The 55428-nt window shown below is 60.6% G+C and carries 53 protein-coding genes, 4 tRNA genes and 1 pseudogene (2 of these 58 cut by a window edge); 37 read left to right on the top strand and 21 right to left on the bottom strand.

The genetic code is table 11. The features are described 5' to 3' along the window. From AC06G5_RS23290 to AC06G5_RS23280, 3 genes are all read left to right on the top strand, one after another. Positions 1-40: the final stretch of a hypothetical protein gene (locus tag AC06G5_RS23290; RefSeq protein WP_480458399.1), read on the top strand. Its footprint begins 563 nt before the window's first position; 40 of the gene's 603 nt are visible here — the last part of the coding sequence; its start codon lies off the left edge, out of view; its stop codon occupies positions 38-40. Between the two features lie 120 nt (positions 41-160). After that, entirely contained in the window at positions 161-838 is a 678-nt protein-coding gene (locus tag AC06G5_RS23285; protein WP_111281548.1) for a response regulator transcription factor, read from the top strand. Next, the gene (locus AC06G5_RS23280; RefSeq protein WP_413428124.1) at positions 835-2181 is read left to right on the top strand and encodes an ATP-binding protein; all 1347 of its coding nucleotides are present in this window, start codon (positions 835-837) and stop codon (positions 2179-2181) included. Before AC06G5_RS23285 ends, AC06G5_RS23280 begins: the two co-directional genes overlap by 4 nt. 161 nt (positions 2182-2342) lie before the next feature. On the opposite strand, the gene AC06G5_RS23275 is transcribed toward AC06G5_RS23280, so the two are convergent. Next, the gene (locus AC06G5_RS23275; protein WP_413428125.1) at positions 2343-3341 is read right to left on the bottom strand and encodes an AraC family transcriptional regulator; all 999 of its coding nucleotides are present in this window, start codon (positions 3339-3341) and stop codon (positions 2343-2345) included. A gap of 338 nt (positions 3342-3679) precedes the next feature. On the opposite strand from AC06G5_RS23275, the gene AC06G5_RS23270 reads away from it, so the two are divergent. Both AC06G5_RS23270 and AC06G5_RS23265 read left to right on the top strand, forming a co-directional pair. Continuing rightward, a complete protein-coding gene (locus tag AC06G5_RS23270) occupies positions 3680-5014 on the top strand; it encodes a dicarboxylate/amino acid:cation symporter (protein ID WP_413428126.1) in 1335 nt (444 codons plus the stop codon). A gap of 144 nt (positions 5015-5158) precedes the next feature. Next, positions 5159-6340, top strand: coding sequence for a CaiB/BaiF CoA transferase family protein (locus tag AC06G5_RS23265; RefSeq protein ID WP_480458395.1), 1182 nt, complete (start codon positions 5159-5161; stop codon positions 6338-6340). A gap of 120 nt (positions 6341-6460) precedes the next feature. On the opposite strand, the gene AC06G5_RS23260 is transcribed toward AC06G5_RS23265, so the two are convergent. Together AC06G5_RS23260 and AC06G5_RS23255 are read right to left on the bottom strand one after the other, a co-directional pair. Further along, positions 6461-6955: a SprT family zinc-dependent metalloprotease gene (locus tag AC06G5_RS23260; RefSeq protein ID WP_413428128.1), complete on the bottom strand. Its 495-nt coding sequence runs from the start codon at positions 6953-6955 to the stop codon at positions 6461-6463. Positions 6956-7113: 158 nt separating this feature from the next. Continuing rightward, positions 7114-7716: a Yip1 family protein gene (locus AC06G5_RS23255; protein WP_008016508.1), complete on the bottom strand. Its 603-nt coding sequence runs from the start codon at positions 7714-7716 to the stop codon at positions 7114-7116. A gap of 281 nt (positions 7717-7997) precedes the next feature. On the opposite strand from AC06G5_RS23255, the gene ttcA reads away from it, so the two are divergent. Together ttcA and AC06G5_RS23245 are read left to right on the top strand one after the other, a co-directional pair. Continuing rightward, on the top strand, positions 7998-8822 hold the full coding sequence (gene ttcA / locus AC06G5_RS23250) for a tRNA 2-thiocytidine(32) synthetase TtcA (protein ID WP_008016509.1): 825 nt from the start codon (positions 7998-8000) through the stop codon (positions 8820-8822). Between the two features lie 129 nt (positions 8823-8951). Then, positions 8952-9626: a DNA-3-methyladenine glycosylase I gene (locus AC06G5_RS23245; protein WP_413704183.1), complete on the top strand. Its 675-nt coding sequence runs from the start codon at positions 8952-8954 to the stop codon at positions 9624-9626. An 89-nt stretch (positions 9627-9715) separates the two neighbouring features. Here the strand turns inward: AC06G5_RS23245 and AC06G5_RS23240 are convergent, their stop codons facing one another. Genes AC06G5_RS23240 through arsC form a run of 3 tightly spaced genes read right to left on the bottom strand, consistent with a single transcriptional unit; the run spans position 9716 to position 11090 of the window. Next, positions 9716-10141 (bottom strand): DUF2069 domain-containing protein, encoded by a 426-nt coding sequence (locus tag AC06G5_RS23240; protein ID WP_413427739.1) that lies wholly within the window; start codon positions 10139-10141, stop codon positions 9716-9718. Between the two features lie 2 nt (positions 10142-10143). Further along, positions 10144-10740: an NAD(P)H:quinone oxidoreductase gene (wrbA, locus tag AC06G5_RS23235; RefSeq protein WP_008016513.1), complete on the bottom strand. Its 597-nt coding sequence runs from the start codon at positions 10738-10740 to the stop codon at positions 10144-10146. Continuing rightward, positions 10737-11090 carry an arsenate reductase (glutaredoxin) gene (gene arsC, locus AC06G5_RS23230; protein WP_413427740.1) on the bottom strand — a complete coding sequence of 118 codons (354 nt, stop codon included), beginning with the start codon at positions 11088-11090 and terminating at the stop codon, positions 10737-10739. Before arsC ends, wrbA begins: the two co-directional genes overlap by 4 nt. Before the next feature lie 114 nt (positions 11091-11204). On the opposite strand from arsC, the gene AC06G5_RS23225 reads away from it, so the two are divergent. Next, positions 11205-11672 carry a TlpA disulfide reductase family protein gene (locus tag AC06G5_RS23225; protein ID WP_413427741.1) on the top strand — a complete coding sequence of 156 codons (468 nt, stop codon included), beginning with the start codon at positions 11205-11207 and terminating at the stop codon, positions 11670-11672. 40 nt (positions 11673-11712) lie between these two features. Here the strand turns inward: AC06G5_RS23225 and AC06G5_RS23220 are convergent, their stop codons facing one another. The 4 genes from AC06G5_RS23220 to AC06G5_RS23205 form a co-directional block, all read right to left on the bottom strand. Beyond that, positions 11713-12117, bottom strand: a complete 405-nt coding sequence (locus AC06G5_RS23220; protein WP_413427742.1) for an META domain-containing protein — start codon at positions 12115-12117, stop codon at positions 11713-11715. After that, a complete protein-coding gene (locus AC06G5_RS23215) occupies positions 12117-12551 on the bottom strand; it encodes a hypothetical protein (protein WP_007988765.1) in 435 nt (144 codons plus the stop codon). Before AC06G5_RS23215 ends, AC06G5_RS23220 begins: the two co-directional genes overlap by 1 nt. Before the next feature lie 77 nt (positions 12552-12628). Further along, positions 12629-13621, bottom strand: a complete 993-nt coding sequence (locus AC06G5_RS23210) for a 2-hydroxyacid dehydrogenase (protein ID WP_413427743.1) — start codon at positions 13619-13621, stop codon at positions 12629-12631. A gap of 95 nt (positions 13622-13716) precedes the next feature. Further along, positions 13717-16470 (bottom strand): response regulator, encoded by a 2754-nt coding sequence (locus AC06G5_RS23205; protein ID WP_413427744.1) that lies wholly within the window; start codon positions 16468-16470, stop codon positions 13717-13719. Positions 16471-16686: 216 nt separating this feature from the next. Between AC06G5_RS23205 and AC06G5_RS23200 the strand changes: the two genes are divergently transcribed. The 7 genes from AC06G5_RS23200 (at position 16687) to AC06G5_RS23170 (ending at position 25196) form a co-directional block, all read left to right on the top strand. Continuing rightward, positions 16687-17412 (top strand): response regulator transcription factor, encoded by a 726-nt coding sequence (locus tag AC06G5_RS23200; RefSeq protein WP_413427745.1) that lies wholly within the window; start codon positions 16687-16689, stop codon positions 17410-17412. Beyond that, positions 17402-18823 (top strand): histidine kinase sensor domain-containing protein, encoded by a 1422-nt coding sequence (locus tag AC06G5_RS23195; RefSeq protein WP_480458390.1) that lies wholly within the window; start codon positions 17402-17404, stop codon positions 18821-18823. The genes AC06G5_RS23200 and AC06G5_RS23195 overlap by 11 nt, the downstream gene beginning before the upstream one ends. Before the next feature lie 223 nt (positions 18824-19046). Further along, on the top strand, positions 19047-19949 hold the full coding sequence (gene cysM, locus AC06G5_RS23190) for a cysteine synthase CysM (protein WP_413427747.1): 903 nt from the start codon (positions 19047-19049) through the stop codon (positions 19947-19949). Then, positions 19949-21301: a 23S rRNA (uracil(1939)-C(5))-methyltransferase RlmD gene (gene rlmD / locus AC06G5_RS23185; RefSeq protein WP_413704184.1), complete on the top strand. Its 1353-nt coding sequence runs from the start codon at positions 19949-19951 to the stop codon at positions 21299-21301. Before cysM ends, rlmD begins: the two co-directional genes overlap by 1 nt. Positions 21302-21421: 120 nt before the next feature. Further along, a complete protein-coding gene (relA, locus tag AC06G5_RS23180; protein ID WP_008016525.1) occupies positions 21422-23665 on the top strand; it encodes a GTP diphosphokinase in 2244 nt (747 codons plus the stop codon). 126 nt (positions 23666-23791) lie between these two features. Continuing rightward, a complete protein-coding gene (gene mazG / locus AC06G5_RS23175) occupies positions 23792-24625 on the top strand; it encodes a nucleoside triphosphate pyrophosphohydrolase (protein WP_413427749.1) in 834 nt (277 codons plus the stop codon). A 28-nt stretch (positions 24626-24653) separates the two neighbouring features. Further along, positions 24654-25196 carry a DUF2058 domain-containing protein gene (locus AC06G5_RS23170; protein WP_137805339.1) on the top strand — a complete coding sequence of 181 codons (543 nt, stop codon included), beginning with the start codon at positions 24654-24656 and terminating at the stop codon, positions 25194-25196. Between the two features lie 71 nt (positions 25197-25267). Here the strand turns inward: AC06G5_RS23170 and AC06G5_RS23165 are convergent, their stop codons facing one another. The 6 genes from AC06G5_RS23165 to AC06G5_RS23140 form a co-directional block, all read right to left on the bottom strand. After that, positions 25268-25456, bottom strand: a complete 189-nt coding sequence (locus AC06G5_RS23165; protein WP_413704185.1) for a hypothetical protein — start codon at positions 25454-25456, stop codon at positions 25268-25270. Positions 25457-25860: 404 nt separating this feature from the next. Further along, complete coding sequence (gene fabB / locus AC06G5_RS23160) at positions 25861-27081, bottom strand: beta-ketoacyl-ACP synthase I (protein ID WP_008016529.1); 1221 nt, start codon at positions 27079-27081, stop codon at positions 25861-25863. An 11-nt stretch (positions 27082-27092) separates the two neighbouring features. Continuing rightward, positions 27093-27608, bottom strand: a complete 516-nt coding sequence (gene fabA / locus AC06G5_RS23155) for a 3-hydroxyacyl-[acyl-carrier-protein] dehydratase FabA (RefSeq protein WP_003179264.1) — start codon at positions 27606-27608, stop codon at positions 27093-27095. Between the two features lie 247 nt (positions 27609-27855). Beyond that, positions 27856-29757 carry an ATP-binding protein gene (locus AC06G5_RS23150; RefSeq protein ID WP_413427750.1) on the bottom strand — a complete coding sequence of 634 codons (1902 nt, stop codon included), beginning with the start codon at positions 29755-29757 and terminating at the stop codon, positions 27856-27858. Continuing rightward, positions 29754-30686, bottom strand: coding sequence for an ABC transporter substrate-binding protein (locus AC06G5_RS23145; protein WP_413427751.1), 933 nt, complete (start codon positions 30684-30686; stop codon positions 29754-29756). Before AC06G5_RS23145 ends, AC06G5_RS23150 begins: the two co-directional genes overlap by 4 nt. 1 nt (position 30687) lies before the next feature. Next, entirely contained in the window at positions 30688-32811 is a 2124-nt protein-coding gene (locus AC06G5_RS23140) for a TonB-dependent receptor plug domain-containing protein (RefSeq protein WP_480458386.1), read from the bottom strand. A gap of 195 nt (positions 32812-33006) precedes the next feature. Here AC06G5_RS23140 and AC06G5_RS23135 point away from each other — a divergent pair, with 195 nt between their 5' ends. The 10 genes from AC06G5_RS23135 (at position 33007) to AC06G5_RS23090 (ending at position 41624) form a co-directional block, all read left to right on the top strand. Then, a complete protein-coding gene (locus AC06G5_RS23135; protein WP_413427753.1) occupies positions 33007-34032 on the top strand; it encodes an NAD(P)H-dependent glycerol-3-phosphate dehydrogenase in 1026 nt (341 codons plus the stop codon). Positions 34033-34063: 31 nt separating this feature from the next. Further along, positions 34064-34411: a DUF4389 domain-containing protein gene (locus AC06G5_RS23130; RefSeq protein WP_413427754.1), complete on the top strand. Its 348-nt coding sequence runs from the start codon at positions 34064-34066 to the stop codon at positions 34409-34411. Beyond that, positions 34408-34863 (top strand): phosphohistidine phosphatase SixA, encoded by a 456-nt coding sequence (gene sixA / locus AC06G5_RS23125; RefSeq protein WP_111281595.1) that lies wholly within the window; start codon positions 34408-34410, stop codon positions 34861-34863. The genes AC06G5_RS23130 and sixA overlap by 4 nt, the downstream gene beginning before the upstream one ends. 196 nt (positions 34864-35059) lie before the next feature. After that, the gene (locus AC06G5_RS23120) at positions 35060-36727 is read left to right on the top strand and encodes an AMP-binding protein (protein WP_413428225.1); all 1668 of its coding nucleotides are present in this window, start codon (positions 35060-35062) and stop codon (positions 36725-36727) included. Positions 36728-36759: 32 nt separating this feature from the next. Further along, positions 36760-37203, top strand: coding sequence for a hotdog fold thioesterase (locus AC06G5_RS23115; RefSeq protein WP_413428226.1), 444 nt, complete (start codon positions 36760-36762; stop codon positions 37201-37203). Between the two features lie 113 nt (positions 37204-37316). Beyond that, the gene (locus AC06G5_RS23110) at positions 37317-38123 is read left to right on the top strand and encodes an alpha/beta fold hydrolase (protein WP_413428227.1); all 807 of its coding nucleotides are present in this window, start codon (positions 37317-37319) and stop codon (positions 38121-38123) included. Continuing rightward, positions 38120-38974, top strand: coding sequence for an alpha/beta hydrolase (locus AC06G5_RS23105; protein ID WP_413428228.1), 855 nt, complete (start codon positions 38120-38122; stop codon positions 38972-38974). Before AC06G5_RS23110 ends, AC06G5_RS23105 begins: the two co-directional genes overlap by 4 nt. A 50-nt stretch (positions 38975-39024) precedes the next feature. Then, positions 39025-39684 carry a glutathione S-transferase family protein gene (locus AC06G5_RS23100; RefSeq protein WP_480458384.1) on the top strand — a complete coding sequence of 220 codons (660 nt, stop codon included), beginning with the start codon at positions 39025-39027 and terminating at the stop codon, positions 39682-39684. Between the two features lie 8 nt (positions 39685-39692). Beyond that, complete coding sequence (locus tag AC06G5_RS23095; protein ID WP_480458383.1) at positions 39693-40499, top strand: DUF4892 domain-containing protein; 807 nt, start codon at positions 39693-39695, stop codon at positions 40497-40499. Positions 40500-40568: 69 nt separating this feature from the next. Continuing rightward, complete coding sequence (locus tag AC06G5_RS23090) at positions 40569-41624, top strand: AI-2E family transporter (RefSeq protein ID WP_413428231.1); 1056 nt, start codon at positions 40569-40571, stop codon at positions 41622-41624. Positions 41625-41812: 188 nt separating this feature from the next. Here AC06G5_RS23090 and AC06G5_RS23085 read toward each other — a convergent pair whose 3' ends face one another. After that, positions 41813-42862: a sensor histidine kinase gene (locus AC06G5_RS23085; RefSeq protein WP_480458382.1), complete on the bottom strand. Its 1050-nt coding sequence runs from the start codon at positions 42860-42862 to the stop codon at positions 41813-41815. Further along, complete coding sequence (locus AC06G5_RS23080; protein WP_413428233.1) at positions 42862-43620, bottom strand: response regulator; 759 nt, start codon at positions 43618-43620, stop codon at positions 42862-42864. The genes AC06G5_RS23085 and AC06G5_RS23080 overlap by 1 nt, the downstream gene beginning before the upstream one ends. A gap of 296 nt (positions 43621-43916) precedes the next feature. Here AC06G5_RS23080 and pyrF point away from each other — a divergent pair, with 296 nt between their 5' ends. Next, positions 43917-44615 carry an orotidine-5'-phosphate decarboxylase gene (pyrF, locus tag AC06G5_RS23075; RefSeq protein ID WP_480458381.1) on the top strand — a complete coding sequence of 233 codons (699 nt, stop codon included), beginning with the start codon at positions 43917-43919 and terminating at the stop codon, positions 44613-44615. Positions 44616-44754: 139 nt separating this feature from the next. Here the strand turns inward: pyrF and AC06G5_RS23070 are convergent, their stop codons facing one another. Then, positions 44755-45759 (bottom strand): NADP-dependent oxidoreductase, encoded by a 1005-nt coding sequence (locus AC06G5_RS23070; protein ID WP_480458380.1) that lies wholly within the window; start codon positions 45757-45759, stop codon positions 44755-44757. Positions 45760-45995: 236 nt separating this feature from the next. On the opposite strand from AC06G5_RS23070, the gene AC06G5_RS23065 reads away from it, so the two are divergent. The 4 genes and pseudogenes from AC06G5_RS23065 to AC06G5_RS23050 all read left to right on the top strand — a co-directional run bounded on the left by AC06G5_RS23065 (position 45996) and on the right by AC06G5_RS23050 (position 50479). Beyond that, positions 45996-46757, top strand: a complete 762-nt coding sequence (locus AC06G5_RS23065) for an SDR family oxidoreductase (protein ID WP_413428235.1) — start codon at positions 45996-45998, stop codon at positions 46755-46757. Between the two features lie 263 nt (positions 46758-47020). Next, entirely contained in the window at positions 47021-48406 is a 1386-nt protein-coding gene (locus AC06G5_RS23060) for an aminotransferase-like domain-containing protein (protein WP_413428236.1), read from the top strand. Between the two features lie 108 nt (positions 48407-48514). Further along, a pseudogene (locus AC06G5_RS23055) lies at positions 48515-49618 on the top strand (HAMP domain-containing protein); the annotation flags it as partial. Continuing rightward, positions 49598-50479: a methyl-accepting chemotaxis protein gene (locus AC06G5_RS23050; RefSeq protein WP_480459919.1), complete on the top strand. Its 882-nt coding sequence runs from the start codon at positions 49598-49600 to the stop codon at positions 50477-50479. The pseudogene AC06G5_RS23055 and the gene AC06G5_RS23050, both read left to right, overlap by 21 nt. A gap of 176 nt (positions 50480-50655) precedes the next feature. Here the strand turns inward: AC06G5_RS23050 and AC06G5_RS23045 are convergent, their stop codons facing one another. Further along, entirely contained in the window at positions 50656-51414 is a 759-nt protein-coding gene (locus tag AC06G5_RS23045; RefSeq protein WP_480458379.1) for a hypothetical protein, read from the bottom strand. Between the two features lie 382 nt (positions 51415-51796). Here AC06G5_RS23045 and AC06G5_RS23040 point away from each other — a divergent pair. The 4 genes from AC06G5_RS23040 to AC06G5_RS23025 all read left to right on the top strand — a co-directional run bounded on the left by AC06G5_RS23040 (position 51797) and on the right by AC06G5_RS23025 (position 52209). Next, a tRNA-Glu gene (locus AC06G5_RS23040) sits at positions 51797-51872 on the top strand. Between the two features lie 2 nt (positions 51873-51874). Continuing rightward, a tRNA-Gly gene (locus tag AC06G5_RS23035) sits at positions 51875-51950 on the top strand. A gap of 104 nt (positions 51951-52054) precedes the next feature. Next, a tRNA-Glu gene (locus AC06G5_RS23030) sits at positions 52055-52130 on the top strand. A 3-nt stretch (positions 52131-52133) separates the two neighbouring features. Further along, a tRNA-Gly gene (locus AC06G5_RS23025) sits at positions 52134-52209 on the top strand. A 58-nt stretch (positions 52210-52267) separates the two neighbouring features. Here the strand turns inward: AC06G5_RS23025 and AC06G5_RS23020 are convergent. Continuing rightward, a complete protein-coding gene (locus AC06G5_RS23020; protein WP_480458378.1) occupies positions 52268-53137 on the bottom strand; it encodes an AraC family transcriptional regulator in 870 nt (289 codons plus the stop codon). A 411-nt stretch (positions 53138-53548) separates the two neighbouring features. Between AC06G5_RS23020 and AC06G5_RS23015 the strand changes: the two genes are divergently transcribed. The 3 genes in view from AC06G5_RS23015 to AC06G5_RS23005 are tightly spaced (at most 27 nt apart) and all read left to right on the top strand, a layout consistent with a single transcriptional unit that may run on beyond the window. After that, positions 53549-53743: a Flp family type IVb pilin gene (locus tag AC06G5_RS23015; protein ID WP_480458377.1), complete on the top strand. Its 195-nt coding sequence runs from the start codon at positions 53549-53551 to the stop codon at positions 53741-53743. A gap of 27 nt (positions 53744-53770) precedes the next feature. Continuing rightward, a complete protein-coding gene (locus tag AC06G5_RS23010) occupies positions 53771-54301 on the top strand; it encodes an A24 family peptidase (protein WP_480458376.1) in 531 nt (176 codons plus the stop codon). Between the two features lie 2 nt (positions 54302-54303). After that, positions 54304-55428: the 5' portion of an ATP-binding protein gene (locus tag AC06G5_RS23005; RefSeq protein ID WP_480458374.1), read on the top strand. Its footprint extends 204 nt past the window's final position; 1125 of the gene's 1329 nt are visible here — the first part of the coding sequence; its start codon is at positions 54304-54306; the stop codon falls past the right edge of the window.

The raw sequence follows: 55428 nt of genomic DNA, 5'->3' as shown, positions 1-55428 counted from the left end.
CAGCGCCCAGACTTACCTGTCCGCCAACTACGCTTTCTGACAAGCGTTTCGCGAGCGGCCTGTGCCGGATCAACCCGAGTGGCTGGTCCGGCATTGCCATGTTAGCTATCGAGGTGCGACGTTGTGCCTCTGGAGATGTTGATTTGCCCGGGAGAGCGTTATGAAACTGCTGGTCGTCGAAGATGAAGCGCTGCTTCGTCATCACCTGAAAACCCGCCTGACGGAGAGCGGCCATGTGGTCGAGTCCGTGGCCAACGGCGAGGAGGCGCTGTATCAGACCGCGCAGTTCAACTTTGACCTGGCGGTGATCGACCTCGGTCTGCCGGGCATGAGCGGTCTCGACCTGATCCGGCAGTTGCGCTCAGGTGGCAAAACTTTCCCGATCCTGATCCTCACCGCGCGAGGCAACTGGCAGGACAAGGTCGAAGGCCTGGCCGCCGGTGCCGACGATTACGTGGTCAAGCCGTTTCAGTTCGAAGAACTGGAGGCTCGCCTGAATGCCTTGCTGCGCCGCTCCAGCGGCTTCACCCAGTCGACCATCGTTGCTGGTCCGTTGCTGCTGGACCTGAACCGCAAGCAGGCATCCCTCGACGATCAGCCGTTGGCACTGACCGCGTATGAGTACCGCATTCTCGAATACCTGATGCGTCACCATCAGCAAGTGGTGCCCAAGGACCGCTTGATGGAGCAGCTCTATCCGGATGATGACGAGCGTGATCCGAATGTGATCGAGGTGCTGGTCGGTCGTCTGCGCCGCAAACTGGAGGGGCCGGGCGGGTTCAAACCGATCGATACCGTGCGCGGCCTGGGCTACCTGTTCAATGAGCGTTGCACTTGATCCGTTCGCTGCGCATCCGCTTGATGCTCGCCGCCACGCTGTTGGCGGTGTTGTTCATGCTGGCGTTGCTGCCGGCGATGCAGGGGGCCTTCAGCCTGGCGTTGCAAGACTCCATCGAGCAGCGTCTGGCATCGGACGTGACTACGTTGATCTCTGCCGCCCGGGTGGAGAACAACAGCCTGCAGATGCCGGAGCAGCTGCCCGACGAACGCTTCAACCTCACCGACAGCCGATTGCTCGGCTACATCTATGACCGTGAGGGGCATCTGGTCTGGCGTTCGAAGGCGACCCGGGAAGAACACATCAATTACAAGCCGCGCTACGACGGACGTGGCAACGAGTTTGCGCGGATCCGTGAAGCCAATGGCCAGGAGTTCTTCGTCTACGACGTCGAGGTCAAGTTGCTCGGTGGCAAAAGCGCAGCCTTCAGCATCGTGGCGCTGCAGCCGGTTCGTGAGTACGAACTGACCCTGGAAGGCCTGCGAGAAAATCTCTATCTGGGTTTTGGCGCGGCACTGCTGGTGCTGCTGGCGTTGTTGTGGATCGGACTGACCTGGGGCCTGCAGGCATTGCGGCGCTTGAGCCAGGAACTGGATCAGATCGAAGGTGGCACCCGCGAAAGCCTCAGTGAGGAACATCCCCGGGAATTGCTGCGCCTCACCGGTTCTCTCAACCGGTTGCTGCACAGTGAGCGTGAGCAGCGCAGTCGCTACCGTGATTCCCTCGATGACCTGGCCCATAGCCTGAAAACGCCGCTGGCGGTGTTGCAAGGCGTCAGCGAAGACCTGGCCCTGCGTCCGGAGGATCGCGATCAGGCCTGGGTTCTGCAAACCCAGATCGAACGCATGAGCCAGCAGATCAGCTACCAGTTGCAGCGCGCCAGCCTGCGCAAAAGCGGTCTGGTACGTCATCAGGTGCGTTTGCACCCGGTGCTGAAAAGCCTGTGCGACACGCTGGACAAGGTTTATCGCGACAAGCGCGTGCACGTCGCGTTCGACCTGCCCGACCCGTGCTACGTACCGATCGAGCAGGGCGCTCTATTGGAGATGATGGGCAACCTGCTGGAAAACGCCTATCGCCTGTGCCTGGGCGAAATACGCATCAGCGTGCGCGAAACCCTTGGCGGCATCGAGTTGTGTGTCGAGGACGACGGCCCCGGCGTACCACAGGATCAACGCGCACGGATTCTCGAGCGCGGCGAGCGCCTGGACCGTCAGCACCCGGGGCAGGGCATCGGCCTGGCGGTGGTCAAGGACATCATCGAGAGCTACAGCGCCAAGCTGACCTTGGGCGATTCACCGATGGGCGGGGCGGCGTTCCGGATTCATTTTCCGGTGGTATGACCTGGAGTTTGATTGTGCTCTTTCGGGCCTCTTCGCGGGCAAGCCCGCTCCCACATCGGCCGAAGTTGTTCAAAAATCATCTGACTAACTCAATACCCTGTGGGAGCGGGCTTGCCCGCGAAGAGGCCAGTGAACACACCAGAAAAAATTGCTCCTGAAACTCAGTTCTCCTGCGCCCGATAAGCCCCCGGCGTCAGCCCCGTCCACTTCTTGAACGCCCGGTGAAATGCCGACGGCTCGGAAAACCCCAGAAGCTCGGCGATCTGTTGCAACGACAGGTCGGCGCGGCTCAGGTGATAAATCGCGATGTCCCGGCGCAACTGGTCCTTCAACTCCTGAAAGCTCGATCCCTCTTCCCGCAAATGCCGGCGCAAGGTCTGCGGACTGATGTGCAGCTGCGCGGCCACGGCTTCCAGATCGGGCCAGCGTGAACTGTCGCGACTGAGCAAACGGCGCAAGCGGCTGCTCAAGCTGTCGCCATCGTCCGGGCGCGAGAGCAGGTCGGCGGGGGAGCGCTCGAGGAAATGCTTGAGGGTGCGTTCATCCTGCAACAGCGGCATGGCCAGGTAGCGGCTGTGAAACAACAGGCTGCTCTGGGGGCTGGAAAACTCGAGCGGGCAGGAAAACAGCAGGTCGTACTCGGCGCCGTGTTCCGGCCGGGGGTAGCTGAACGCGGCCTGTTCCAGGCGAATGCGCTGGCCGATCAGCCAGCTGCCGAAACGGTGCCAGATCACCAGCAGGCTTTCGCTGAGAAAATGATCCGGATCCCAAAGTTGCGAGTCGTCGAGGCTGAGGCGGACCCATTCATCTTCGCGGCTCAGGGTCAAGCGCGGAGCCCCGGGGAATAGGCTATAAAACAATAAGCCGCGATTGAGTGCCTTATCCAGGCTGCGGCAGTGAATCACGGCATGGCACATCATCGCGAAACTGCCCGGCCTGCTGGGGGCTTGCCCGAACCCCAGGTACTCGTCGTCCAGTGCCAGCCATAAGGCCTGAATCAGTTGGGTGAATTGCTCTGGAGCGATGCGCGCCCGGGGTTCGTCCAGCAACTCGGGGCTGATCCCCAGTTGTTGTAGCAGGCCCGAAAAGTCGTAGCCGTGCCGACGCGCACCGCCAAGGGCGGCGCGGGCGAAATGACTGGCAATGGTGCGTTCGCGCATGACAGCAGTTCTGACCGTTGAACGACGGATGGTAGCTGCGCACTGCGGGCGTGAACAGGGCGGATATCCGCCAAATTGCAGGACGTCTTTTAATGGAAGGGCGGAAATCCGCCACATGATTGTAACCGTCCGGTGACAGGGAAATCGCTGCGACCCCTGATATCAAAAGGCTTGCAGGGATTTTGCGCAAGGTGGCACGGGCCTTGCGATACAACATGCAGATGCCTGCCGTTGCGCAGCTCGAAAAAACAAATCCCTCCAGTGCAGGAGGGTTCGCAATTGCGGTGTTGCGGGCAACAGCTGGATGTTGCCACCGGGCACCCTTGAGGAACTTTGCAATGACGACTCGTCAGCCACTGTACAAATCCCTGTATTTCCAGGTGATCGTTGCAATTGTCATCGGTATCGCACTCGGTCATTACTACCCACAGCTCGGTGTGGCCGTTAAACCGTTGGGTGACGGGTTCATCAAGCTGATCAAAATGATCATCGCCCCGATCATCTTCTGTACCGTTGTCAGCGGTATCGCCGGCATGCAGAGCATGAAGTCGGTCGGCAAGACCGGTGGTTATGCGCTGCTGTACTTCGAGATCGTTTCGACCATTGCCTTGTTGGTCGGTCTGGCCGTGGTCAACATCGTGCAGCCAGGCAATGGCATGCACATTGACGTCGCTACCCTGGATGCCTCCAAGGTTGCCGCTTATGTTGCGGCCGGTGCTGACCAAAGCGTCGTCGGCTTCCTGCTGAACGTGATCCCGACCACCATCGTCGGCGCCTTCGCCACCGGCGACATCCTGCAAGTGTTGATGTTCTCGGTGATCTTCGGTTTCGCCCTGCATCGCCTGGGTGCCTACGGCAAGCCGCTGCTGGACTTCATCGATCGTTTCGCCCACGTGATGTTCAACATCATCAACATGATCATGAAGCTCGCGCCAATCGGTGCCTTCGGTGCCATGGCGTTCACCATCGGTGCCTACGGTGTCGGCTCGCTGGTGCAGCTGGGTCAACTGATGGCGTGCTTCTATATCACTTGCCTGCTGTTCATCCTGATCGTACTGGGTGGTATCGCTCGCGCCCACGGCTTCAGCGTTCTGAAAATGATCCGCTACATCCGTGAGGAACTGCTGATCGTGCTGGGCACTTCCTCTTCGGAGTCGGTGCTGCCACGCATGCTGATCAAGATGGAACGTCTGGGTGCGAAGAAATCCGTAGTAGGCCTGGTGATCCCGACCGGCTACTCGTTCAACCTCGACGGTACCGCCATCTACCTGACCATGGCCGCGGTATTCATTGCCCAGGCCACCGACACCCACATGGACATCACGCATCAGATCACCCTGCTGGTGGTGTTGCTGCTGTCGTCCAAGGGTGCTGCGGGCGTGACCGGTAGCGGTTTCATCGTACTGGCTGCGACCCTGTCGGCGGTGGGCCACCTGCCGGTTGCCGGCCTCGCGCTGATCCTCGGCATCGACCGTTTCATGTCCGAAGCCCGTGCCCTGACCAACCTGATCGGCAACGCCGTTGCCACCGTCGTCGTGGCCAAGTGGGTCAAGGAACTGGACACCGACGTGTTGCAAGCGGAGCTGGCCTCTGGCGGTCGCGGCATTGCCGACGAGCCTAAAGACGATGTTTTGGGCCACGTCGAAGGGGCAACCCCGACCAACGCCAAGTAAGCCTTGTTGTAATGAAAAACCCGCTTCGGCGGGTTTTTTCATGCCCGGTGATTGAGCACAACGGTCACTGCACATGGCGCATAAGGTGATTGCTGCAAAGCGATCGGCTGCCTAGGCTGTGGGCATCGTCAAGGGAGAACGCTCATGCCCGGTCCACTGGCATCACTCAAGGTTCTGGATTTCTCGACATTGCTGCCGGGGCCGTTCGCCTCGTTGCTGCTGGCGGACATGGGCGCCGAAGTGCTGCGCATCGAATCACCGACCCGCATGGATCTGCTGCGGGTGTTGCCGCCCCACGATCAAGGCGTGTCAGCCAGCCACGCCTACCTCAACCGCAACAAGCGCAGCCTCGCCCTGGACCTCAAGCAACCCGAGGCGCTGGAGGTGATCAAGTCGTTGCTGCAGGACTACGACATTGTGCTCGAGCAGTTCCGCCCGGGTGTCATGGAGCGTCTGGGCCTGGGTTACGAAGCCCTGAAGGCGATCAAGCCCGAATTGATTTATGTGTCGATCACCGGCTACGGTCAGACCGGCCCCTACAAGGACCGCGCCGGCCATGACATCAACTACCTGGCCTTGTCCGGGCTGGCGAGTTACACCGGACGGGCCGACAGTGGGCCGCTGCCGTTGGGCATGCAGGTGGCGGATGTCGCCGGTGGCTCGTTGCACGGGGTGGTTGGCTTGCTGGCGGCGGTCATTGCCCGACAGCAAACCGGTCAGGGCCAGCACCTGGATGTCAGCATGACCGACTGCGCGTTCAGCCTGAATGCGATGGCCGGTGCCGGGTATCTGGCCTGTGGCGTCGAGCCGGGGCCGGAAAACCAGGTGCTCAATGGCGGCAGCTTCTACGACTACTACCGCTCCAGGGATGGGCGCTGGCTATCGGTGGGCAGCCTGGAGCCGGCATTCATGAAGCAGTTGTGCACGGCGTTGGGGCTGGAAGAATTGGCCGGCCTCGGCCTGTCGCCGCAACTGGTGCATCGGCAACAGCTTAAGGACGCGCTGACGGTCGAATTCGAAAAACATGACTTTGCCGAGTTGTGCGCGCTGTTCGCGGAGCTGGATGCTTGTGTCGAGCCAGTGTTGAGCCTGGGAGAAGCGCTGCGTCATCCGCAGTTGCAGGCACGGGAGTTGGTGGCGCAAGTGCCGCGGGGCGACGGATCAAGCCAGGCGCAGATGGCGTGTCCGCTGAAGTTTTCGCAAGGTTTGCCTGAGCCCCGGCATATTGGCTCGGTGCTGGGGCAGCATACGGATCAGGTGTTGGGGGAACTGGGGTTCAGTGCGCAGCGGATTGCTGAATTGCGGGTCGCCAAGGTCATTCTCTAGCGTCTGCTCCGGCCTCTTCGCGAGCAAGCCCGCTCCCACACTGGATCTATGTTGCACCGTAGTTCCCCTGTGGGAGCGGGCTTGCTCGCGAAGGGGGCAGTACAGCCACCACACATCCCGCTACTCGACCCGCATCTCCCCACTGAACACCAGCGTATGGCGACACCGCCGACACAAGTACCTGCGCCCCTGGCGCACCAGGCTGTGGCGCTGGGCCGAGAACGGGAAGTCGCTGTCGGCGCACGGGCACTTGTAGATGTAGCGGGTCACGCTGCGGCGTTTGACGTCATAGGTGTGGCAGCGGTTGGGCGGCAATTCGTACACGCCGCGCATGATCAATTGCCACTCTTCACCATGGGGCTGGATACGGTCGCCGAACAGTTGATGGGCGATCAGGTGGGCGACTTCATGGGCTACGGTCTGCTTGAGGAAGTCTTCGGTGTTTTCCCGATACAGCTGCGGATTGAAGCGCAGCAGGTTCTCGTGCAAATGCGCGACACCGGCTTTTTGCCCGCGCAGCTTGAGGCTCACCACGGGGCGTTTGAAAGTTCGTTTGAAAAAGGATTCGGCTAGTTGGAAACAGTCTTCGACGCGGGAATTGAGTTGCTCGGGCATGCTTGATGGATCTCCAGAGCGGTCGAGTATGCCGCAACCCTGGGGCCTTGCGAATCGCCAAGGTGCCGAATGGTCGTGTGCCTCCTCGTTGCTGAAGAATCAAAAGGCCGCCTTGCGGCGGCCTGTATCGTTGGTTTCTGATTATCAGTGACGGGTAGCTAATTGGTGTAGACCGGCCCTACGCCGAGTCCCCAGACAATCACAGTGAACGCCATGATGGCGACCAGCACCACCAGGCCTACGGCGAGCACCGAACTTGAAAACAGAAAGCCCTCGTCAGATGGAATGTTCATGAATGTCGGCAAGCCCACGTACAGCAAGTACACCGTGTAGCAGATGGCTGCGGTGCCGACGATCATCCCCAGCCACAAGTGCGGGTACAAAGCGGCGAGGCCACCGATGAACAGCGGTGTAGCGGTGTAGGTCGCAAACGCAATGCAGCGGGCGAGGCTTGGGTTGGCGTCATAGGTGCGGGCCATCCAGTGAATGAATGCGCCCATTACCGCAACGCCACCGAGCATCGCCACGTACGACATGATCGTCATCCATATCGCGCTTTCTACGGTCAGCATCACGGGAGCCCGGTTGCCGATGACCCAGCCGACCTGTGTGGTGCCTATGAAGGCAGACACGGCGGGGATCGCCGCCAGGATCAGCGTATGGGTCAGGTACATGTGGCTGATGCTTTCCTCCTGGTCGCCACGGATCTCTTTCCATTCTTGGTCAGGGTGGGTGAAGAGCCCCACTACGTGATGGATCATGCCAGTCACTCCTCTTTTTTACCGTCGCCCCCCAGTGGAGCGCCTACGGGCCAATGCGGCCTAGCAAGTCACAGGTCTGAAATTTTCATGAGACCTTATGTCGCAGTATAGGGATGAGTTTCCCTAGAAGAAGTAGGGGCTTTAGAGCAAATCGCGCTGTAAACACAATTGTTAATCGCCGTCGGGTCTGTAGGTGAGCTGGAGATGTTGCCCGCTCGCCACAAGTGCAAAGAATTTGCGTAAAATGCCCGCCTTTCGTCACACCTCACGGATTTCGCGTCATGGGCACTCTCACGGTCAACCAGAACAAACTGCAAAAGCGCCTTCGCCGACTGGCCGGTGAGGCGGTTGCCGATTTCAACATGATTGAAGACGGCGACAAGGTCATGGTCTGCCTGTCCGGTGGCAAGGACAGCTACACCATGCTCGATGTGCTGATGCACTTGCAGAAGGTTGCGCCGATCAAGTTCGAGATCGTGGCCGTGAACATGGACCAGAAGCAGCCGGGCTTCCCGGAGCACGTGCTGCCGGCCTACCTGAAAGAACTGGGGATCGAGTACCACATCGTCGAGAAGGACACTTACTCGGTGGTCAAGGAACTGATTCCGGAAGGCAAGACCACTTGCTCGCTGTGCTCGCGCCTGCGTCGCGGCACGCTCTACACCTTTGCCGATGAAATCGGCGCGACCAAGATGGCCCTCGGTCACCATCGTGACGACATCGTCGAAACGTTCTTCCTGAACATGTTCTTCAACGGTTCGCTCAAGGCCATGCCACCGAAGCTGCGCGCCGACGATGGCCGTAACGTGGTGATCCGCCCGCTGGCCTACTGCAACGAAAAAGACATCCAGGCCTACTCGGACTTCAAGCAATTCCCGATCATTCCGTGCAACCTCTGCGGCTCCCAGGAAAACCTGCAGCGTCAGGTGGTCAAGGAAATGCTGCAGGACTGGGAGCGCAAGACCCCGGGCCGCACCGAGAGCATTTTCCGCAGCCTGCAGAACGTGATCCCGTCGCAACTGGCGGATCGCAACCTGTTCGACTTCACCAGCCTCAAGATCGACGAGTCCGCGGCTTCGCGCTTCGTCAACGTGGTCAACCTCTGATTGAAACTGTGGGAGCGGGCTTGCTCGCGAAAGCGTAACGTCAGTCGATACATTGGTTGAATGACACACCGCTTTCGCGAGCAAGCCCGCTCCCACATTGGTTTTTCGTTTTACTCCTCAGGAGAGGGCATGCGCGACTACAAGTGGCTGAACGAATACTGCCTGAACCGCTTCGGTTCGGCGGCTGAACTGGAAGCCCATCTGCCCGTTCCCAAGACTCCCGAGCAACTGCGCAAGATCAGCGACGATCGCTACCTCTCGATGATGGCGCTACGGGTATTCCGCGCCGGGCTCAAGCACAGCCTGGTGGATGCCAAGTGGCCGGCCTTCGAAGAAGTGTTCTTCAGGTTCGATCCGGAAAAAGTCGTGCTGATGAGTGCCGAGCACCTGGAGCGACTGATGCAGGACACGCGGATCATCCGTCACCTGGGCAAGCTCAAGAGTGTGCCGCGCAATGCGCAGTTCATTCTGGACGTGGCCCATGAAAAGGGCAGCTTCGGCACGCTGATCGCCGACTGGCCGGTGACCGATATCGTCGGGCTCTGGAGCTTCCTGAAAAAACGCGGACATCAATTGGGCGGGCTGTCGGCCCCGCGCTTCTTGCGGATGATCGGCAAGGACACCTTTGTACCGAGCTATGACGTAGTGGCGGCATTGAATGCGCAAGACATCATCGACAAGGTGCCGAGCAGTCTGCGCGACCTGGCTTTGGTGCAGGACGTGTTCAACCAGTGGCATGAGGAAAGTGGCGGACGGCCGATGAGCCAGATTTCGATGATGCTGGCTTACACCGTCAATCATTGAAACCGAGTCGCCTCATTCGCGAGCAAGCCCGCTCCCACATTTGAAATGCGATCAAATGTGGGAGCGGGCTTGCTCGCGAAGGCGTCAGGTCAGGCGATGGAGATTTCGCCCTCGCCAGCCAGCTTGCGATTCAACTGATACCGCCAGCGCACATACAGCAGCGCCGAGCAAAACACCGCCAGGCTCGCGCCCATCTCCAGCAAACCGAAGATCTGCCGGTTCGGGTCATAGGCAGCCAATGCGCCCTTGATGAAATACAGGTTCACCACAAAGCACATCCACGAATGCCCGCGTGGGTTGCCGAGGATCATCCCTGGCGCCAGGATCAGCAGCGGCACCAGCTCGATCAACAGAATCACCCAAGGCCGGGCGCCGTGCAGATCGGCTACAAGCAGGTAGTAGATGCACAGCAGGCCCACCAGACCGAAAAAACACAACAGACTGATCACGCGCATGGCCCGGACACGGGGTTCAAGCCATTCAATGGCGGGCAGGATCTTCGGCTTCTTGGCCACCCTCAGCCCTCCAGTTTCTGTGCGGTCTTCGCCAGGCGCATGCCCAGCGCGCGGCACAGCGCCACTTCATGGGCATCCAGACCGCTTTTGCCATCGGCACCGGCGTGGTGGCTGGCGCCGTACGGCGTGCCCCCGCCCTGGGTTTCCAGCAGTGCCGATTCGCTGTACGGCAGGCCGGTGATCAGCATGCCGTGGTGTAACAACGGCAGCATCATCGACAGCAGGGTCGTCTCCTGTCCGCCATGCAGGCTCGCCGTGGAGGTGAACACACCCGCCGGTTTGCCCACCAGCGCGCCGGTCAGCCACAGGTTACTGGTGCCGTCGAGGAAGTATTTGAGCGGTGCTGCCATGTTGCCGAAGCGGGTCGGGCTGCCGAGTGCCAGGCCGGCGCAGTTCTTCAGGTCGTCGAGGCTGGCATAAAGCGCACCTTCGTCGGGAATCTCCGGCGAAACGGCTTCGCACTCGGTGGAAATCGCCGGCACCGTGCGCAGGCGGGCTTCAAGCCCGGCCTGTTCGACGCCACGGGCAATCTGCCGGGCCATCTCGTTGGTCGAGCCGCTGCGGCTGTAGTACAGAACCAGAATGTAGGGCGCACTCATGGCAACAGTTCCAGGATCTGCTCCGGCGGGCGGCCGATGATGGCCTTGTCACCGACTTCGAGAATCGGTCGCTCCATCAGTTTCGGGTGGGCGGCAATGGCGGCGATCAATTGCGCTTCGCTCAGGTTGCTGTTGGCCAGGTCGAGGGTTTTGTACTCGTCCTCGCCGGTGCGCAGCAATTGCCTGGCGCTGATCCCGAGTTTGCCCAGCAGGCGCTGGATTTGCGCGGCGTCCAGCGGAGTGTCCAGGTAACGGACCACGGTCGGAGTCAGGCCACGGGCTTCAAGCAGTTCGAGCGCACCGCGGGATTTCGAGCAGCGCGGGTTGTGATAAAGCGTCAGATCGGTCATGAGCGGGTCGCATCTTGCGTAAGGTGGCGGCTATTCTAACTGTGCGGCGCGCAATCCAGAACCGTGAGAGGCGATGGGTCGCAGGCGCATTCAATTTTTGACAAGGAACACGACATGACAAGGCGACTGGCAGCAGCATTGGCGATCATCGGAGCGTTGATGCTGGGGGGCTGCGGTAATGACTATGGCATCGACCAGGACGGCCACAAGATCGCCGCCAACCGGTTGGACGGCAAATGGCTGGTACTTAACTACTGGGCAGAATGGTGCGGGCCTTGCCGTACCGAGATCCCGGAATTGAACACCCTGGCCGAGCAGCTCAAGGACAGGAAAATCGGTGTGTTCGGGGTCAACTTCGACAACGTCCAGGGGCAGGAATTGAAGGGCGCGAGCGAGAAACTGGGGATCAGGTTCACGGTGCTGGCCCAGGACCCTTCCGAACTGTTCGAGCTGCCACGCAGCGAGGCGTTGCCAGTGACGTACATCATCGATAACAAGGGCAAGGTGCGCGAGCAGTTGATGGGTGAACAGACGGCGGCGGGGGTGATGGCGAAGCTTGAGGCGTTGCAGGCGAAGAATTGACCCTGCAGGAGCCGGCAAGCCGGCTCCTGCAGGTTTACGATCAACCCTCCTCGAGCCACCAACGCAGCGGCTTGCCTTCGGCTGGCCAGAAGCGGATCTGCTCGATCGGGGAGACGTCCCAGCGCTGGACGTTTTCCAGGGCCGAGAGGAAGCGTTTTTCCTGCTCCATCAGCGCCGGCGCGCACAGTTTGCGGGTGCTGCCGATTTTGCCGAAGGTCAGTTTGTCGCCATCAAGGGTGTACGGCGCAAACCAGTGGTTGCAGCCGCCATTGCCGTAGGCCCGGCCGTCTTCGCCGAGGGTGATGGTCAGGTGGCTGTAGTCCATCAACGGCCGCTCGCCGATCCACTCCAGGATGTAGCTGTGGTTCTGTTGCAATTGCACCGGCTCGGCGGCGCAGCCCAGCAGGCTGGCGCCGACCGTAGCGGTCAGAGCAAGGCGTTTCATCACGCAGGCTCCTGGCATTTCGGGCACAGGTGTTTCTCGCCAACGGTGGTCCAGCCCAGCTCGGCAATCCGCGCGGTGGCGGCAGGCTTTTCAGCCTTGTTGCCCAGTTTGGCATCGACGGCGAACTCGAAGCTCAGCTCTTTGGCACAGCTGTCACAGTTCACCTGCCAGGTGTGGATCGCCAGTTCGCCGAACACCGGGCCACTGGCCACCGCGACCCATTGGCCGGGCGGATTGATCAGATGGCGAACCGTTTCGACGGTCAGGCGCATGGACAAATCCTTGGCGCCCTTGAGGGTCACGACCAGCACGTCGTTGTTGCGAATCGAGCCACCGTTGCCGGTGACCTGATAACGCCCCGGCACCAGGGCGCGGCATTCGGTGAGGGTGTGTTGCGGGTTCATCAGGCTGTAGCGGAAATCGTGTTCGACCATGGGTCCTCCAAATATGCGCGATATGCTAGCACGGGCTTGCACGCCGCATCGCGCAGGCAAATGACCTTCGATCCGTTTCAGTCTCCCGTCACCTGATTTTCCGCTGTGCCCGCCGTCCAGGCTGCAATATTGCGCAACGTGGTGGCGGCAATCGCGTCCAGCGCTTCGCGGGTCAGAAAGGCCTGGTGCGCGGTGACGATCACGTTGGGGAAGGTCAGCAGCCGTGCCAGCACATCGTCTTGCAGTGGCAGGTCGGAGCGGTCCTCGAAGAACAGTTGCGCCTCTTCCTCATACACGTCCAGTCCCAGGTAACCCAGGCGACCGTCTTTCAGCGCGTCGATCAGCGCGGGGGTATCCACCAGGCCACCACGCCCGGTATTGATCAGCATCGCGCCCGGTTGCATGTGCGCCAGTGATTCGCGGTTGATCAAGTGCTTGCTCTGCTCGTTGAGCGGGCAGTGCAGGCTGATGATCTGCGATTCGGCCAACAGTTGCGGCAGGCTCAGGTAGCGCGCGCCGAGGGCTTCGACCTGCGGGTTGGGGTAGGGGTCACAGGCCAGTATCTGGCAGCCAAACCCGTTCATGATCTTTGCGAAGGTGGCACCAATCTGCCCGGTGCCGACCACGCCGACAGTCTTGCCCACCAGGTCGAAACCGGTCAGCCCCTGCAGTCTGAAATCCCCTTCGCGGGTGCGGTTGTAGGCGCGGTGCAGACGCCGGTTGAGCGCGAGGATCAGCGCCACCGCGTGTTCGGCTACGGCGTGGGGCGAATAGGCCGGGACGCGCACGATGGCCAGCCCCAGACGCTTTGCCGTCGGCAGGTCGACGTGGTTGTACCCGGCCGAGCGCAAGGCGATCAGGCGTGTGCCTCCCGCCGCCAGGCGTTCGAGCACCGCCGCGCCGAGGTCATCATTGATGAACGCGCAGACCGCTTCATACCCCTGAGCGAGCGCCACTGTGTCGAGGCTCAGGCGTGCAGGCTGAAAGTGCAGCTCGATGCCGGCCGGTTGCCCGGCCGCGAGAAAACTGTCGCGGTCGTAGTTCTGGCTGCTGAAAAGAATCGTACGCATGCGGTGCTCCTTGAGGGTGGCCTGCACGATTGAGCAAGCCGGCATTCGGCAGTCGTCAGATTAGCTCGCCGGCTGACCCGCGCGATTGCGCTGCATCAAGCATTCATGCGCGCCTGGGCTGCCAGGCGATTGATCGCCCGGTCGAGCTCATCCAGTGCAATGCTGGCTTTCGGGTCCTGTTGCTTGAGCAGGGTTTCGCTGCGTTGGCAGGCCGCACGCAATTGCGGTACGCCGCAGTAACGCGTCGCGCCATGCAGGCGATGGACTCGTTCGATCAGGGCGTTGTGGTCATTGCTTTGCTGAGCAAAACGGATGGCTTCGCGGTCAGCCTCCAGGGATGCCAGCAGCATCGCCAGCATGTCTGCAGCCAGATCAGCCTTGCCGGCGGCCAGGCGCAATCCTTCCTCGTGGTCGAGCACCAACAGGTCGTGGGCGCCGCCATGCCCATCGCCGGAGCGCTCCGGGCTGTGATTGCGCAGCGCCAGGCCGCTCCACTTCAGCACCACCTGTGCCAATTGCCGCTCGCTGATCGGTTTGGTCAGGTAGTCGTCCATGCCGCTTTGCAGCAGCGCGCGTTTTTCGTTGGCCATGGCGTGGGCGGTGAGGGCCACGATCGGCAGCGGCGTGCAATGCCGTTGGCTTTCCCACTGACGGATCGCCTCGGTGCTCTGGCGGCCGTCCATGCCAGGCATCTGCACGTCCATCAACACCAGGTCGAATGTCTCGTTCTGTACAGCCTTGACGGCGGCATAACCACTTTCCACCGCGAGTACCTTGGCGCCCATGTCTTCGAGCAGGGTCTGCACCAGCATCAGGTTGGCCGGGTTGTCGTCGACGCATAGCACCTTCGGGGCACGGCTGGATACCGGTTCGCCCGGTTCACTGCGCATCGGGCGCGGGCTGACCAGGTCAGACAGGGAGCGTCGCAGCTTGCGGGTGCAGGCCGGTTTCGCCTGGAGCTGGCTGTGGGGGTTGGGTACGGAAAGATGGAACAGCGTCTGTTCCGTGGTCGGGCACAGCACCAGCACTTTGCAGCCAAGATGTTCGAGGTCCCAGATGTGCTGGTTGAGGCGCTCCGGCGGCATGTCGTTGCTGGTGATGCCGAGCACGGCGAGGTCGATCGCCTGATCGGTCTGGTGGGCGGCGGTGACGCCATTGGTCAGGCTTTCCAGGGTATTGAACGACGTGGTGCTGAGGCCGCAGTCTTCCAGTTGATGCTGCAACGCCTGCCGCGCCAGCTCGTGGTTTTCCAGCACCGCCACCCGACGCCCGAGCAAGGGCGCGGCGGGCAGGTCTTCGGCATCGTCGCGGGTTTTTGGCAGGCTCAGGCTGATCCAGAATTCCGACCCTTCCCCCGGCGTGCTGTCGACGCCGATCTCGCCGCCCATCTGTTCGATCAGGCGCTTGGAAATCACCAGGCCCAGGCCAGTGCCGCCAGGTTGCCGCGAGAGCGAATTGTCGGCCTGGCTGAAAGCCTGGAACAGGGCGCGCACGTCCTGGTTCGACAGACCGATGCCGGTATCTTGAATACTGATGCGCAACTGCACGGTGTCTTCGTGCTCTTCTTCGAGCATGGCACGGGCGACGATGGTGCCTTCGCGGGTGAACTTGATCGCGTTGCTCACCAGGTTCGTCAGGATCTGCTTGAGCCGCAACGGGTCGCCCACCAGTGACAGCGGCGTGTCCCGGTACACCAGGCTCACCAGTTCCAGCTGCTTGGCGTGGGCGGCCGGAGCGAGGATGGTCAGGGTGTCCTGCAGCAGGTCGCGCAGGTTGAACGGAATATGGTCGAGCACCAGCTTGCCGGCCTCGATTTTCGAGAAGTCGAGAATCTCGTTGATGATGCCCAGCAGGCTGTCGGCGGATTTTTCGATGGTGCCCAGGTAGTCGAGCTGACGCGGGGTAAGCTCGCTTTTTTGCAACAGGTGGGTGAAGCCGAGGATGCCGTTGAGCGGGGTGCGGATTTCATGACTCATGTTGGCCAGGAATTCGGACTTGATCCGGCTCGCTTCCAGGGCTTCCTTGCGCGCCAGGTCCAGCTCGATGTTCTGGATCTCGATGGTTTCCAGGTTCTGGCGCACATCTTCGGTGGCCTGGTCGATGCTGTGCTGCAATTCTTCCTGGGCGTTCTGCAGGGTGCCTGCCATGCGGTTGATACCGGAAGCCAGCTCGTCCAGCTCCTGACTGCCGAGGGGCGGCAAGCGGGTTTCCAGATGACCGTCCTTGAGTTGGGCCACGGCCTGCTTGATCTGACTCAGTGGCCGATTGATCGTGCGGCCCATGCGCACGGCCAGCAGTGCCGCACCTATCAGTCCCGCACTGATCAACATCAGGCTGGCGAACAGGCTGCGGTAACCGCGCAACAGCATACCGTTATGGGACAGTTCAAGTTCGACCCAGCCCAGCAGGCGGTCGGCTTCTTCGGGAATCAGGTCCCCGGCCAGGTTGCGGTGTTTGCCGAAGACCGGCAGCAGATAGCGGGTCGCATCGTTGCCACTGCGGCGCAGCATCTGCGTGCCAGTGCCGGAGGGCAACTGATTGAGCATGGACGGGCCGGCGTGGGCCAGCAGCGTGCGATCGGGCGCCAGGAAGGTCACGGCCCGTACGTCGGTTTGTTCCAGGGCCTGGGTGGCGATGCGTTCGAGCAGTTCGTTGTCCTGATGGCCCATCGCGGGTGCGGCCAGTGGCGCCAACTGCTCGGCGATCATTTCGCCGCGCTGCATGAGTTGGGTTTGCAGGTCAGCCTGTTGCATCCAGGTAAAATACCCCCCCAGCACCAACGCCATGAGGCTGGTTGGCAACAGGGTCAGCAACAGCACGCGGCCTTTGATTCCCAGTTTCTTGAGCACGCATCTCTCCTGCATCCCGCTATTTATGGACCGGCACATGCATCCGCCATGCACCACTTGCGCAGTGTAGCGATTTGCTCGCGGTCAATCCTCGTAAAAATGGTGCGGTCATTCGTCGGCCCGCGCGACTCATTGGTGATGCGGACAAACCGTGGGTTGCCCCTGGCGTGGCAATCTTGAATAATTAGCTCAACTGAGAATTGTTTGCAGATAGTCATGACTCCCATCACTGCTGGTCTCCCCCGAATCCTGTCCATCGAAGACGACCTTGTGCTCGGCGCCTACGTCCATGAACACCTGGACCGCAGTGGCTTCCAGGTGACCTGGTGCCAGAACGGCCAGGAAGGCCTGGAGATTGCCCGGCGGCAACCGTTCGACGTGGTGCTGATGGATATTCTGCTGCCGGGCATGGACGGTCTGGCGGTACTGACCCAATTGCGCCAGAGCCATTCCACCCCGGTGCTGCTGATGTCGGCCCTCGGTGCCGAGGCCGATCGCATCAGCGGCTTTCGCCTGGGGGCCGATGATTACCTGCCAAAGCCTTTCAGCATGGTGGAGTTGCGGGTACGCATCGAAGCCATTCTGCGGCGGGTGGCCCTCGACCGCCGGCCCGCCCCCGCACCCGCAGTGCCGGGCCCTTCGATGGACAGCCTGCGTTTCGACGAAGAAAGCTTCGAGGTCTTTTATGGCGAACAGGCCGGCGGCCTGACCCGCAGTGAATATCGGTTGCTGGAGACGCTGCACCGCAGCGCCGACGAAGTACTGAGCAAAGCCTTCCTTTATCAACAGGTGCTGCAGCGCGGTTACGCGGCCCATGATCGCAGCCTGGACATGCACATCAGCCAGATCCGCCGCAAGCTCAAGGCCATTGGCTACACCGAACGCGAAGTGCGCACGGTATGGGGCAAGGGTTACATCCTGAGTGCCGCCGATGAAATGTAACTTGCCGGGCAGGCATTCGCTGTTCTGGAAGCTTGCTTGCCTATTGGTTGCGTTCTGCTTGTTGATGATCTGGCTCAGTTGGTCCTGGGGACGTTATATGGAGCAACGCAACCAGTTCCTCTCGGATGAAGCCCGCGGCACCCTGACAGGCTATGCCGCCGAAGCCGAACAGGCGTGGCAGCAGCGCCAGAGCGCCGGTGTCGATGACTGGCTGCAAGGCATGTATCAGCGGGAAAAAGGCTGGGTCGGTGTCATCGGCGGTGATTTGCAGTCCTTGAGCAACCGATCGCTGACGGACAAGGAAATCGAACGCCTGACTTTTTTGCGCGGCCTCGATTGGCCGGTCCACAAGAAAGGCCGGCCGTGGATGCGCATACCGTTTCCCGGAGACCCGTCCGCCGGCAGCCTGGTGATCGAACTGCCCGAGCGCTTTGTGCCGGGTCATTACCGGGTGTTCTGGCGCGTGATCACCAACGGCGTGATTCCGGGGTTGTTCACCTTGCTGCTGTGCGTCGGCCTGTACCGCTTGCTGGTGGTGCCGCTCAACAGCCTGCGTGAGCAGGCCAATGCCTGGCGTGCCGATCAACTGAGCGTACGGCTGTCGACGCGGACCACCAATCGCTCGGATGAACTGGGCGAGCTGGGCAGGGCGTTCGATCACATGTCTGAACGCCTGCAAAGCACCGTGGCCTTGCAGCAGCAACTGCTGCGCGACCTGTCGCACGAATTGCGTACGCCCTTGAGTCGCCTGCGGGTGGCCAGTGAAAGTGAGCAGGGACTGGAGCTATTGCGCGAACGTATCGGCCGTGAGGTCGATGGCATGCAGCGCCTGGTGGAAGACACGCTACAGCTGGCATGGCTGGACACCGAGCGCACCCGGTTGCCCGACGAGGCGATCCAGATCCAGGCCCTGTGGGAAATGCTCACGGAGAATGCCTGCTATGAAAGTGGCTGGCCCGATACCCGGCTGCAATGCACGGTGGATGCATCCTGCTGGGTGCGCGGTCATCTCAACACCCTGGCCCAGGCACTGGAAAACATTCTGCGCAATGCAATCCGGCATTCGCCGGCCGGAGGCATTGTCCAGTTGGGCGGGCGGCGTGATGGCGATTTCTGGCACCTGTGGCTGGAGGATCACGGCGGCGGTGTGGCGCAAGCTGACCTGGAACGGATCTTCCTGCCGTTCACCCGACTTGATGGTTCGCGGCCGGGGGATGGCGGGTTTGGCTTGGGGTTGAGTATCGCCAGGAACGCAGTGCAGCGTCAGGGCGGGAAGCTTTGGGCGCAGAACACCGGGAATGGGTTGCGGATGAATTTGCGGTTGGTGGCGGAGGATGGCGATGCCAGTGACAACGCCTTCGCGAGCGAGCCCGCTCCCACATTGACCGTGTTCCAACCGCAAAACGCATGATCACCCCGGTACCCTGTGGGAGCGGGCTTGCTCGCGAAGATGCCCTCACTCCCACCACAACAACCCTGTTTTTCACACTCCGAGTGGCACAGCGACTTGTCGCTTGCAGCTCGAAGCCTGCCGCTTATTCCCATAAACCATAAGCACCACACTTTGCGTGATATGGCCTGCGAACGTTTGCCGGTATGATAGTCGCCCCCGCAGTCTGGATTGCGAATACGCCATGACCTTGCAGTACCCAACCATCGCCGATTGCGTCGGCAACACTCCGCTGGTCCGTTTGCAGCGCCTGCCCGGCGCCACCAGCAATACCCTATTGCTCAAGCTCGAAGGGAACAACCCGGCGGGTTCGGTCAAGGACCGTCCGGCGCTGTCGATGATCACCCGCGCCGAACTGCGCGGGCAGATCCACGCCGGCGATACGCTGATCGAGGCGACCTCGGGCAACACCGGGATCGCCCTGGCCATGGCCGCCGCGATCAAGGGTTACAAGATGATCCTGATCATGCCGGACAACTCCAGCGCCGAACGCAAGGCGGCCATGACGGCCTATGGCGCCGAGCTGATTCTGGTCAGCCAGGAGCAGGGCATGGAAGGCGCCCGTGACCTCGCGCAGAAAATGGAAGCCGAGGGTCGCGGCAAGGTCCTGGACCAGTTCGCCAACGGGGACAACCCCGAGGCGCACTACACCGGCACCGGCCCGGAAATCTGGCGCCAGACCGAAGGCACCATCACCCATTTCGTCAGCTCCATGGGCACCACCGGTACCATCATGGGCGTTTCGCGCTACTTGAAAGAGCAGAACGAGAACGTGCAGATCATCGGTCTGCAACCCATGGAAGGTTCGGCGATCCCGGGTATCCGTCGCTGGCCCCAGGAATACCTGCCGAAGATCTACCAGGCCGATCGCGTGGACCGCATTGTCGACATGGCCCAAAGCGAAGCCGAAGACGTGACCCGTCGTCTGGCTCGCGAAGAAGGCATCTTCTGCGGCGTGTCATCGGGCGGTGCCGTTGCAGCGATGCTGCGCCTGTCTAAAGAAGTTGAAAACGCGGTGATCGTCGCGATCATCTGCGACCGCGGCGACCGTTACCTGTCGACCGGCATTTTCGACGCGCCCAACTGATGGCCAAACATGAAAGAGGCCTGCGCTTCCAGCCCACCGGCGGCAGCAAGGCCCCGCAAATCCCGACCGGCAAAAAGCAGCGCCTGACCATCGAACGCCTGGCCAATGACGGTCGCGGTATCGCGTTTTTCGAAGGTCGCACCTGGTTCGTCATCGGCGCATTGGCCGGCGAAGAAATCGAGGCGCGGGTGCTCGGTGCCCACGGCAAAGTGGTCGAGGCACGGACCGAGCGGGTGTTCACGGCCAGCGAATTGCGCCGCCCGGCGCCGTGCGCCCATGCCGGTCGTTGCGGCGGTTGCAGCGTGCAGCATTTGCCTCACAACGAACAACTTGCCCTGAAACAGCGCATGCTCGCCGAGCAATTGGCGAAGGTCGCGGGCGTCGAACCCGAAGAGTGGGCGGCGCCATTGAGCGGTGCGGAATTCGCTTACCGACGTCGCGCCCGTGTGGCGGTGCGCTGGGACATGAAGGCGAAGAAACTCGAAGTCGGGTTCCGCGCCGCCGGCAGCCAGGACATCGTGGCCATCGCTGATTGCCCGGTGCTGGTACAGCCCTTGCAACCGATCATGAGCCGTCTGCCGGAGATGCTGCGGCGCCTGAGCAAACCTCAGGCTCTCGGGCATGTGGAGTTGTTCAGCGGTTCGACATTGGCGGTTTTGCTGCGGCACATGGCGCCGTTGTCCGACGCCGATCTGACGATCCTCAAGGAGTTCTGCGCGTTCCACGAAGCCCAGTTGTGGCTGCATGGCGACGGTGAACCGCAGCCGGTCGAGGCCGGTCAGTCGTTGGGCTATCGCCTTGAACAGTGGGATCTGGAGCTGGCGTATCGTCCCGGGGATTTCATCCAGGTCAACGCCGGAGTCAACGAAGCGATGGTCGCCCAGGCGCTGGACTGGTTGAAGCCGACAGCGGATGAGCGTGTACTCGACCTGTTCTGCGGCCTGGGCAACTTTGCCTTGCCGCTGGCCAAAGCCGCTCGCGAAGTGGTGGCGGTGGAAGGCGTGCAGGTGATGGTCGATCGGGCAGCGGCGAATGCCGCTAGCAATAATCTGCATAACGCGAAGTTTTTTCAGGCCGATTTATCCCAGCCTTTGACGGACGCTGAATGGGCCGCTGAAGGCTTTTGTGCGGTACTCTTGGACCCACCGCGTGACGGTGCTTTCGAGGTTGTGCGCAAGCTCAAGAGCCTGGGCGCCGAACGGTTGGTGTACGTGTCGTGCAACCCGGCGACCCTGGCGCGCGACACGGTCGAATTGATCAGGCAGGGCTACCGGTTAAAACGTGCCGGGATTCTCGATATGTTTCCTCAAACGGCACATGTCGAGGCCATGGCGTTATTTGAAGCGAGCTAGGATGCTCGTCTGGTCCGACTGGCCCGCCCGTGCAGCCGCACCCAGCCCGATGTGGGCGCACGGGCAACGAAGGTCAGCGATTTGACGCATTGAATCTGCGTCGTAGGGAAGGTAAGCAAGATGGTACAGGTGAGAGCACACCAGCCGATCAACACCGACGGCAGTATCAATCTCGAGGCTTGGCTCGATCACGCGGTGAGTGTCGATCTGGCACTGGATCGCGAAGCCTTGAAGGAGGCCTGCGAGTACGCTCGCGAGGCCGAACAACAAGCCAATGCGGCACAGAATCTGTGGTCGGAAGGTAACTCGACTTTCCGTACCGGCCTCGAGATCGCCGAGATCCTCGCCGATCTCAAACTCGATCAGGATTCACTGGTCGCCGCGATCCTGTATCGAGGCGTGCGCGAAGGCCAGATCAAGTTGCCGGCGGTCAGCCAGCGCTTTGGTCCGGTGGTGGCCAAACTCATCGACGGCGTGCAGCGCATGGCCGCGATCAGCGACAGCCTGAGCCCGCGCAAATCTCTGGTGCTGGGCACCCAGGGCCAGGTTGAAAACCTGCGCAAGATGCTGGTGGCCATGGTCGACGACGTTCGCGTCGCCCTGATCAAGCTGGCCGAACGCACTTGCGCAATCCGTGCGGTGAAAACCGCCGACGACGAAAAGCGCAACCGCGTGGCCCGCGAAGTCTTCGACATCTACGCGCCACTGGCCCATCGCCTGGGTATTGGTCATATCAAGTGGGAGCTGGAGGACTTGTCCTTCCGTTACCTGGAGCCGGACCAGTACAAGCAGATCGCCAAGTTGCTGCATGAGCGGCGACTGGATCGCGAGCGCTTCATCAGCGACGTGATGAGCCAGCTGAAAAACGAATTGCAGGCTACCGGCGTCGATGCCGACATCAGCGGCCGGGCCAAACACATCTATTCGATCTGGCGCAAAATGCAGCGCAAGGGTCTGGAGTTCAGCCAGATCTACGACGTGCGTGCCGTTCGTGTGCTGGTGCCGGAAATGCGCGATTGCTACACCGCGCTCGGCATCGTCCACACCCTGTGGCGACACATCCCGAAAGAGTTCGACGACTACATCGCCAACCCCAAGGAAAACGGCTATCGCTCGCTGCACACGGCGGTGATCGGGCCCGAGGGCAAGGTGCTGGAAGTGCAGATCCGCACTCACTCGATGCATGAGGAAGCCGAACTCGGCGTGTGCGCGCACTGGCGCTACAAGGGCACCGACGTCAAGTCCGGTTCCAATCACTACGAGGAGAAAATCTCCTGGCTGCGTCAGGTGCTCGAGTGGCATGAGGAGTTGGGCGACATCGGTGGCCTGGCGGAACAGCTGCGGGTCGATATCGAGCCCGACCGGGTCTACATCTTCACCCCGGACGGTCACGCCATCGACTTGCCGAAGGGCGCGACGCCGCTGGACTTCGCCTACCGCGTACACACCGAAATCGGTCATAACTGCCGCGGCGCCAAGATCAACGGGCGTATCGTACCGCTCAACTACAGCCTGCAAACCGGTGAACAGGTCGAGATCATCACCAGCAAGCACGGCACCCCGAGCCGCGACTGGCTGAACCCGAACCTGGGCTACGTCACCACGTCGCGGGCACGGGCGAAGATCGTTCACTGGTTCAAGTTGCAGGCTCGTGACCAGAACGTCGCGGCCGGTAAAACGCTGCTTGAGCGCGAACTCAATCGCCTCGGTCTGCCCGCGGTAGATTTCGACAAGCTGGCCGACAAGGCCAACATGAAAACCGCCGAGGACCTGTTCGCTGCCCTCGGTGCCGGCGATTTGCGCCTGGCGCAACTGGTCAACCTGGCGCAGCAACTGGTCGAGCCGGAGCGCGGCAACGAACAGCTGGAACTGATTCCGCGCAAGGCCACCGGTTACAAGCCGGGCAAGCGCGGCGATATCCAGATTCAGGGCGTTGGCAACCTGATGACCCAGATGGCCGGTTGCTGCCAGCCATTGCCGGGCGATGCAATCGTCGGCTACATCACCCAGGGCCGCGGCGTGAGCATTCACCGCCAGGACTGCGCCTCGGTGCTGCAACTGGCCGGGCGCGAGCCGGAGCGAATCATCCAGGTCAGCTGGGGGCCGGTACCGGTGCTCACCTATCCGGTGGATATCATCATCCGCGCCTACGACCGTTCCGGTCTGCTGCGTGACGTCTCGCAGGTGCTGCTCAACGAGCGGATCAACGTGCTGGCGGTCAACACCCGCTCGAACAAGGAGGACAACACCGCGTTGATGTCCCTGACCATCGAGATTCCGGGGCTGGATGCATTGGGGCGGTTGCTGGGGCGGATTTCGCAGTTGCCGAACATCATCGAAACCCGGCGCAACCGGACACCATAAGACATGTAGGAGCGAGCTCGCTCGCGATGGACGTCAACGATGACGCGTGCAATCAGGTTAAACGCGCCGTCCTCAGGTTCTTCGCGAGCAAGCTCGCTCCTACAGAGAGCGGGCAGAGATTGATCGATGTATAGCCTTGAAGATTTGTTACACCTGATGAGCCGCCTGCGCGACCCGCAGTACGGTTGCCCATGGGACATCAAGCAAACCTGGGCCACCATCGTCCCGCATACCCTTGAAGAAGCCTACGAAGTCGCCGACGCCATCGAACGCGGCGACTTCGATCACGTGCAGGGTGAGCTGGGTGATCTGTTGTTCCAGGTGGTGTATTACAGCCAGTTGGCCCGGGAGGAGGGGCGCTTCGAGTTCGCCGGCGTGATCGACAGCATCACCCGCAAGCTGATCCGCCGTCATCCACACGTGTTCCCCACTGGTGACCTGTATGCACCGCTGGATGTCCCGCGTCTGAGCGAGGAACAGGTCAAGCAGCGCTGGGAAGAGATAAAGGCCGAAGAGCGCGCGGAGAAATCTTCGGCACCCGAACAGTTGTCGTTGCTCGATGATGTCCCCGCTGCATTACCGGCGCTGTCCCGCTCGGCCAAATTGCAGAAGCGCGCAGGGCAGGTCGGCTTCGACTGGCCGGACGCCTTGCCGGTGCTCGATAAAGTGCGTGAGGAGCTCGATGAAGTCCTCGAAGCCATGTCGGAAAACGATCCCGAAGCCGTGGCCGACGAGATCGGCGACCTGCTGTTTTCAGTGGTCAATCTGGCGCGGCATCTCAAGGTCGATCCGGAAACTGCGCTGCGTGGCGCCAACGGCAAGTTTGAACGACGCTTCCGTTTTATCGAACAGGCATTGCGCGATACCCGTCGTCCCATGGAAGATTGCACCCTCGAAGAGTTGGACGCCTTGTGGGGCGAAGCCAAACGTCAGGAAAAGAATTTGCCCAACTGCGGTTGAGCAGTGGCCTAAGTGAGTAATAAGCACCATGAGCATTTCCCTTCGCGACCAGTTGCTCAAAGCAGGGCTGGTCAACCAGAAGCAGGCCAAGCAGGTCAGCAAAGACAAGCAGAAGCAACAGCGCCTGGCCCACAAGGGGCAAATCGAGCTGGATGATTCCCAGCAGCGCGCGGCACAGGAAGCCATGGCCGAGAAGGTCAAGCGCGACCAGGAACTCAACCGCCAGCAGCAGGAAAAAGCCGAGGCCAAGGCCCGTGCCGCGCAGGTCAAGCAATTGATCGAAGCCACGCGTCTGCCGAAGTTGACGACCGAGGACTACTACAACTTCGTCGACGACAAGAAGGTCAAGCGCCTCTCGGTCAACACCCTGATGCGCAACAAGCTCAGCAACGGTTCGCTGGCTATCGTGCATCACGCTGGTGGCTACGAAGTGATTCCGCGTGAAGCGGCACTGAAGATCCAGGAGCGCGATCCGCAGCGCATCGTGCAGATGAACGTGAAGACCGAAGAGGTCAGCACCGAGGACGATCCGTACGCGGCCTATCAGATTCCTGATGACCTGATGTGGTAAGCCGTTAGCCGCTGCAACAACGACAAACCCCGCTCATGGCGGGGTTTGTCGTTTTCAATGCTGTGACAGGTTCAGGCGGATCGTAAATCCCGATGCTGTTCTTGCAGTTCCAGTTCGGCCTTGTAGTTGTGGGCGTCGATTTCGTTGTGGAACATGCCGACCAGCAAGTCTTGTTGATGCACGTCCCAGATCCGTACACCGGCGGCTACGCCTTCATGGGACATGTGTGAATCGTCGCGTTCAGTTACTTTAACAGTCATCTGCTAGCTCCAAATCTCAAGTTATCTGCAGCAAGGCGTGTGCAGGACTCTGTTATAGATTTTGTTAGCCTGCTAAGTAAATGGTCGAGATTGGAAAGGGTTTTTTACAAAAATGGAAACAGTCCTGCAGCCCGCGTAATCCGCGACATTCGGTCGCGGGCTGTTGAGTTTCATGACAAAAGCTTCATGTTCGCGACGATGAAAACTGCGGGCTGAACGCAAAACCTGTGGGAGCGGGCTTGCTCGCGAATTCGGTCCGGCATTCACCACCTGTGTCGACTGAAACACCGCATTCGCGAGCAAGCCCGCTCCCACATGTATCGCATGTGCTGTCCCATTTTCAGAGTGCAAAAAAACGCCCCGAACCAGTCGGGGCGTTTTTTGTGCGGCTCAGCAGCGGGAAATTACTTGCCTTCCCAGCGCTTCAGTACCAGCGTGGCGTTGGTGCCACCGAAACCGAAGCTGTTGCTCATCACGGTGTTGATGGTGGCGTTTTCGCGGGTCTTGGTCAGCACCGGCAGGTCGGCCACTTCAGGGTCCAGCTCGTCGATGTTGGCGGAACCGGCAATGAAGTTGCCTTCCATCATCAGCATGCAGTAGATCGCTTCGTGAACGCCGGCGGCGCCCAGGGAGTGACCCGACAGGCTCTTGGTGGAGCTGATGGCCGGAGCCTTGTCGCCAAACACTTCACGCACACCTTTCATTTCCGCGACGTCGCCGACCGGGGTCGAAGTGCCGTGGGTGTTCAGGTAGTCGATCGGGGTGTCGACGGTGGACAGCGCCTGCTGCATGCAGCGGATCGCGCCTTCGCCGCTCGGGGCAACCATGTCGTAGCCGTCGGAAGTCGCGCCGTAGCCAACGATTTCCGCGTAGATCTTCGCACCACGGGCCAGGGCGTGTTCCAGCTCTTCAACCACGACCATGCCGCCACCGCCGGCGATGACGAAACCGTCACGGTCGGCGTCATAGGCACGGGAGGCCTTTTCCGGAGTGTCGTTGCGCTTGCTGGACAGGGCGCCCATGGCGTCGAACAGGAACGACTGGCTCCAGTGCTCTTCTTCACCGCCACCGGCGAAGACGATGTCCTGCTTGCCCATCTGGATCTGTTCCATGGCAGTACCGATGCAGTGAGCACTGGTGGCGCAGGCAGAAGCGATGGAGTAGTTCAGGCCCTTGATCTTGAACGGAGTGGCCAGGCAAGCGGAAACGGTGCTGCTCATGGTCCGCGTTACGCGGTATGGGCCGACGCGCTTGACGCCTTTCTCGCGCAGGATGTCCAGTGCTTCCATCTGGTTCAGGGTCGATGCGCCACCGGAGCCGGCGATCAGGCCGGTACGCGGGTTGGACACCTGCTCTTCGGTCAGGCCCGAGTCGGCGATGGCGTCTTTCATGGCCAGGTAGGCATAAGCTGCCGCGTGGCCGACGAAGCGATAGATCTTGCGATCGATCAGCTCTTCAAGGTTGAGGTCAATGGAGCCGGAAACCTGGCTACGCAGACCCATTTCGGCATATTCCGGGTTGAACCGGATGCCAGGGCGGCTTGCACGCAGGTTAGCGGAGACGGTCTCTTTGTCATTGCCCAGGCAAGAAACGATGCCCAGACCAGTGATAACGACGCGGCGCATGCGGATAACCCTTAGAAGTTGTCAGTGGAGGTGAACACGCCGACCCGGAGGCCTTCGGCGGTGTAGATTTCGCGCCCGTCGACAGTGACCGAACCGTCGGCGATGGCCAGGTTCAGCTTGCCCTTGAGGACGCGCTTGATATGAATGTTATAGGTGACTTTCTTGGCGGTCGGCAGGACCTGGCCGAAGAATTTCACTTCGCCCGAACCCAGCGCACGGCCACGGCCCGGCAGGCCTTGCCAGCCCAGGAAGAAGCCGACCAGTTGCCACATGGCGTCGAGGCCCAGGCAGCCCGGCATCACCGGATCGCCTTCGAAGTGGCAGGCGAAGAACCACAGGTCCGGAGTGATATCCAGCTCGGCGACCAATTCACCTTTGCCGTACTTGCCACCTTCTTCGCTGATCAGGGTGATGCGGTCAACCATCAGCATGTTCGGGGCGGGCAGTTGCGCGTTACCTGGGCCGAACAGCTCACCGCGACTGCAGCGCAGCAGGTCTTCCCGGGTAAAGGCGTTTTGTTTGGTCATGCGAGCTCCTCAATAGTCCCATGCGGCAGGTGGGGCAAATCTTCCCGGCCGATCGAAGCGTTCATGCCTCGAACCGGCAGCCTACTCATAGACTATTGCGTTGTGGTGAAAGTCACAGCAACAAGGACATGAATGTACACTTGTGCACTGAAATTATTATTCAAGCCCCTTTTCGGGCCTGTCGAGGTGCCTAAGACTGCCGCACTTTCGCCTTTCACGCCAGTCGCAGATGGTCGAAAGGCCTGTACTACTGCACCCAACGTTGCAGAATTTGCTGCAGATCATTCCGTTTGAAGGGTTTGGCCAGGTAATCGTTCATTCCCGCCGACAGGCACGCTTCGCGATCGCCCTGCAAGGCATTGGCGGTCAGGGCAATGATCGGCAGGTCGGTGCAACCGGGCAACTGGCGGATCTGCCGGGTGGCTTCATAGCCATCGATGACCGGCAAGCGGCAATCCATCAGGATCGCTTCGAAAATCAGGCTCTCGGCACTGCGTACCGCCTGCGCGCCGTCGGTCGCGACACTGACCTTGAAGCCCAGGCTGCGCAACATGGCTTCGATGACCGTCTGGTTGACCGGGTTGTCTTCGACCAGCAGCACATTGCGCCCTTCGCCGTCGCTGTTGCCGGTTTGCGCGCGTGGGGCCAACGGCGGCTGTGTCTGCTTGTGCAGTGCCAGGGGGATTTCCAGGGTGAACACCGAGCCGCGGCCTTCCTCACTCTGCGCGCGCAAGGTACCGCCCATGCGCTCGGCGAGCGTGCGGGCGATCGGCAGGCCCAGCCCGGTGCCACCGTAGCGCCTTGAAATGGAGCTGTCGGCCTGCTGGAAAGCGTTGAACATCAACTCCAGGCTTTGCGCCGGGATGCCGATGCCGCTGTCGCGCACTGTGCAGGTGAACCACAGCAACTCGTGATCCAGCGACTGCCACTGAGCCGCGATGGTGACACGGCCCTGCTCGGTGAACTTCAGCGCATTGCCGACCAGGTTGACCAATATCTGCCGGATACGCGTCGGGTCGCCCTTGACCTGCAAGCCGCGCATGTCGTCGGGGATCATCAGTTGCAAGTCGAGACCGCGCTGCGCGGCGCTGTGCTGGAACGACTGGGCGCAACTGCCGATCAGGTCGACGAGGTTGAACGGAATATGCTCCAGTTCCAGTTCCGAACGTTCGATCCGCGAAAAATCCAGGATGTCGTTGATGACCTTGAGCAAGTGCTCGGTAGATTCCGAGGCCAGCGCCGCGTACTCCACCTGTTCCTCGGTCATGTCGGTGGTTTCCAGCAACTGCAGCATGCCCAGTACGCCATTCATTGGCGTGCGCAGTTCATGGCTCATCATGGCGAGGAAGTCGGATTTGGCGTTGTTGGCCTTTTCCGCCTCTTCGCGGGTCTGGATCAACTGCGCCATGGCCTGGTGTTGTTCGCGGCTGGCCTGCTCGAGACCGCTGGCGAGGTTGTTGATGTGTTGCGACAGCGCCCCCAGCTCGGTGTCATCGACAATCGGCAGCGGTTTTTTGTAGTCGCCGTCCTGGATTGCCTTGACCGCATTGCCGATGTCACGGATCGGTCGCGACAGGCTGCCCGCCAGACGCCGGGCCACGAGGAAGGTAAAGAGCAGGGCAAACAGCGCCAGGATGGCGGCCTTGAGCACGATTTCCTGCTGACGCCGGCTGAAGGCATCGTTGGACAGCCCGACGATCACCCGGCCAAGATAGTCTTCGGCGGGGGCCGCACTGGCGGTTTTGCTGCTCTGAAAAAAATCATTGTGCAAGGCGATTCGCTGCAGCCGTATCGGTGCCTGGAACACTTCGAGCTGCTGCGCGCGATTGTGGTGTTCACTCGGTTGTTCGACGTACACCAGAACCCGGTTTGTACTGTCCTGGATTTCCAGAAAGCTTACGTTGGGCGTGGCCAGTGTCGCCTTGAGCAAGGTTTCAAGTACTTCGATGTTGCCCGAAATCACGCCGTATTCGGTGGCCGGGGCCAGTTGATTGGCGATCAGCTGGCCAGTGTGGGTAATTTCCTGACGCAAATCCTGGATGCGCACGAACGTGAAAAAACTGATCAGCAACAAGGTCAGCAGCAGGGCAGGGCCAAGGCTGATGAGTTGGGTGCGAGTGTTGATGTCCCAGCGGCGGCGCAAGCTCATGGACGGCGTTCTCCTTCAGCCAGCAACGTGGCGACAGACGCTTCGTTTATCTGTTCGATACCCAGCGAACGCGCCACCTGCGGATTACTCGCGACCTTGAATCGATCGGGGTAGTGCGTGCGCGGCCAGGTGGCCGGTGGCCGGTCGAGCAATTCGTTGATGATCGCCAGCCAATCGCTCTGATCGCTGTAAGTGCTGGCCAGACTCCCGGCCTTGACGAATCCGGCGTTGGGTCCGATCAGCGCCACTTGCTGCGAGTAGCTGCTCAGCAGCAGGTTCTTGGCGGTTTGCGGGTTGTACAGGTCGGCGTCGTCCAGGCCCAGCAACACGTCGCTGTTTTTCAGCAAGGCCTGTAGCGGGCGACTGTCGTGAATGTTGTCCCAGCGCTGGGTGACCACCTCAAGGCCCAAGGGGAGGGCGGCCTGACGCAACTCATTCAACAGGAATTCACTGTGGTTGTCGTAGAGCACGCCGATGCGTTTGGCTTGCGGCAACAGGGTGCGTGTCAAGCGCAACTGGCGGTCCAGCGGTGGATCGCTCCATAGCAGGGAAAGGCGCGCAGGCAGCATGTTGTTCAAACGTTGCCGGGCTTGCAGGCGGCTGATACGCAACACCAGTGTTGCCGGGCCCCGGGCGCCCTGCAGGCGCCAGTCGAGGCTGGGCAGGTCGAGCAGTATCAAGCGGGTGTTTTCCGGCAGCTTGTCAGGAACCGGCAAACTGGCCAGTGTCTGGAATCGTACGTTATCGCTCGGCCGTAATTCGCTCAGGGCCTGAGTAAACGCCCGCACACCGGGGCTGTCTTCGGCCCCCGTGAGCAAGATGTCGGCCGCGTTACTCGCCAGGCTGCCCAGCAGACCGCTTGTCAGCAGGCAAAGCATGGCCAGCAGCCGACCCAGGGTCGGCGCTCTCCACGCCGGACGACACGGCATCTTAAAGCTCCAGCTCCGCGCTGAAATACATCACGTGGCGCTGCTCATAATTGTTGTCGATGAAAGTGGTCGGCTGATTGTCCAGCCGTTGCTGGAGCACTCCGGCCAGCTCCAGGCTGGCCTTGCCCAAGGCAATACGTTTGGCGATGCGCGCATCGACCCGTTCAAAGCGGTAGCCATTGAGGGCGTCATCGCCATAGTAGAAAAGCGCACTGTTCCAGCCCCGGCCCCAATCGCGCAGCCATCCGGCTGAACCACTGTTGCTTGCAGTCTGTCTGGCATCCAGCGGGTTGCTGGTGTCGGCATCGACGTAGGCATAGGTCAGTCGCAGGCGATCGAGGCTGCCGACACGCCAGTCGAGCTGGGTATCGGCGCCGGTAAATCGCGCCTCGTTGGCATTGCTGGCGATGTACTGATTGTTGCGCAGCGGTTCACTGATCATGCCGGTGATTTCGTCGTGGAACAACTTCACGTCGACCGCCAGCCCCGGTGCGGGAAAGTAGCCGTTGTAGCCCAGTTCCCGGGACCGCATGTGCTCTTGATCGAGGTCGCCGGGGCCACGGGTCTTGACGAAATAGCGGGCGCTGGACTGGCCAAAGGCACCGGGCCTGAGGTTGGTGACCTGATAACTCCAGTTGACGTTGTTCTCGAACATGTCCGGAGAACGGACGGCCTCTGAGTACACCGCACGCAAGCCGTGGCGCGGGTTGATCAGGTAGTTGACCGCCATGCGAGGTGTCAGCGAGCTGCCGATCAAGCGGGTGTCCTCGAACATGGCTCCGCCCTGCAGCAGCCAGTGTTCGCTGGGACTCCACTCGAACTGGCCGAACGCCCGCCAGATCCTGTCATCGAGCGTGCCATTGAAGTAGGTTTCGGAGTCCGCCCGGTCGTAGCGATAGTTCATCCCGCTGACCAGCCGCAGGTTATCGGCAAGGCTCAGAGTGTCCTGCAGCTCGAGGTCGTAGCGCGATTCCCGGGTGCTCTGGTCGATGTCGCCGCAAACGGTCTGGCTCGCGCCGTTGCGCCATTGATCGAGTACCTGGTTGGCCAATGCCTGCTCGGCGGGTGTGCCGGCCGGTGCACCAGGACCGATGAAGCGCGTGATGTTGCGGGCCAGGCGTTCGGTGTAGTTCGGGTTCAATTGCCAGAGCTCGGTCAGTTGCGGGCTGAACGAAACTTCTGCGTCGCAGGCGCGCCAGGTTTGCTGACGGTCCCAGTGTTGGGCCGAACCCTGGATATAAAGGCTGTGGTCGGGATTGACGTCCAGATTCCAGCGCAATGACCCGGCGTAGTCCTTGGCGGTGACGTCGGAGTCGTTGCCCGCGCGGGTAATCCCCGGAAACACCGGCCGGTAGGTATAGGGCCGCTGGTTGGTGCCGTCTTTGCCATTCAATTGCCAATCGAGGCTTTGCCGTTCGTCGAGGCTCTGGCTGACGGCGAGGTTGAAGCGATTGAGGCGGCGACTGTCATGGTAGGCGGCGCCGGTTCGGTCGGTGTCGAAACCGTCGTCTTGCTGGCCGGACAGGGACAGGCGCAAGTCACCGTCCTCCCAGCCCATGCCCTGGCTGGCATAAAAGTCGTTGATGCCGCGCTGGCCCTGGGTGACCTTCATGCGCGTACCGTGACTGTCGGCGGGCCGCCGGGTAATGATGTTGACCACTGCCATCAGGGCATTGGCACCGTAGCTGACGGTATTCGGCCCGCGAAAGACTTCGATGCGCTCGATGTCTTCCATGGCCACCGGTATGTCACTCCAATCCACGGTGGCGAGGCCGGCGCGATACACCGAACGCCCGTCGATCAGCACTTGCATGCGTCGCGCTTGCGTCGCATTGGTGCCGTGGTAATTCACCGCCGCCTGATTGCCGTTGATGTTGCCGACCATCATCCCCGGTACCAGACGCAGCAGTTCGCTGATGTCGCGGGCGCCACTGGCGTGGATCAGGGCACTGTCGATGACCGTCATGCTTCCCGGAACGGCCGCCGGCGACTGCTTCAGGCGCGTGGCCGTGAGCACTTGCGGTAGCGGTTCGTTGTCCAGGAACAAGTCGTCGGCCAGCAATGGCGAGCTGAAAATCAGCGCCAGGACCAGAGGCGAACGCGGTGAAGGAGTACCCGGAGACACAACACATCCCTGTCAGTGATTGAAGGCGCGCATGTTAACCGAGCCGAATGACTTTTCCATTCACGATGTCTGCATTTTCCTCGGTTTTAATGGTCTTCTTCCTACGGGTGCCGGTATTTGATGTCGGGGCTGGCCGCCGATGGGCTGCCCCGTATAATGCCGACATCGCCACTGGTATGGATTAACGGATTGCATATGACTGAACAGCGCCCGATTGCGGTCCTGGGAGGCGGAAGTTTTGGAACCGCCGTGGCTAATCTGCTGGCCGAAAATGGGCATCAGGTCCTTCAGTGGATGCGAGACCCCGAACAGGCCGAGGCCATTCGGGTCAATCGCGAAAACCCGCGTTACCTCAAAGGCATCAGGATTTTGCCGGGTGTGACTGCAGTCACCGACCTGCAAGCCACCCTGGACGCCTGTGACCTGTGTTTTGTCGCACTGCCCTCCAGCGCGCTGCGCTCGGTGCTGGTGCCGTACGCTGAACGCCTGACCGGCAAATTGCTGGTGAGCCTGACCAAGGGCATCGAAGCCCACACGTTCAAGTTGATGAGCGAGATCCTCGAAGAGATCGCCCCGCAAGCGCGCATCGGCGTATTGTCCGGGCCGAACCTGGCCCGTGAAATCGCCGAACATGCACTGACCGCCACGGTGGTCGCCAGTGAAGACGAAGAACTGTGCCAGCAGGTTCAGGCCGCGCTGCACGGGCGCACCTTTCGTGTCTATGCCAGCGCCGACCGTTTCGGTGTAGAGCTGGGCGGAGCATTGAAAAACGTCTACGCGATCATCGCCGGCATGGCGGTGGCAATGGGCATGGGGGAAAATACCAAGAGCATGCTGATCACCCGGGCTCTGGCGGAAATGACCCGTTTCGCGGTGAATCAGGGCGCCAACCCGATGACCTTCCTGGGGCTGGCAGGCGTGGGCGATCTGATCGTGACCTGTTCGTCGCCCAAGAGCCGCAACTATCAGGTCGGCTTCGCCCTCGGCCAGGGCCTGAGCCTGGACGAGGCCGTCACGCGCCTGGGCGAAGTCGCCGAAGGGGTCAACACCCTCAAAGTGCTCAAGGCCAAGGCCCAGGAGGTTGGCGTGTACATGCCGCTGGTCGCCGGGTTGCACGCGATCCTGTTCGAAGGCCGCACGCTGGAGCAGGTCATCGGTCTGTTGATGCGTGGCGAGCCGAAAACCGACGTCGACTTCATTTCCACCAGTGGTTTCAACTAATCACGCTTGCCAGAAAAGCAGGGAGTTGCACATGAACGATCCAAAAGTAGAAGCCAGGTACGAATCCATCCTGCTGCGCGTGTTGTGGATGATCGTCTTCGTGCTGGTGTGGCAAGTGGCGCAGTTCATCCTCGGCGCCGTCGTGCTGGTGCAGTTGATCTATCGTTTGTTTTATGGCGCCCCGAGCGCCAGCCTGATGAATTTCGGCGACAGCCTGAGCCAGTTTCTGGCGCAGATCGGTCGTTTCGGCAGCTTTCACAGCGACCAGAAGCCTTGGCCGTTCGCCGATTGGCCGGCGCCGCGTGCGCCGGAAGGTGAAGCGCCGCATGTCGTGGCACCGGCACCGCATCCGGCTCGAGATGAGGAACCCAAGCTATGAAACTCTGGGTATTGCGTCATGGTGAAGCCGAACCACACGGTTCCAAACCCCACGATTCGGAACGGGAACTGACTGCCAACGGTCGTGAAGAAGTGCTGCGCGCCGCCGCCAACCTGGTGGGCCAGCCGCTGACAGCGATCTATGCCAGCCCTTACATGCGAGCGCAGCAGACGGCGCAACTGGTGCGCGAAACACTGGGATTCGAACCGGAAATCCGCATCGTCGAATGGCTGACTCCGGACACCGACCCGGACAAGGTCGCCGAGCAACTGGTTTCTGTCAGTGAAGCCCTGCTGGTCAGTCACAACCCGCTGGTGGGTAACTTGCTGAGCTACCTGCAACATGGCGCAGGATATCCCCCGGAGAGAGTCAGCACCGCCGGGCTGGCCGAACTCAAGGGCGATGAACTGCTGGTCGGTTCGATGACGCTCGACAGCATCAAGCACCCGTAACGTCGCTTTTCTGTGGGAGCGTGGCTTGCCCGCGAAAACATCGACTTGGTTTGCCTGATAAATCGCGGAGCCTGCATCGCGGGCAAGCCACGCTCCCACAGGGACGTCAAACCCGAAAATTTTTGAATGAAATAGTCAACCAAGCACTTGCTTGGTTGACTACGCTTGCTCCAGACCAAAAAAACAGGAGCGAGTCATGTCTGCTGCGTTTCGTTTGCCACTGGACGTTTTCTACGAGCGTGAGGCCCGTCATCCTCGCCAGCGCTTTCTGGTCCAGCCTGTTGGCGGTGGCCAGGTCGAGACGTTGACCTGGGCGGACGTCGCTCACCAGGCCCGTTGCGCAGCCCATTGGTTGCGAGCGCGAGAACTGCCGCAGGGCAGCCATATCGCCCTGATTTCGAAGAACTGTGCGCACTGGATCATTGCCGACCTGGCGATCTGGATGGCCGGGCATGTGTCGGTGCCGTTGTACCCCAACCTCACCGCCGAATCGGTTTCCCAGGTACTTGAACACTCGGAAGCGGTGCTGGCGTTCATCGGCAAGCTCGACGACTGGCCAGGCATGTCCCATGGCGTCAGCCCCAACCTGCCGACCATCAGTCTGCCCCTGCATCCGCCGGGTACGTTCGATTTCAGCTGGGCCGACCTGCAACTCAGTTCGCCGATCCAGGACGATCCCAAACCTGCCGCCGATCAACTGGCAACCATCATTTACACCTCCGGCACCACGGGCATGCCCAAAGGCGTGATGCACAGCTTCGCCACCCTGGGGTTCGCCACCACACGCGGCACTTCGTTGTTCGGCCTCAACGAGTCGGACCGACTGTTGTCCTACCTGCCGTTGTGCCACGTTGCCGAGCGGATGTTCGTCGAACTGGCGTCGATCTATACCGGCCAAACGGTGTTTTTCGCCGAGAGCCTGGATACCTTTCTCACCGACCTGCAACGTGCACGCCCGACCGCGCTGTTTGGCGTGCCGCGCATCTGGACCAAGTTCCAGATGGGGGTGTACAGCAAGATCCCGGCAAAACGCCTCGATTTCCTGCTCGGCCTGCCGATCATCGGCAAGCGGGTCGGGCATAAGGTCCTCGCCGGGTTGGGGCTCGATGCGTTGCGCATTGCGCTGTCCGGTGCTGCGCCGGTACCGCAGACCCTGTTGCTGTGGTACCGCAAACTGGGGCTGGATGTGCTGGAGGTCTACGGCATGACTGAAAGCTGCGGCTATTCCCACATTGGTGTGCCGGGCCAGAACAAACCGGGCTGGATCGGCAAGCCGTGCCCGGAAGTCGAGGTGCGGATCGCCGAGACAGGGGAGGTCATGGTGCGCAGTGGCGCGACCATGCTCGGCTATTTCAAGGAACCGGAAAAAACCGCCGACACCATTACCGAGGACGGCTTCCTGCGCACCGGCGACAAGGGCGAGGAGGATGCCGAAGGCAATCTGCGCCTGACCGGTCGTCTGAAGGAAATCTTCAAGACCAGCAAAGGCAAATACGTGGCGCCGGCACCGATTGAAAATCGTCTGGCCGTGCATTCGCGCATCGAACAGGTCTGCGTGGTGGGCGATGGCTTGAGCGCACCGCTGGGCTTGTGCGTGTTGTCGGCGGTTGGCCAGCAGGATGCCGGCGGGGCCGCGCGCGCCGGCTTGCATTCCAGCCTGGAAAAACTGCTGGAAGAGGTCAACGGTGCCCTCGACAAGCATGAGCAACTGCGACGCCTGGTGGTGGTCAAGGGCAGTTGGGCCGTGGAAAACGGCTTTCTCACCCCGACCCTGAAGATCAAGCGCAACGTGATCGAAGCGGCTTACGGTGAGCGCTTTGAAGAATGGAGCGAGCGCAGCGAAGCGGTGCTGTGGCAGGATTGATTCACGAACAAGACCAACAAGGAAACTCTGCGATGAGCCTGTGGCGCACCACCCCCAACATCGAGCAGTTGAACGCAATCCAGAAAAACACCATCGGCGAAGTGCTGGACATCCGTTTCGAGGCCTTCGACGATGAGTCCCTGACGGCAAGCATGGTCATTGACCATCGCACTCACCAGCCTTACGGCTTGCTGCATGGCGGCGCCTCGGTGGTGTTGGCCGAGTCGGTCGGTTCGATGGCCAGCTACCTGTGCATCGATGCCAGCAAGTACTATTGCGTGGGCCTGGAGATCAACGCCAACCATTTGCGCGGCCTGCGCAGCGGGCGGGTGACGGCGGTGGCCAAGCCGATCCACATCGGCCGCACCACCCATGTCTGGGACATTCGGCTGACCAGCGATGAGGGCAAGGCCAGTTGCGTGTCGCGGCTGACCATGGCGGTGGTGCCGTTGGGTGAGAATCCGCCGACGCGTTGAACTCAAGCCATGGCCTTGACCGGACTGTCATCATTCCTGGCAGTTACGGTCATTGCCGCAGGACGCGGTCTTGCGGACAATCAACGCCTGTTCTCGCTCATGGATTTGCAGGTATGTCGCAACAGATCTTTTTCGCCCACGCCAACGGTTTTCCGTCGGGAACCTACGGCAAGTTGTTTGCGGCGCTGGCACCCGAATTTCAGGTGACGCATCTGGAGCAGCACGCCCACGACCCGCGTTTCCCGGCGGACGACAACTGGTACAACCTGGTGGATGAGCTGATCCATCACCTGCAACAGCAGGCCGGGCCCGTGTGGGGCGTCGGTCATTCCTTCGGGGGCGTGCTGCATCTGCATGCAGCCTTGCGCTGCCCGGAGCTGTATCGCGGCGTGGTGATGCTCGACTCGCCAGTGCTGACCCGAGCCGATCGATGGGTGATCCGGGCGGCCAAGCGCTTCGGTTTCATCGACCGCTTGACCCCGGCCGGCCGTACCCTGGGTCGCCGTGAAGAATTCACCGACCTGGAAAGCGCCCGGAAATATTTCGCCGGTAAAACCCTGTTTCGCGGCTTCGACCCGGAGTGCTTCGATGCCTACCTGCAACATGGCTTGCAACAGGCCGGTGACAAGCTGCGCCTGCGCTTCGACCCGGCCACGGAAATCAGCATCTATCGCGGCGTGCCGCACACCAGCCCGGGCAGCACCCGACAGTTGCAAGTGCCGCTGGCGGTGGTTCGCGGACACAACAGCCGCGTGGTGATGCGTCATCACGCCAGTTCGGTGGACCGCCTGCCGTTGGGCGAGTCGCTGACCATGCCCGGCGGCCACATGTTTCCGCTGGAACGTCCCCTTGATACCGCTGAAATGCTCAAAGGCCTGTTCTACCGCTGGGACGGCCGTCGACAACAGGATTGCGCATGAACCAAATCGTCGAAGAGGTCCGCCTGAGCCTGCCGCACATCGAACTGGCAGCGCACCTGTTCGGTCCTGAGGACGGTTTGCCGGTCATTGCCCTGCATGGCTGGCTGGACAACGCCAACAGCTTTGCCCGCCTGGCGCCGAAGCTCAAAGGCCTGCGCATCATCGCCCTGGACATGGCCGGTCACGGTCATTCCGGGCATCGTCCGCCGGGAGCCGGGTACGCCATGTGGGACTATGCCCACGATGTGCTGCAAGTCGCCGAACAGCTTGGGCTGAAGAAATTTGCGTTGATGGGGCATTCGATGGGGGCCATTGCTTCGCTGATCATCGCCGGGTCGCTGCCCGAGCGGGTTACCCACCTGGCATTGATCGACGGCATCATTCCTCCTACAGATAAAGGTGAAAACGCGGCCGAGCGCATGGGCATGGCCCTGCAAGCGCAGCTGGATCTGCGGGAAAAGCGCAAACCGGTCTATGGCACCCTCGAACGTGCCGTCGAAGCGCGCATGAAGGGCCTGGTGGCGGTCAGCCGCGAGGCCGCCGAACTGCTGGCGCAGCGTGGTCTGATGCCGGTACCGGGCGGTTATACCTGGCGCACCGACAGTCGCCTCACGCTGCCATCGCCACTGCGTCTTACCACCGAGCAGGCCATGGCCTTCGTCCAGCGGGTGAAATGTCCTGCAACACTAGTGGTCGCTGCCGACGGCATGCTCGCCAAACACCCAGAATTGCTGGAGCGTCTACCCTTTAGCCGTGAACAGCTGCCAGGCGGCCATCATTTGCACCTCAATGACGAGTCCGGCGCCGATCTTGTCGCAGACTGTTTCAATCGGTTCTTCGCCATTCCTTGACTTGCGTCGGGCAACTGTCGAGGCTGGGCGGGTTGAAATGGGAGACAACCATGATAGATCTCTACACCGCTGCGACCCCGAATGGCCACAAGGTCTCTATCGTGCTCGAGGAACTCGGCCTGCCCTACACGGTGCATGCCTTGAGTTTCGACAAAAAGGAGCAGAAGTCCGCGGACTTCCTCAAGATCAACCCCAATGGGCGGATTCCGGCGATTGTCGACCGTGCCAACGGTGATTTTGCCGTGTTCGAATCCGGCGCCATCCTGATTTACCTCGCTGAACAGACCGGCAAACTGATGCCGAGCGATCCGAAGGGACGTTCGCTGGTATTGCAGTGGCTGATGTTCCAGATGGGTGGCATCGGCCCGATGCAGGGCCAGGCCAACGTGTTCTTCCGCTACTTTCCGGAAAGACTCCAGGGCGCCATCGACCGCTATCAGCATGAAACCCGTCGCCTCTACGAAGTGCTCGACACGCGTTTGCAAAGCGTGGAGTTCCTTGCCGGCGAGTACAGCATTGCCGACATCGCCACCTTTCCGTGGGTGCGCGGTTACGAATGGTCGGGTGTCTCGGTGGAGGGCTTGACTGCGTTGCAACGCTGGATGGCAACCATGGAGGCCCGGCCGGCGGTGCAGCGTGGTCTGCAGGTACCGCAACGCGCCGATGAAGCCAGTGTCATCAAGGGTGCCCAGGCCATGCTGATCCGATGAGTCTATCCATGCGTTCATTCAGTTTGCTGGTGCTGTGCAGTTTCAGTCCCTTGTTGTTCGCCACCGATGTACCGGGCAGTCAGGACCTCCCGATAGTGCCGCGCATGGTCGACGCCCATATTGTCGACTATCGTCCCGCCGCCGAACTGGAGCGGATCTACCCATTGGGTTCGATCCGCAAAATCAGTGGCCAGTTACGTTTCGACGGTCAGGTCAGTGCCCGCGGCAAGGTCACTTCGGTGACCTACGAGTTACCTGCCGAGCATTCATCGAACGATGCGTTCACCGCTGCCCGCGAGGCTTTGCAAAAACAGGACGCCGGGTTGCTTTTCTGGTGCCAGGCGCGCGATTGCGGTGAAAGCAGCCTCTGGGCCAACCAGGTCTTTGGCAACGCCAAGCTGTATGGCGCCGACGATCAACAAGCCTATTTGTTGCTGCGACTTGCTGCTCCACGGGACAACACGCTCGTCGCGCTGTACAGCATCACCCGCGGTAATCGCAAAGCCTACCTGCATGTCGAGCAGTTCGACGCTTCGGCGCCGCTGGGCGAGCTGTTGCCGACCTCCGCGACCTTGCTGCGTGAACTCAAGAGTACCGGCGAGCTCGATTTTGCCACATTGAACAGCGCACCTGACGAGACCTGGCTGCGCCTGATTTCTCGCGGACTGAATCTGGACACCACCTTGCGGGTCAGTATTTCCGGAGCGAACGCCGAAGTCTGGCGTCAGGCCCTGATTGGCCAGGGCGTGCGTGCCGCGCGGATGGAAACCGGCAGTGTCGAAGGCTCTGGCCTGCACATCGAGCTATTGCGGTAGGCTGCATAGGGCGAACGTGCACGCTACGTTCGCCTACTCTATTGCTGACTGACTTTTTCGAGACTTTTGATGATCAATAACGATCGCCTGTTGGTGCAGATCCTGCTCGTGGTGCTGTTCGGCGCGAGTTTCTGGGTGATGGCGCCGTTCTGGTCGGCGATGTTCTGGGGCGCGGTCCTGGCGTTCGCCAGTTGGCCGCTTATGCGCTTGCTGACCCGTTGGCTCAATGGTCGCGAGTCCCTGGCAGCGGCATTGTTGACGCTGGGCTGGATGGTGCTGGTAGCGGCACCGCTGGTATGGCTGGGTTTCAACCTTGCCGATCATGTGCGCGATGCCACGGCATTCATCAAGGATGCGCAGGTCGAGGGGCTACCCGAAGCACCGGCCTGGCTGGGTTCGATTCCCCTGGTGGGTGAGCGGCTGGTCGGGATCTGGAACAGCATCGATGAGCAGGGCGCGGCGATGATGGTGTCGCTCAAGCCGTATCTGGGGCAGGTGGGTAACTGGTTGCTGGCGCGCAGCGCGCAGATCGGCGGCGGTATTCTCGAACTGACCCTGAGCATCGTCTTCGTGTTCTTTTTCTATCGTGACGGGCCGCGCCTGGCAGCGTTTGTACACACGTTGCTGGAGCGGCTGATCGGTCAGCGGGCCGGCTACTACATTGAACTGGTGGCAGGCACGGTACAGCGGGTGGTGAACGGAGTGATCGGCACGGCAGCGGCCCAGGCGATCCTGGCGCTGATCGGGTTCCTGATTGCCGGCGTGCCAGGAGCGTTGGTGCTTGGTATCGTGACGTTCATGCTCAGCCTGATTCCGATGGGGCCGCCGTTGGTATGGATTCCGGCGACCGCGTGGCTGGCCTGGAAAGGCGAGTACGGGCTGGCCGTGTTCCTCGGGATCTGGGGCACATTCATCATCAGCGGTGTCGACAACGTGCTCAAGCCGTACCTGATCAGCCGTGGCGGTAACCTGCCGCTGGTCATTGTGCTGCTTGGGGTGTTTGGCGGGTTGATTGCCTTTGGCTTTATCGGCCTGTTCATCGGCCCGACATTGCTGGCGGTGGCCTACAGCCTGTTGATCGACTGGAGCAAGACCCAGGCACGGGTTGAAGATCGCCGGCCCTGAGAATTGCATTCTGCTCAGGGCCTCTTCGCGAGCAAGCCCGCTCCCACACTGGTTTTGTGATTGACGCAGATCAATGTGGGAGCGGGCTTGCTCGCGAAGACAATCTGTCAGTTGATACATCAGTTGACTGATACACCGCTTTCGTCGGAACGCCGCCCGGAGCAAGCCCGCTCCCACAAGTGTGTGTATCAGGCGCGTGGCAGGCGAATCACCGCCGTCAGGCCGCCACCTGGGGTTTCTTCCAGGGTCAGTTGCCCGCCCATTCGTTGCGCGGCCTCGCGGGCAATGGTCATGCCCAGGCCCACGCCGCCGGAGTTGCGATTACGCGAGCCTTCCAGGCGAAAGAAGGGTTCGAACACGGCCTCACGTTGTTCCGCGGCGATACCCGGTCCATGGTCGATGACCCGAATCACCAGCTGTTCACGATGGTCCTCCAGGCTGATCAGCGCTTGCCCGGCGTAGCGCAGGGCATTATCCATCAGGTTGTTGAGGCAAGAGCGCAAGGCCATCGGCTGGACTTGCAGGGGGACACAGTGGCCGCTGGCCTGGACGTTCGCGCCCTGGTCCTGGGCGTTTTCGCTCAGGGACTCCACCAGCGCCTGAACGTCCATCCACTGCGGGGCTTCGCTGGTGCGCTGTTCATGCAGGTAGGTGAGGGTGGCGTCGAGCATGCTGATCATGTCGTCGAGGTCCTGACGCATCTGGCCTTGCAGCTTGTCGTCGTCGATTTTTTCCAGCCGCAGCTTGAGCCGCGACAGCGGTGTGCGCAGGTCGTGGGACACTGCGCCGAGCATGCGTGAACGCTGCTTGACCTGTTCAAGGATGCGGCGCTGCATTTTATTGAACGTGTGTGCCGCTTGCCGCGCTTCCCGTGGCCCCGATTCATCCAGTGGCGGGCTGTCGAGGTTTTCGCTCAAGCGCTCGGCCGCGTCGCTCAGGCGCTGGATCGGTCGGCTCAGCAGTTTGGCGCCGTACCAGGCGGCAATGATCAATGAGATCAATTGAAACGTCAGGGGCACCAGGGGGCCGCCGAACCACGGCCGTGGTGGCCGTTTCTCGAAGCGTGGGTCCAGCGGTGGGCGTGGCCCGTCCAGGCCTTCGGAAAACTCCGGTGGAGGCGGCGGTGGCGGCGGGCCGTAATGGTGAAACCAGGCAAAGGCCAGCAGGTGCGCGAGGATGATCGCCAGCAGCAACACGCCAAACAGGCGGCCGAACAGCGTATCGAAGCGCCCGCGCATCAGCCGATGTCTCGGGCATCGAACAGGTAACCCTCACCACGAACGGTCTTGATCAACTGCGGAGCCTTGGGGTCGTCGCCGAGTTTCTGGCGCAGGCGCGACACCAGCAGGTCGATGCTGCGGTCAAAGGCTTCAATCGAACGACCGCGAGCGGCGTCCAGCAGTTGTTCACGGCTGAGCACGCGGCGCGGACGTTCGATAAACACCCAGAGCAGGCGGAATTCGGCGTTGGACAGTGGCACCACCAGGCCATCGTCGGCGATCAGTTGCCGCAACACGCTGTTCAGGCGCCAATTGTCGAAACGAATGTTCGCGCGTTGTTCGCTGCGGTCATCGCGCACCCGACGCAGGATGGTCTGGATCCGCGCCACCAGCTCGCGGGGCTCGAATGGCTTGGCCATGTAGTCGTCGGCACCGAGTTCGAGGCCGATGATCCGGTCGGTCGGTTCGCAGCGGGCAGTGAGCATCAGGATCGGGATGTCCGATTCCGCGCGCAGCCAGCGGCACAGCGACAGACCGTCTTCACCGGGCAGCATCAGGTCGAGTACCACCACGTCGAAATGCTCTGCCTGCATCACCTGGCGCATCGCGGCGCCATCGGTGACGCCGCTGGCGTGGATATTGAACCGGGCCAGGTAGTCGATCATCAGTTCGCGGATCGGGACGTCATCGTCGACGATCAGGGCGCGAATGCTCCAGCGCTTGTCGTCACCTGGCGTTTTCTGCTCGTCGTTCACGGGTGCTTGGGTGTTTTGCATGCGTGCGTTCATCTGCCTGGTAGGCTGCCAACCACAAAGATAGGCTGCGAGGTTGTGGTTCCAGCATAGGCGTCCGGCTCTGAGGCGGGAAGTGCCGTTGTAAGGACCTGTTGCGGTTGCCGAGGGTAGCGGGCCTGGGTGTTATGGGCGTGTCGTGTGTGTATCGAACTCGACACAATGGCCTCGAGGGCTAGTCTTGCCTGAGCCGTCGCGACGATTTACCGATCATCGGGTCCCGCAGCGGCGCTGGTTCCGCTACAATGCGCGCCGATTTCGACTTGCCTGAGAGCCCACTCATGTCCGCCTGCCAGACTCCTATCATCGTCGCCCTGGATTTCCCTACCCGTGACGCCGCACTGAAGCTGGCCGATCAGTTGGACCCGAAGCTGTGCCGGGTCAAAGTCGGTAAGGAACTGTTCACCAGCTGCGCTTCGGAAATCGTCGGGACCCTGCGCGACAAGGGTTTCGAAGTGTTCCTGGACCTCAAGTTCCACGACATCCCGAACACCACCGCAATGGCCGTCAAGGCGGCTGCGGAAATGGGCGTGTGGATGGTCAACGTGCATTGCTCCGGCGGCCTGCGCATGATGGCCGCGTGCCGTGAAGTGCTGGATCAGCGCAACGGTCCGAAACCACTGCTGATCGGCGTGACCGTGCTGACCAGCATGGAGCGTGAAGATCTGGCGGGTATCGGTCTGGACATCGAGCCTCAGGAACAGGTGCTGCGCCTGGCTGCCCTGGCGGAAAAAGCCGGAATGGACGGCCTGGTGTGCTCGGCCCTGGAAGCCCAGGCCCTGAAAGCTGCGCATCCGTCACTGCAACTGGTGACCCCGGGGATTCGTCCGGCGGGCAGCGCCCAGGACGATCAGCGGCGCATTCTGACTCCGCGTCAGGCGCTGGATGCCGGTTCCGACTATCTGGTGATCGGTCGTCCAATCAGCCAGGCCGCGGATCCGGCCAAGGCGTTGGCTTCGGTGGTGGCTGAACTGGCCTGATCAGACACCCAGGATCCAAATGTGGGAGCGGGCTTGCTCGCGAAGAGGGCGTGTCAGTCAACGAAGATGTTGTCTGACACACCGCATTCGCGAGCAAGCCCGCTCCCACAGTGGTTTTTGGGTGCGTTCAACGATCGGGTCAGACCTTTAACACCAATTTGCCGAAATTCTCCCCGCTGAACAATTTCATCAGCGTCTCCGGGAAAGTCTCCAGTCCTTCGACGATGTCTTCCTTGCTCTTGAGTTGCCCCTTGGCCATCCAGCCGGCCATTTCCTGCGCGGCACTGGCGTATTGGGCGGCGTAGTCCATCACCACAAAACCTTCCATGCGCGCGCGGTTGACCAGCAGCGACAGGTAATTGGCCGGCCCCTTGACCGCCTCCTTGTTGTTGTACTGGCTGATGGCACCGCAAATCACTACTCGCGCCTTCATGTTCAGCCGGCTCAACACCGCGTCGAGGATGTCGCCACCCACGTTATCGAAATACACGTCGACGCCTTTCGGGCACTCGCGCTTGAGACCGGCGAGGACGTCTTCACTCTTGTAGTCGATAGCGCCATCGAAACCCAGTTCCTCGATCAGGAACTTGCACTTGTCCGCACCGCCGGCGATGCCAACCACCCGGCAGCCTTTGATCTTGGCGATCTGCCCGGCAATGCTGCCCACGGCACCGGCCGCGCCCGACAGCACCACGGTGTCACCGGCCTTTGGCGCGCCGACGTCGAGCAGGGCGAAGTACGCCGTCATCCCGGTCATGCCCAGTGCGGACAAGTAACGTGGCAGTGGTGCCAGTTTCGGATCGACCTTGTAGAAGCCCCGTGGCTCGCCGAGAAAGTAATCCTGCACGCCGATGGCGCCATTTACGTAATCCCCGACTGCAAACCCCGGGTTGTTCGACGCAATGACTTTGCCTACGCCCAATGCGCGCATGACTTCGCCGAGCCCGACCGGCGGGATGTAGGACTTGCCCTCATTCATCCAGCCACGCATGGCCGGATCCAGGGACAGATATTCGTTTTTGACCAGGATCTGACCCGCCGCCGGTTCGCCGACAGGCACCTCCTGGTAAGTGAATGTCTCGCGGGTCGCCGCGCCAACCGGACGTTTGGCGAGCAGGAATTGGCGATTGGTCTGGGAGGTCATGGCAGGCACTCAGGATGAATGAAGCTTTGTTGATAGCCGGTCAGCGACGATGCCGCAAGTTCGGCTGATGCTGCGAATGCACGTTGATCCAGTTGAGTGATATTTGGTACGGCAGTTCCATCACTGCAACTCATGGGCGCCCAACCGGAGCCTTGATAGTGCTGCCGTGTTCAAGACCTCCATGGCTAGACTGGTCGTGCGCGATTCCCCGCTTTCTTCTCTTCGAGGACATAACAATGAGCATGACGTTTTCCGGCCAGGTGGTCGTGGTGACGGGTGGGGCGGCCGGTATTGGCCGCGCGACCGCCCAGGCATTTGCCGCCGAGGGCCTGAAAGTAGTGGTGGCCGATATGGACACGGCGGGTGGCGAGGGCACGGTGGCGCTGATTCGTACGGCCGGTGGCGAAGCAACCTTCATGCGCTGCAACGTTACCCTGGAAAGCGATGTAAAAAATCTTATGGATGAGGTGATCAATACTTACGGTCGCCTTGACTATGCCTTCAACAATGCCGGCATCGAAATCGAGAAAGGCAAGCTGGCCGAGGGTACGCTCGACGAGTTCGACGCGATCATGGGCGTCAACGTCAAAGGCGTCTGGCTGTGCATGAAACACCAATTGCCGCTGCTGCTGGCGCAAGGGGGCGGCGCAATCGTCAATACGGCATCGGTGGCCGGCCTTGGGGCAGCGCCGAAAATGAGCATCTACGCAGCGTCTAAACATGCGGTGATCGGCCTGACCAAATCGGCGGCCATTGAATACGCCAAGAAAAAGATCCGGGTCAACGCAGTGTGTCCGGCGGTGATCGACACGGATATGTTCCGTCGAGCTTATGAAGCCGACCCGAAAAAAGGCGAGTTCGCCAACGCCATGCATCCGGTCGGTCGCATCGGCAAGGTCGAAGAGATCGCCAGCGCGGTGCTGTACCTGTGCAGCGATGGCGCTGCGTTCACCACGGGGCATTCATTGGCGGTAGATGGTGGCGTAACCGCATTTTAAAACGATGCACCTATACCAGGTACACCGGGAATCTGTGGGAGCGGGCTTGCTCGCGAAAGGGGAGTGTCAGTCGACATCAATGTGGCCTGGCAAACAGCTTTCGCGAGCAAGCCCGCTCCCACAGTTTTTCTGGTTTCGTAAAAGGGCCTGGCAATGTGTTTCAAACCATTGGACCCAATGAATTTGGCGGCGTTGTCGCACAGGCCTTCGAACACTCCTGTGATTAACTGCTTCTGGCAAAACCAACAGGAGTCTGTTTGCTCATGGAATTGAGAATCGACCGGCAGGCACTGGTGCCTGTCGTACAGCAAATTGTTGACGCGCTGACCTGCTGGCTGAATTCCAGCGGGGTGACACCCGGTACGCGCCTGCCTTCGGTGCGACAGATTGCGCGAATCAATTTGCTCAGTCAGGTAAGCGTCATTCAGGCCTGCGAACGCCTGGTGACACAGGGGATGCTGGTGTCAGGCCATGGGGGCGGCTATACGGTTGCCGACCCGGCACTGGCCGCAGGTGCAAAGCGCGAGCCTGCGTGGTTCGAGGGGGCTGAGCCCGAATACGGGCCTTGTCCGGGTGAGTTGCGGCTGGGTTGTGGCGGGCTGCCTGAAAGCTGGCGCGAGACCGACGATCTGATTTACGCGATTCGGCAAGTCAGTCGTGCCGATACGGCCAGCCTGTTCAACTACAGTTCGCCGCTGGGTTTGCCAGCCTTGCGACAGCAGATACTCAAGCGCCTCAGGCATCTGGACATCCGGGTCCAGGACGACCGGATCATGACCACGGCGGGTGCCAGCCAAGGGCTTGACCTGATTGTGCGAACACTGTTCAAGGCCGGTGACTGTGTGGTCGTGGAGAGTCCCGGTTATCCGGTGCTGTTCGATCTGCTCAGGCTGCACGGCATCCACATGGTCGATGTGCCGCGAACACCGCGCGGGCCGGACGTGGACGTGCTCGAATCGGTGCTGGTCAAACACCGGCCTCAAGGGCTGCTCATCAATAGCTTTTATCACAACCCGACCGGCAGCAGCCTTGCACCATTGGTGGCGCGCCGCGTGTTGCAGTTGGCCAGGACCTTTGGCGTGCAGGTGATCGAAGACGACGTTTATGCGGATTTGCACAGCGGTTCCGGTATGCGACTGGCTGCGCTGGACGGCAACGTGATCTACGTGGGCAGCTATTCCAAGACCCTCAGTAGTTCCTTGCGGGTTGGTTTCGTAGTGGCCGGTTCCGAGGTCATTACGCGTCTGGCCGAGGTCAAGATGACCACGGGAATGGGCGCCTCACGATTTTGCGAGTCGGTGCTGGCGTGCCTGTTGGCTAACGGTGCCTACGGCAAACTGGTGCAGCGTCAGCGCCAACGCCTGAGTTGCGACCGGCTGGCGGCTTTGCAGTTGCTTGAAGATGCCGAATGGGAGGTTTTCGGCAAGCCGGCGGGAGGCCTGTTCATCTGGGCGCGATCACGAACGTCCGACTGCGATCAGGTGCGGACCCTGGCGCGGCGTCTGGGTGTACTGCTGTCATCGAAGAGCGCCTTCAACCCCTCGGGTGAGGCCGGTGACTGGCAGCGGATCAATGTGGCATATGCCTGCGACCCACGTGCCCGTGCCCTCCTTCAGGCCACTGCCCGGGATCGACCTCAAGCGTTCTGAAAACGACGTTGGTGTAGCTTTTTGCCATTATTCAGGCGCCAGAGCCTTGTGTTGCTTCTGGCCCGTTGCGAATCTGCGTCTACAGACTATGGCAGGGGACTAAGTGCAATGATTTCGGCCGTGCAAGGACGTTTTGCCAACCTCGGTATGGCGAAAAAACTGGGAGTCGGGTTTGTCCTGGTGCTGTTGTTGACTGCGCTGGTGGCGGGCATTGGCGTTTGGTCCCTGCAAACCATCAGCCAGCGCTTCGACGGGCTCAAGCAGATGTCATCGCTCAACAGCGGTTTGCTCAAGGTGCGGCTGCTGGAGCAAGAGTATGCCTTGCACGGCAATCCGAAAACCGTCGATGCCCTGCACGAGGGCGTCGATGGCCTGATCGCCCTGGCCGGCCAGCTCAAGGCCGCGTCAGCAGCCAACGTGCCGGTGATGAATGATGTCGAACAGTCTTTGGGGGCCTATCGCAAGGCCTTCGACGAGTTTGTCTCGCTCACCCAGGCCAAGGACCTGGCGCTGGAAATGGCCAGTTGGTCGGTGTCCAGCGTGGCCAATAATCTTGATGTATTGCAATCCGGGCTCGCCGATGACGGTGCCTATACGCTGAAAGACTCCGAAGGCAAGGACGGTGCGCAATTCATCGAGCAGGCCAGTCAGGTCAGCCAGGTTTCACGCTTGATGCTGCAAGCCATGAATGAAGCGCGCGTGCGTCTGGATCAAAGCCGCAAAGGCGACGACAGCGCCGGGCAGGGCAAGATCGAACAGGCCAGCCAGGCATTGACCCAGGCCGAGCAGCTCAAGACCACGGTCAAGGACGAGGGTTACCAGACCGTCCTTAATGAGGTCATGGGTCATATCACCAGTTTCAGTGACAAGCTTGCCGAGTACACCGGCCTGCTGGAGCAGGAAAAAACCGTCTATCAACAATTGCACCAGCGCGCAGCCCAAGTGGTCGAGCGGGTGGATCAGGCTTATGTCGCTGAAGACCTGGCGATGCAGGCTGAACTGAAAAAGAACTCGCTGCTGATCATCGGCTCTTCCGCGTTGGCCTTGCTGGTTGGGCTGGTTGCCGCATGGTTCATCACCCGGTTGATCGTGGCACCACTGCGCAGTGTGATTCATGTGGCGCAGCAGATTGCCTCAGGGGATTTGAGTGCGACCATTGACGTGACCCGCCGTGACGAAATCGGTCAGTTGATGCAGGCAATGCAGCAAATGGGCGCGGGGCTCAGTCATATCGTCAGCGGCTTGCAGTCGAGTATCGAGCAGTTGGCGATTTCTGCTCAATCGCTGTCGGCGGTGACTGAACAGACCAACCTCGAAGTCAGCTCGCAGAAAGAGGAAACCGAACAGGTCGCCACCGCGATGAATCAGATGACGGCCACGGTGCATGATGTCGCACGCAATGCCGAAGAAGCTGCGTTAGCCGCGCAAACGGCTGACGGCAAGGTTGAAAGCGGTCAGCAGGTGGTGCGCCAGAGCATGGCGCGGATCGAACAGTTGGCGGATTCGGCTTCTTCGGCCAGTTCGAGCATCGAAAGCCTGAGTGCGGAAATCCAGAATATCGGCACGGTCTTGAGTGTGATCAAAAGCGTGGCTGAGCAGACCAACCTGCTGGCGTTGAACGCGGCGATCGAGGCGGCTCGGGCCGGCGAGCAGGGCAGGGGCTTTGCCGTGGTGGCCGATGAAGTGCGTGCACTGGCCAGGCGAACCCAGCAATCGACCGAGGAAATCGAACGTCTGGTCAGCGCTTTGCGCTCGGCGGCGCAGTCGTCGGTGCAGCAGATCCAGAGCAGTGGCGAGTTGGTGAAGCTGGCGGTCAGCGATGCCTTGCAGACCGAGAGTGCGCTGGGAAGTATTGCGGCGGCGGTATCGTTGATCCAGCAGATGAACCAGCAGATCGCCGCGGCGGCCGAGGAGCAGAGCTCGGTGGCCGAAGAGATCAACCGCAGTGTCACCAGTATTCGCGCCAGTGCCGATCAGTCATCGCTGGCGATGCAGGGCAATGCCGCATCCAGTATCGAGCTGGCGCAACTGGGGGTTGAGCTGAAGGGGATGGTGGGGCATTTCAGGCTTTGAAATGATCTTCGGCCAGACCAAAAAAAGCCACCTCTCGATTAAAGCTTCCTGTAGGAGCGAGCATGCTCGCGATGGTCGCAAAAGATAACGTGCGTTTACTGGCTGAACGCGGCGCTCTGGAGTCCATCGCGAGCATTCGAGCGTCGACCGGCTGCTCCTACAGTTGTTTTCGCTGATCAGTCGTAGATCACTTTCTTTTTCCAGTCCGCGTCAGCCTCGACGTCTTTGAGTCCTTCGGTCAACTGATTGACCTCGCCTTCGACCGGCGCAATGCGATCCATGACCTGGTCATTGGCGCGGGCCAGGAGTTTTTCCAGGTATTCCAGTTGCTCGGCGTAGACCTGTGGTTCCTGTTGTTTGCGCAGGTATTGCACGCCGCGCTCGAATGCCAGGCGAGCCTGCCCGGGCTGGTTCTGTTGCAGGGAGTGCTGGCCGAGGTTGTTGAAGAACTCGATGTGCAGCAGCACGAGGATGTGGCGCACTTCACGGATCCAGCGTTTGGCCTCGTTGGGGGCCAGGAAGCCGTCCTGTGCCGCGCGGGTGATTTGGCCGTGCAGCGCTTCAAGCAGGAAGCGCACATCCTTGGCCTTGGCTTCGGTCTGGATCGGTGCCGGTGGATTGTTGACCGGGATGGACTCACCCTGGCCGACAAGGGTCTCCAGTTCGGCGATCCGTGCCTTGAGGTTGGCACTGGATTTTTCCAGGTTGAGCAGGCGCTGGCAGACGTTCAGTTCCAGGCGGGCCAGCAACAGCTTGAGTGCCGGGGTCATCAGCTGGCCGGGGAACGTCTCGGTGATCTCGCCGCAGCGTCGCAGCCGATCGTTGAGCTCAATCTTGGTACGGGCCTTTTCCAGCTTGTTGTTTTCCGCCACATGGTTGATGTAACCAATGGCGATCAACAGTGCGATCCCGGCTCCAACTAGCAGGGCGATCATGAGTGGCGTCACCGGTAAGACCTCTTATTAGGTACGCATGCGAGTTTAGTGGCTTGGCGTTTGAGCGCCCAGGCCCGCATGACGGGCTGGATCGGACATGCCTGCGCTTATATCGGCCGCAGCCCTGCTTCTATGAATGGTGGCACGTGATATACAGATTGCCATCACGGGTGGACTATAACGTCTTGGCGGGTGCCAGAATATAGGCGTCAAACGCCGGGCAGCGGAAAAACCCCAATGGCGCCCAAAAGCAGGGCGAAGTCATTGATTTAAATAAATTTATATCAGGGGGTTGACGACCTCTCAATCCATCCATAGAATGCGCGCCACTTGCAGCGTAAAGCACACAGCGAAACGAAGCAGGGAGTGAATGTTGTAGCGTGTCCCCTTCGTCTAGTGGCCTAGGACACCGCCCTTTCACGGCGGTAACAGGGGTTCGAGTCCCCTAGGGGACGCCAATGCGGGAATAGCTCAGTTGGTAGAGCACGACCTTGCCAAGGTCGGGGTCGCGAGTTCGAGTCTCGTTTCCCGCTCCAATTTTAAACAGCGTTGCTTTCGGGCAGGGCTGAGTGAAACCAGAACCAAGTCTTCGGATGCGGATCTGGGCACCGAAACACACACCATGTGTTCCGGGCAGCGTGTCCCCTTCGTCTAGTGGCCTAGGACACCGCCCTTTCACGGCGGTAACAGGGGTTCGAGTCCCCTAGGGGACGCCATTTGCGGGAATAGCTCAGTTGGTAGAGCACGACCTTGCCAAGGTCGGGGTCGCGAGTTCGAGTCTCGTTTCCCGCTCCATATTTAACGAAAACGCCGCTCATTGAGCGGCGTTTTTGTTTGCGCGTAAAAAACCGGATCAGCCGCTGAGGCTTTGTACCAGGCTTTCGAGCGCTTCAATGGTTTCTTCATCCTGCACCGGTTGCGCAGCTGCAGCCGCTTTGATTTGCCGTGCCAGGCGGTACTCGCTGGGCGTGCAGTTGGCGAACTGCTTGAAGGCACGGGCGAAGTAGGAAGGATCCTTGAAGCCGGCCTCATAGCCGATGCTGGTAATCGGCATCTGGCTGTTGTCGAGCAAATCTTTTGCGAAGTTCATGCGCTTGTCCAGGATGTAATCCGTAAAGCCAAGTCCATTGGCCTCCTTGAACAGGCGGCTGAAGCGAAATGTCGTCATGCCGCAGCGCTGTGCCAATTCCCTCTGATCGATGCTGTCTCGAAAGTGCTGTTCGATGTACAGCATGATATTGCTCAGCGCCTGGTGTTTCTGGTGTCCCGAGGTCAGCCGGATGCTGTCCGGCAGGGTCGGGGAGTGGTCGATCTGCGATGACTTGCCCCGGTTGTTGGCATTTCGGCGCAGCTCGCAGAGCTGCACCAGCGCCGTCAGGTAACGTTTCCTCTCGCTGGTCGAAAGCGGGAGCACCATGTATTCCCAGACGCTGGAGCGCATGGCCCATACAGCCAGTTCCTCCGAGTGCTGCACGGTAAACATGGTGATCGGGATGCTGGGGGTGGTGCGTTTGATCTCCAGCAATAGCCTCAAGCCTTGCGTGTCGGGGCGATCAAAGTGGATGCAGATCATGTCTGCCTGTTCCCTGACGGGCAACACGGAGTTTTTCGCCAGACTGCAGTCGCAGGTGTCCTCGAACTGCGCGACGAGTTCTTTCGTGGACCGATCATGAGTCAGATCGAACCACAGGAGCGATGGCCTTTTGGTCAAATTGGACGTCATGTCTCTACTCTGGGGTTCTTGGTGACTCTCTTGCTAAGGAGTATTGCCAAGGTGCCATCACTTTGCAGATTTAATCCTGATAGAAAAAACTTTTTTTAGTTCTATTCGCTCTATGGGTTGCCTGGAAGGCAGTCCCGGGCGAGTGTTTGTTGGTGTGTTTTCGACAAAACGGGTTTAACCGCTTGTCGCTTGTGAATCAATAGCAATTGCCTTTGCATTTTCAATGCCTTGTTTATCCCTCCCGTTACTTCTGCAAAGGCCAATATTTCCGTATTTGGCCGCCCCGCAAAAAAGTCCTAGCGATGTGCAAAATCTTCCTAACGCCCATGCCTTGCCCCTGACTAGTGTTGCACTCAGGCAGCGCAGAAAGTACTGCCTCAGAAAAAACAACATTCGAGTGAGGTGGGCAAAATGATCATGCAAACAATCAAGGCTTCGGTACTGAAGTTCGTCAAAGACGAAGATGGTCTGACCATTGTGGAGTATGCGGTAGCGGGAGGGTTGATTACGGCAACTGTTGCCCTCGCATTCACCAATCTCGGAACGAACGTGCATACCCGAATCACGGCGCTGTGCAATGCCGTTGGCGGTGGTGCCTGCGCGTAACGAAATTTCCGCTAGGGAGATACGGTGATGTCCATGGAGCAGCTGATAGCTACTGTTTTGCTGATAGGGCTGCTGGGCGTAGCGGTGGTGAGCGATATTCGCCGCCACCGCATTCCCAACCTGCTGATCCTCGTGGGCCTGGCCTTGGGATTAGCAGGCCAGACTTTTTCAAGTGGGATAAGCGGGCTGGGTGACGGCCTGTTGGGCATCCTGATTTGTTTTGCGCTGTTTCTGCCCATGTATGCCGTGGGCGGCATGGCCGCCGGCGACGTCAAGTTGATGGCCATGGTTGGCAGCTTCCTGCCGGTTCATTACGCATTGTGGGCCGCGGTATACAGTCTGGTATTCGGCGGCCTTTGCGGTTTTCTGATTGTGCTAGTGCACGGTCAGATGTTGCAAACCCTGGGGCGTTATTGGCTGATCCTGAAGGCTCGGGCCTACCTGGCGCCGAGTGCGGACGAGGCGGCCGGCAAGCCCTTTCCTTACGCGGTTGCAATTTTGCTCGGCACGCTGGGCAGCATCTACTGGCAACTCGTTGCCAGTGGGTTGGGAGATTAGTCATGCACGTCATGGTTGATACTGATGCCTTCCCCAATGAGCGGGAAGCGGTGCAGCGACTGGCTCCTCAGCCGTGCACAATCCGCGAAACCGGTCTGACCGACAGTTTTCTCGGTGAGTTGGTATGCAAGCATTTACACGACGCCGGCGTGCTGGACATGTCGCGGCTGGTGGAACGCCTGGCGCTGACCGGCGCGGTACTTGAAGAAGTCCTGGCATTTCTGCGCAAGGATGGCCGTGTCGAAGTGCTTGGCCAGGTGAGTCAAACGGGCGGGCAGATGTTGCGTTATGGCCTGACCGAACGTGGTCGCAGTGCCGCCCGCGATGCCCTGTCGCGCAGTGGCTATATCGGTGCGGCCCCCTTCCCGGTGAGTACCTACCGGTCGCTGATCAAACTGCAGACCATTCACCATGGTCGCATCACTCCCAGCGATATTCGCAATGCCCTTGCTGGCGTAGTGCTCACGGAGGGGATGCTCGATCAGTTGGGTGTGGCGATGAACTCCGGGCGCGCGATCATGATCTATGGCCCCGCGGGTACCGGCAAGACCTATGTCAGTACTCGGCTGATCCGTCTGTTCGCCGAGGCCATCTGGGTCCCTCATGCCATCGTCATCAATGAGTCGGTGATCGAGATCTATGACCCGCAGGTGCATCAGCGGCTCGATGAAAATGCTCAACAGAACAATCTGATGCTCAACGAAGGGATCGATCGTCGACTGCTGCGCTGCAAACGCCCGATCGTCATCACGGGCGGTGAGTTGAGCATGGAGCAACTGGACGTTCGCTATGACCCCTTCACCCGTCAATACCAGGCCGCCTTGCAGCTCAAGGCCAGCAATGGCCTGTTCATCATCGACGACATGGGGCGCCAGCGCATGGCACCCGCCGAACTGTTCAATCGCTGGATCGTGCCGATGGAAGAGAAACGCGATTTCCTCAACCTGGGCGGCGGTCGGCATTGCGAGCTGCCGTTCGATCTGATTCTGGTGTTTTCCACCAACCTCAATCCCCTGGAACTGGCCGATGAGGCCTTTCTTCGCCGGATTGGCTACAAGCTGCAGTTCGGTTACCTGAAGCCCGAGCAGTACGAAAAGATCTGGCGTATGGAAAGCGAGCGTCTGGGC

The organism is Pseudomonas sp. WT-JTC (genome assembly GCF_056711565.1).
This window is presented reverse-complemented; position numbering and strand designations above follow the sequence as displayed.

Bases quoted from the DNA above. Each gene is read 5' to 3' on its own strand.
- AC06G5_RS23065 (WP_413428235.1), top strand. From the start codon at position 45,996: ATGAGCATGACGTTTTCCGGCCAGGTGGTCGTGGTGACGGGTGGGGCG.
- AC06G5_RS23020 (WP_480458378.1), bottom strand. From the start codon at position 53,137: ATGACGTCCAATTTGACCAAAAGGCCATCGCTCCTGTGGTTCGATCTG.
- AC06G5_RS23080 (WP_413428233.1), bottom strand. From the start codon at position 43,620: ATGCAAAACACCCAAGCACCCGTGAACGACGAGCAGAAAACGCCAGGT.
- AC06G5_RS23060 (WP_413428236.1), top strand. From the start codon at position 47,021: ATGGAATTGAGAATCGACCGGCAGGCACTGGTGCCTGTCGTACAGCAA.
- AC06G5_RS23110 (WP_413428227.1), top strand. From the start codon at position 37,317: ATGTCGCAACAGATCTTTTTCGCCCACGCCAACGGTTTTCCGTCGGGA.
- AC06G5_RS23225 (WP_413427741.1), top strand. From the start codon at position 11,205: ATGACAAGGCGACTGGCAGCAGCATTGGCGATCATCGGAGCGTTGATG.
- AC06G5_RS23245 (WP_413704183.1), top strand. From the start codon at position 8,952: ATGCGCGACTACAAGTGGCTGAACGAATACTGCCTGAACCGCTTCGGT.
- AC06G5_RS23200 (WP_413427745.1), top strand. From the start codon at position 16,687: ATGACTCCCATCACTGCTGGTCTCCCCCGAATCCTGTCCATCGAAGAC.
- AC06G5_RS23050 (WP_480459919.1), top strand. From the start codon at position 49,598: ATGCAGGCAATGCAGCAAATGGGCGCGGGGCTCAGTCATATCGTCAGC.
- AC06G5_RS23045 (WP_480458379.1), bottom strand. From the start codon at position 51,414: ATGATCGCCCTGCTAGTTGGAGCCGGGATCGCACTGTTGATCGCCATT.
- ttcA (WP_008016509.1), top strand. From the start codon at position 7,998: ATGGGCACTCTCACGGTCAACCAGAACAAACTGCAAAAGCGCCTTCGC.
- AC06G5_RS23215 (WP_007988765.1), bottom strand. From the start codon at position 12,551: ATGGTCGAACACGATTTCCGCTACAGCCTGATGAACCCGCAACACACC.
- AC06G5_RS23130 (WP_413427754.1), top strand. From the start codon at position 34,064: ATGAACGATCCAAAAGTAGAAGCCAGGTACGAATCCATCCTGCTGCGC.
- AC06G5_RS23260 (WP_413428128.1), bottom strand. From the start codon at position 6,955: ATGCCCGAGCAACTCAATTCCCGCGTCGAAGACTGTTTCCAACTAGCC.
- AC06G5_RS23115 (WP_413428226.1), top strand. From the start codon at position 36,760: ATGAGCCTGTGGCGCACCACCCCCAACATCGAGCAGTTGAACGCAATC.
- relA (WP_008016525.1), top strand. From the start codon at position 21,422: ATGGTACAGGTGAGAGCACACCAGCCGATCAACACCGACGGCAGTATC.
- sixA (WP_111281595.1), top strand. From the start codon at position 34,408: ATGAAACTCTGGGTATTGCGTCATGGTGAAGCCGAACCACACGGTTCC.
- AC06G5_RS23285 (WP_111281548.1), top strand. From the start codon at position 161: ATGAAACTGCTGGTCGTCGAAGATGAAGCGCTGCTTCGTCATCACCTG.
- mazG (WP_413427749.1), top strand. From the start codon at position 23,792: ATGTATAGCCTTGAAGATTTGTTACACCTGATGAGCCGCCTGCGCGAC.
- AC06G5_RS23145 (WP_413427751.1), bottom strand. From the start codon at position 30,686: ATGCCGTGTCGTCCGGCGTGGAGAGCGCCGACCCTGGGTCGGCTGCTG.
- fabB (WP_008016529.1), bottom strand. From the start codon at position 27,081: ATGCGCCGCGTCGTTATCACTGGTCTGGGCATCGTTTCTTGCCTGGGC.
- fabA (WP_003179264.1), bottom strand. From the start codon at position 27,608: ATGACCAAACAAAACGCCTTTACCCGGGAAGACCTGCTGCGCTGCAGT.
- AC06G5_RS23135 (WP_413427753.1), top strand. From the start codon at position 33,007: ATGACTGAACAGCGCCCGATTGCGGTCCTGGGAGGCGGAAGTTTTGGA.
- AC06G5_RS23090 (WP_413428231.1), top strand. From the start codon at position 40,569: ATGATCAATAACGATCGCCTGTTGGTGCAGATCCTGCTCGTGGTGCTG.
- AC06G5_RS23120 (WP_413428225.1), top strand. From the start codon at position 35,060: ATGTCTGCTGCGTTTCGTTTGCCACTGGACGTTTTCTACGAGCGTGAG.
- AC06G5_RS23100 (WP_480458384.1), top strand. From the start codon at position 39,025: ATGATAGATCTCTACACCGCTGCGACCCCGAATGGCCACAAGGTCTCT.
- AC06G5_RS23195 (WP_480458390.1), top strand. From the start codon at position 17,402: ATGAAATGTAACTTGCCGGGCAGGCATTCGCTGTTCTGGAAGCTTGCT.
- pyrF (WP_480458381.1), top strand. From the start codon at position 43,917: ATGTCCGCCTGCCAGACTCCTATCATCGTCGCCCTGGATTTCCCTACC.
- AC06G5_RS23015 (WP_480458377.1), top strand. From the start codon at position 53,549: ATGATCATGCAAACAATCAAGGCTTCGGTACTGAAGTTCGTCAAAGAC.
- AC06G5_RS23105 (WP_413428228.1), top strand. From the start codon at position 38,120: ATGAACCAAATCGTCGAAGAGGTCCGCCTGAGCCTGCCGCACATCGAA.
- AC06G5_RS23270 (WP_413428126.1), top strand. From the start codon at position 3,680: ATGACGACTCGTCAGCCACTGTACAAATCCCTGTATTTCCAGGTGATC.
- AC06G5_RS23165 (WP_413704185.1), bottom strand. From the start codon at position 25,456: ATGACTGTTAAAGTAACTGAACGCGACGATTCACACATGTCCCATGAA.
- AC06G5_RS23010 (WP_480458376.1), top strand. From the start codon at position 53,771: ATGTCCATGGAGCAGCTGATAGCTACTGTTTTGCTGATAGGGCTGCTG.
- AC06G5_RS23170 (WP_137805339.1), top strand. From the start codon at position 24,654: ATGAGCATTTCCCTTCGCGACCAGTTGCTCAAAGCAGGGCTGGTCAAC.
- arsC (WP_413427740.1), bottom strand. From the start codon at position 11,090: ATGACCGATCTGACGCTTTATCACAACCCGCGCTGCTCGAAATCCCGC.
- AC06G5_RS23150 (WP_413427750.1), bottom strand. From the start codon at position 29,757: ATGAGCTTGCGCCGCCGCTGGGACATCAACACTCGCACCCAACTCATC.
- AC06G5_RS23275 (WP_413428125.1), bottom strand. From the start codon at position 3,341: ATGCGCGAACGCACCATTGCCAGTCATTTCGCCCGCGCCGCCCTTGGC.
- cysM (WP_413427747.1), top strand. From the start codon at position 19,047: ATGACCTTGCAGTACCCAACCATCGCCGATTGCGTCGGCAACACTCCG.
- rlmD (WP_413704184.1), top strand. From the start codon at position 19,949: ATGGCCAAACATGAAAGAGGCCTGCGCTTCCAGCCCACCGGCGGCAGC.
- AC06G5_RS23095 (WP_480458383.1), top strand. From the start codon at position 39,693: ATGCGTTCATTCAGTTTGCTGGTGCTGTGCAGTTTCAGTCCCTTGTTG.
- wrbA (WP_008016513.1), bottom strand. From the start codon at position 10,740: ATGAGTGCGCCCTACATTCTGGTTCTGTACTACAGCCGCAGCGGCTCG.
- AC06G5_RS23220 (WP_413427742.1), bottom strand. From the start codon at position 12,117: ATGAAACGCCTTGCTCTGACCGCTACGGTCGGCGCCAGCCTGCTGGGC.
- AC06G5_RS23070 (WP_480458380.1), bottom strand. From the start codon at position 45,759: ATGACCTCCCAGACCAATCGCCAATTCCTGCTCGCCAAACGTCCGGTT.
- AC06G5_RS23265 (WP_480458395.1), top strand. From the start codon at position 5,159: ATGCCCGGTCCACTGGCATCACTCAAGGTTCTGGATTTCTCGACATTG.
- AC06G5_RS23210 (WP_413427743.1), bottom strand. From the start codon at position 13,621: ATGCGTACGATTCTTTTCAGCAGCCAGAACTACGACCGCGACAGTTTT.
- AC06G5_RS23085 (WP_480458382.1), bottom strand. From the start codon at position 42,862: ATGCGCGGGCGCTTCGATACGCTGTTCGGCCGCCTGTTTGGCGTGTTG.
- AC06G5_RS23255 (WP_008016508.1), bottom strand. From the start codon at position 7,716: ATGATCCATCACGTAGTGGGGCTCTTCACCCACCCTGACCAAGAATGG.